The organism is Telluria sp. RT2P19 (assembly GCF_059685725.1).
Genome location: NZ_JCASIL010000015.1, coordinates 115344 through 173014, shown reverse-complemented (window position 1 = coordinate 173014; position 57671 = coordinate 115344). Strand labels below are relative to the sequence as shown.

At 64.9% G+C, this 57671-nt stretch carries 42 protein-coding genes and 7 tRNA genes (2 of these 49 cut by a window edge); 21 read left to right on the top strand and 28 right to left on the bottom strand.

Annotated elements, in window-relative coordinates; all coding sequences use genetic code 11:
• The 4 genes from AC56KW_RS18730 to AC56KW_RS18715 form a co-directional block, all read right to left on the bottom strand.
• Nucleotides 1–558: the 5' portion of an SMP-30/gluconolactonase/LRE family protein gene (locus AC56KW_RS18730; protein ID WP_497172179.1), read on the bottom strand. It extends 330 nt beyond the left edge of the window; 558 of the gene's 888 nt are visible here — the first part of the coding sequence; the start codon lies at nucleotides 556–558; the stop codon falls past the left edge of the window.
• Nucleotides 555–1346: a D-xylose 1-dehydrogenase gene (xylB, locus tag AC56KW_RS18725; protein ID WP_497172178.1), complete on the bottom strand. Its 792-nt coding sequence runs from the start codon at nucleotides 1344–1346 to the stop codon at nucleotides 555–557. The genes AC56KW_RS18730 and xylB overlap by 4 nt, the downstream gene beginning before the upstream one ends.
• A 40-nt stretch (nucleotides 1347–1386) precedes the next feature.
• Entirely contained in the window at nucleotides 1387–2577 is a 1191-nt protein-coding gene (locus AC56KW_RS18720; RefSeq protein ID WP_497172177.1) for a fumarylacetoacetate hydrolase family protein, read from the bottom strand.
• 183 nt (nucleotides 2578–2760) lie between these two features.
• The gene (locus AC56KW_RS18715) at nucleotides 2761–5835 is read right to left on the bottom strand and encodes a TonB-dependent receptor (RefSeq protein WP_497172176.1); all 3075 of its coding nucleotides are present in this window, start codon (nucleotides 5833–5835) and stop codon (nucleotides 2761–2763) included.
• A 602-nt stretch (nucleotides 5836–6437) separates the two neighbouring features.
• Between AC56KW_RS18715 and AC56KW_RS18710 the strand changes: the two genes are divergently transcribed.
• The 4 genes from AC56KW_RS18710 to AC56KW_RS18695 are packed head-to-tail and all read left to right on the top strand — an operon-like array spanning nucleotide 6438 to nucleotide 12986.
• A complete protein-coding gene (locus AC56KW_RS18710; RefSeq protein ID WP_497172175.1) occupies nucleotides 6438–8615 on the top strand; it encodes an alpha-glucuronidase family glycosyl hydrolase in 2178 nt (725 codons plus the stop codon).
• Between the two features lie 42 nt (nucleotides 8616–8657).
• Entirely contained in the window at nucleotides 8658–10028 is a 1371-nt protein-coding gene (locus AC56KW_RS18705) for an enolase C-terminal domain-like protein (RefSeq protein WP_497172174.1), read from the top strand.
• Between the two features lie 25 nt (nucleotides 10029–10053).
• Nucleotides 10054–11361: an MFS transporter gene (locus tag AC56KW_RS18700; RefSeq protein WP_497172173.1), complete on the top strand. Its 1308-nt coding sequence runs from the start codon at nucleotides 10054–10056 to the stop codon at nucleotides 11359–11361.
• Nucleotides 11358–12986: a glycoside hydrolase family 43 protein gene (locus tag AC56KW_RS18695; protein ID WP_497172172.1), complete on the top strand. Its 1629-nt coding sequence runs from the start codon at nucleotides 11358–11360 to the stop codon at nucleotides 12984–12986. The genes AC56KW_RS18700 and AC56KW_RS18695 overlap by 4 nt, the downstream gene beginning before the upstream one ends.
• On the opposite strand, the gene AC56KW_RS18690 is transcribed toward AC56KW_RS18695, so the two are convergent.
• Nucleotides 12968–14221, bottom strand: a complete 1254-nt coding sequence (locus tag AC56KW_RS18690) for an SGNH/GDSL hydrolase family protein (protein ID WP_497172171.1) — start codon at nucleotides 14219–14221, stop codon at nucleotides 12968–12970. The two genes, AC56KW_RS18695 and AC56KW_RS18690, sit on opposite strands and share 19 nt — an antisense overlap.
• 118 nt (nucleotides 14222–14339) lie before the next feature.
• Nucleotides 14340–15437, bottom strand: coding sequence for a LacI family DNA-binding transcriptional regulator (locus tag AC56KW_RS18685; RefSeq protein ID WP_497172170.1), 1098 nt, complete (start codon nucleotides 15435–15437; stop codon nucleotides 14340–14342).
• 283 nt (nucleotides 15438–15720) lie between these two features.
• On the opposite strand from AC56KW_RS18685, the gene AC56KW_RS18680 reads away from it, so the two are divergent.
• The 3 genes from AC56KW_RS18680 to AC56KW_RS18670 are packed head-to-tail and all read left to right on the top strand — an operon-like array spanning nucleotide 15721 to nucleotide 19451.
• The gene (locus tag AC56KW_RS18680; protein ID WP_497172169.1) at nucleotides 15721–17208 is read left to right on the top strand and encodes an MFS transporter; all 1488 of its coding nucleotides are present in this window, start codon (nucleotides 15721–15723) and stop codon (nucleotides 17206–17208) included.
• A gap of 30 nt (nucleotides 17209–17238) precedes the next feature.
• On the top strand, nucleotides 17239–18258 hold the full coding sequence (locus AC56KW_RS18675; RefSeq protein WP_497172168.1) for a glycoside hydrolase family 43 protein: 1020 nt from the start codon (nucleotides 17239–17241) through the stop codon (nucleotides 18256–18258).
• 38 nt (nucleotides 18259–18296) lie between these two features.
• Nucleotides 18297–19451 carry an endo-1,4-beta-xylanase gene (locus AC56KW_RS18670; RefSeq protein ID WP_497172167.1) on the top strand — a complete coding sequence of 385 codons (1155 nt, stop codon included), beginning with the start codon at nucleotides 18297–18299 and terminating at the stop codon, nucleotides 19449–19451.
• A 271-nt stretch (nucleotides 19452–19722) separates the two neighbouring features.
• Here AC56KW_RS18670 and AC56KW_RS18665 read toward each other — a convergent pair whose 3' ends face one another.
• On the bottom strand, nucleotides 19723–22611 hold the full coding sequence (locus tag AC56KW_RS18665; protein ID WP_497172166.1) for a glycosyl hydrolase 115 family protein: 2889 nt from the start codon (nucleotides 22609–22611) through the stop codon (nucleotides 19723–19725).
• 198 nt (nucleotides 22612–22809) lie between these two features.
• Between AC56KW_RS18665 and AC56KW_RS18660 the strand changes: the two genes are divergently transcribed.
• Entirely contained in the window at nucleotides 22810–23019 is a 210-nt protein-coding gene (locus AC56KW_RS18660; protein ID WP_292029917.1) for a hypothetical protein, read from the top strand.
• Nucleotide 23020: 1 nt separating this feature from the next.
• Entirely contained in the window at nucleotides 23021–24172 is a 1152-nt protein-coding gene (locus AC56KW_RS18655; RefSeq protein ID WP_497172165.1) for a methyltransferase, read from the top strand.
• 83 nt (nucleotides 24173–24255) lie between these two features.
• Here AC56KW_RS18655 and AC56KW_RS18650 read toward each other — a convergent pair whose 3' ends face one another.
• Nucleotides 24256–27165, bottom strand: coding sequence for a glycosyl hydrolase 115 family protein (locus tag AC56KW_RS18650; RefSeq protein WP_497172164.1), 2910 nt, complete (start codon nucleotides 27163–27165; stop codon nucleotides 24256–24258).
• 533 nt (nucleotides 27166–27698) lie between these two features.
• Between AC56KW_RS18650 and AC56KW_RS18645 the strand changes: the two genes are divergently transcribed.
• From AC56KW_RS18645 to AC56KW_RS18625, 5 genes are all read left to right on the top strand, one after another.
• Nucleotides 27699–27775, top strand: a tRNA-Met gene (locus tag AC56KW_RS18645).
• 66 nt (nucleotides 27776–27841) lie between these two features.
• The gene (locus AC56KW_RS18640) at nucleotides 27842–28075 is read left to right on the top strand and encodes a hypothetical protein (protein WP_497172163.1); all 234 of its coding nucleotides are present in this window, start codon (nucleotides 27842–27844) and stop codon (nucleotides 28073–28075) included.
• 28 nt (nucleotides 28076–28103) lie between these two features.
• Nucleotides 28104–29513, top strand: coding sequence for an ATP-dependent RNA helicase DbpA (gene dbpA, locus AC56KW_RS18635; protein ID WP_497172162.1), 1410 nt, complete (start codon nucleotides 28104–28106; stop codon nucleotides 29511–29513).
• A 134-nt stretch (nucleotides 29514–29647) separates the two neighbouring features.
• Nucleotides 29648–30877 carry a hypothetical protein gene (locus AC56KW_RS18630; RefSeq protein WP_497172161.1) on the top strand — a complete coding sequence of 410 codons (1230 nt, stop codon included), beginning with the start codon at nucleotides 29648–29650 and terminating at the stop codon, nucleotides 30875–30877.
• A complete protein-coding gene (locus AC56KW_RS18625; protein ID WP_497172160.1) occupies nucleotides 30874–31353 on the top strand; it encodes a TssQ family T6SS-associated lipoprotein in 480 nt (159 codons plus the stop codon). Before AC56KW_RS18630 ends, AC56KW_RS18625 begins: the two co-directional genes overlap by 4 nt.
• Nucleotides 31354–31362: 9 nt before the next feature.
• On the opposite strand, the gene AC56KW_RS18620 is transcribed toward AC56KW_RS18625, so the two are convergent.
• On the bottom strand, nucleotides 31363–32961 hold the full coding sequence (locus AC56KW_RS18620; protein WP_497172159.1) for an amidase: 1599 nt from the start codon (nucleotides 32959–32961) through the stop codon (nucleotides 31363–31365).
• Between the two features lie 175 nt (nucleotides 32962–33136).
• Here AC56KW_RS18620 and ilvD point away from each other — a divergent pair, with 175 nt between their 5' ends.
• Entirely contained in the window at nucleotides 33137–34999 is a 1863-nt protein-coding gene (gene ilvD, locus AC56KW_RS18615) for a dihydroxy-acid dehydratase (protein ID WP_497172158.1), read from the top strand.
• A 156-nt stretch (nucleotides 35000–35155) separates the two neighbouring features.
• Nucleotides 35156–36133 (top strand): IS1595 family transposase, encoded by a 978-nt coding sequence (locus AC56KW_RS18610; RefSeq protein WP_497172184.1) that lies wholly within the window; start codon nucleotides 35156–35158, stop codon nucleotides 36131–36133.
• A gap of 61 nt (nucleotides 36134–36194) precedes the next feature.
• On the opposite strand, the gene AC56KW_RS18605 is transcribed toward AC56KW_RS18610, so the two are convergent.
• From AC56KW_RS18605 to apbC, 11 genes are all read right to left on the bottom strand, one after another.
• Nucleotides 36195–36770, bottom strand: a complete 576-nt coding sequence (locus AC56KW_RS18605; protein ID WP_123072262.1) for an elongation factor P — start codon at nucleotides 36768–36770, stop codon at nucleotides 36195–36197.
• Nucleotides 36771–36877: 107 nt separating this feature from the next.
• Entirely contained in the window at nucleotides 36878–38053 is a 1176-nt protein-coding gene (earP, locus tag AC56KW_RS18600) for an elongation factor P maturation arginine rhamnosyltransferase EarP (protein ID WP_497172183.1), read from the bottom strand.
• Between the two features lie 522 nt (nucleotides 38054–38575).
• Nucleotides 38576–38651 (bottom strand) — tRNA-Glu (locus AC56KW_RS18595).
• Nucleotides 38652–38769: 118 nt separating this feature from the next.
• A tRNA-Glu gene (locus tag AC56KW_RS18590) sits at nucleotides 38770–38845 on the bottom strand.
• Nucleotides 38846–38918: 73 nt separating this feature from the next.
• Nucleotides 38919–38994, bottom strand: a tRNA-Glu gene (locus AC56KW_RS18585).
• 44 nt (nucleotides 38995–39038) lie between these two features.
• A tRNA-Ala gene (locus tag AC56KW_RS18580) sits at nucleotides 39039–39114 on the bottom strand.
• An 87-nt stretch (nucleotides 39115–39201) separates the two neighbouring features.
• Nucleotides 39202–39277: transfer RNA gene (locus tag AC56KW_RS18575), tRNA-Glu, on the bottom strand.
• A 55-nt stretch (nucleotides 39278–39332) separates the two neighbouring features.
• A tRNA-Ala gene (locus AC56KW_RS18570) sits at nucleotides 39333–39408 on the bottom strand.
• A 228-nt stretch (nucleotides 39409–39636) separates the two neighbouring features.
• Nucleotides 39637–41028: a glutamate--tRNA ligase gene (gene gltX / locus AC56KW_RS18565; RefSeq protein ID WP_497172157.1), complete on the bottom strand. Its 1392-nt coding sequence runs from the start codon at nucleotides 41026–41028 to the stop codon at nucleotides 39637–39639.
• Between the two features lie 141 nt (nucleotides 41029–41169).
• Nucleotides 41170–42516: an aminotransferase class I/II-fold pyridoxal phosphate-dependent enzyme gene (locus tag AC56KW_RS18560; protein WP_497172156.1), complete on the bottom strand. Its 1347-nt coding sequence runs from the start codon at nucleotides 42514–42516 to the stop codon at nucleotides 41170–41172.
• Nucleotides 42517–42905: 389 nt separating this feature from the next.
• On the bottom strand, nucleotides 42906–43994 hold the full coding sequence (gene apbC / locus AC56KW_RS18555; protein WP_497172155.1) for an iron-sulfur cluster carrier protein ApbC: 1089 nt from the start codon (nucleotides 43992–43994) through the stop codon (nucleotides 42906–42908).
• Between the two features lie 151 nt (nucleotides 43995–44145).
• On the opposite strand from apbC, the gene metG reads away from it, so the two are divergent.
• The 5 genes from metG (at nucleotide 44146) to panC (ending at nucleotide 49815) form a co-directional block, all read left to right on the top strand.
• Entirely contained in the window at nucleotides 44146–46302 is a 2157-nt protein-coding gene (metG, locus tag AC56KW_RS18550; protein WP_497172154.1) for a methionine--tRNA ligase, read from the top strand.
• Between the two features lie 163 nt (nucleotides 46303–46465).
• Entirely contained in the window at nucleotides 46466–47782 is a 1317-nt protein-coding gene (locus tag AC56KW_RS18545; protein ID WP_497172153.1) for an enoyl ACP reductase FabMG family protein, read from the top strand.
• Nucleotides 47783–47858: 76 nt separating this feature from the next.
• The gene (locus AC56KW_RS18540) at nucleotides 47859–48068 is read left to right on the top strand and encodes a DUF3460 family protein (RefSeq protein ID WP_497172152.1); all 210 of its coding nucleotides are present in this window, start codon (nucleotides 47859–47861) and stop codon (nucleotides 48066–48068) included.
• 16 nt (nucleotides 48069–48084) lie between these two features.
• The gene (locus AC56KW_RS18535; RefSeq protein WP_497172151.1) at nucleotides 48085–48948 is read left to right on the top strand and encodes a segregation and condensation protein A; all 864 of its coding nucleotides are present in this window, start codon (nucleotides 48085–48087) and stop codon (nucleotides 48946–48948) included.
• A 27-nt stretch (nucleotides 48949–48975) separates the two neighbouring features.
• The gene (panC, locus tag AC56KW_RS18530; protein WP_497172150.1) at nucleotides 48976–49815 is read left to right on the top strand and encodes a pantoate--beta-alanine ligase; all 840 of its coding nucleotides are present in this window, start codon (nucleotides 48976–48978) and stop codon (nucleotides 49813–49815) included.
• A gap of 635 nt (nucleotides 49816–50450) precedes the next feature.
• Here panC and AC56KW_RS18525 read toward each other — a convergent pair.
• The 8 genes from AC56KW_RS18525 to cheA form a co-directional block, all read right to left on the bottom strand.
• On the bottom strand, nucleotides 50451–51665 hold the full coding sequence (locus AC56KW_RS18525) for an EAL and HDOD domain-containing protein (protein ID WP_497172149.1): 1215 nt from the start codon (nucleotides 51663–51665) through the stop codon (nucleotides 50451–50453).
• 25 nt (nucleotides 51666–51690) lie between these two features.
• Entirely contained in the window at nucleotides 51691–52332 is a 642-nt protein-coding gene (gene cheZ / locus AC56KW_RS18520) for a protein phosphatase CheZ (RefSeq protein ID WP_497172148.1), read from the bottom strand.
• Nucleotide 52333: 1 nt separating this feature from the next.
• Nucleotides 52334–52732, bottom strand: coding sequence for a chemotaxis response regulator CheY (gene cheY, locus AC56KW_RS18515; RefSeq protein ID WP_497172147.1), 399 nt, complete (start codon nucleotides 52730–52732; stop codon nucleotides 52334–52336).
• Between the two features lie 151 nt (nucleotides 52733–52883).
• Nucleotides 52884–53948: a protein-glutamate methylesterase/protein-glutamine glutaminase gene (locus tag AC56KW_RS18510; protein WP_497172146.1), complete on the bottom strand. Its 1065-nt coding sequence runs from the start codon at nucleotides 53946–53948 to the stop codon at nucleotides 52884–52886.
• A gap of 26 nt (nucleotides 53949–53974) precedes the next feature.
• The gene (cheD, locus tag AC56KW_RS18505) at nucleotides 53975–54574 is read right to left on the bottom strand and encodes a chemoreceptor glutamine deamidase CheD (RefSeq protein ID WP_497172145.1); all 600 of its coding nucleotides are present in this window, start codon (nucleotides 54572–54574) and stop codon (nucleotides 53975–53977) included.
• A 14-nt stretch (nucleotides 54575–54588) separates the two neighbouring features.
• A complete protein-coding gene (locus tag AC56KW_RS18500; protein ID WP_497172144.1) occupies nucleotides 54589–55443 on the bottom strand; it encodes a CheR family methyltransferase in 855 nt (284 codons plus the stop codon).
• A 77-nt stretch (nucleotides 55444–55520) separates the two neighbouring features.
• Nucleotides 55521–56024, bottom strand: a complete 504-nt coding sequence (locus tag AC56KW_RS18495; RefSeq protein ID WP_497172143.1) for a chemotaxis protein CheW — start codon at nucleotides 56022–56024, stop codon at nucleotides 55521–55523.
• A 12-nt stretch (nucleotides 56025–56036) separates the two neighbouring features.
• Nucleotides 56037–57671 carry the 3' portion of a chemotaxis protein CheA gene (cheA, locus tag AC56KW_RS18490; protein ID WP_497172142.1) on the bottom strand. The gene runs 543 nt beyond the window's last position, so only the last 1635 of its 2178 coding nucleotides appear in the window; its start codon lies off the right edge, out of view — the gene reads right to left on this strand; the stop codon is at nucleotides 56037–56039.

Here is a 57671-nt window from a genome sequence, read left to right as displayed (position 1 = left end):
GCCGGCCACGCTGCCGTCCTGGGCCAGGTCGAAGGCGAAGATGCGCCGCGCCAGCGTATCGGTGTGATACAGCGTGCGCCCGTCCGGGCTGACGGCCGGGCCGTTGGTGATCACGTAGCCGTCGTCCATGCGGCGCACATCACGCCCGTCGAAGCGATACAGGGCGCCGGTAGGCCGGTCCTCGGCATCGTCCATCGAACCGAACCACAGGCGGCCGGCGGCGTCGACATGGCCGTCGTTGAAGCGGTTGCCCGGCTGGTCGGCCTCGACCTTCAGCAGCGGGACGAACGAGCCGGTCGCCTCATCGAAGCGATACAGCCCGTCTTCCAGTGCGCAGGCGAAGCCGCCGCCCGCCACCGGCACGACGAAGCTGACCTGCCCCGGCGCATCCCAGCTGCGCTGGCGGCCAGTGCTGGTGTCATGGCAATGCAGGCGCCTGCCCTTGATGTCGACGAACCAGACCTGGCCTGCCGCGGCATGCCACAGCGCGCCTTCGCCCAGGGTGGCGCCCACCTCCCACAGGCAGTGCGGCACGATGGTGCTGGTGGGGGTGCTCATGCGCCGTACCAGCCGGCGTCGACGAAGTATTCGCGGCCGCTGCAGCGGCGCGCGTTGTTCGAGGCCAGGAACAGCGACAGCGCCGCCACGTCCTGCATCTCGACCCGCTCCTGCAGGCACTGGCCGTTCAGGATACGCGCTTCTTCCTGCGGCGTATGCCACAGCGCTTCCTGGCGCGGGGTGCGCACGGCGCCAGGCACCACGGCCACGGCGCGGATGCCGTGCGGGCCCATTTCGCGCGCCAGCGCGCGCGTCATGCCCTCGACGCCGGCCTTGGCCGTCATGTACAGGGCCAGCTCGGTGTGCGGCAGGTGCCACGAGATCGAGCCGAAGTTCTGGATCACGCCATGGCCCTGCGCCTTCATGCCGGCCAGGACGGCCTGGGAACAGAAGAACTGGTGGCGCAGGTTGACGTTTATCCGGCTTTCCCAGTAGGCCGGGGTGACCTCTTCGATGGTATGGCGGTTGTCGTTGGCGGCGTTGTTGAGCAGGATGTCGACGGCGCCGGCTTCTTGCACGATGGCGTCGAAGGTCGTCTTGAGCGCTTCGAGATCGGTCAGGTCGCAGTGCAGGAAGCGCGGTGCGTGCGCCGCGCCGGCCAGCGACTCGGCGAGGGCGCGTCCTGCGTCCTCGGCGATGTCCAGGAACCAGACCCGGGCGCCCTGCCCCACGAAGGCGGTGACCAGCTCGGCGCCGATGCCGCTGCCGCCACCGGTGATGACGACGCGCTTGCCGTTCAGGTCCGGATAGGTAGCGTAAACAAAGGCTGGTTGAATAGTGTCAGACATAGATTCTCGTATTCCAGATGTGCCGCTGAGGGCTGTTGTATTACTCGTCGCGCGCGCCCAGCAGGCCGCGCTGCGCCAGGTTGGCATACAGCGCGCGCACGCCGAAAGTCCAGGGCGTGATGGCGTCGCTGCGTTGCACGCTATTGACCAGGGTGCCGAGCGAAGGGGTCGAAATGCTGACCAGGTCGCCCGGATGGTGGGTAAAGCCGCCGCCTTCGGCATCGCGGTCCTTGATCGGCGAGAACATCGTGCCGAGGAACAGCATGAAACCGTCCGGATACTGGTGGTGCGCGCCGCAGGTCTGCGCCACCAGGTCGAGCGGATCGCGGCTGATCTCGCGCATGCGGCTGCTGCCTTCCAGGGTGAAGCCGTCGTCCACGCCTTCGATCAGCATGCGCACTTCGCATTCGCGCACGGTGTCGAGCGAGAACTCGCCGTCGAACAGGCGGATGAAGGGGCCAATGGCGCACGAGCCGTTATTGTCCTTGGCCTTGCCCAGCAACAGGGCGCTGCGGCCCTCGATGTCGCGCAGGTTGACGTCGTTGCCCAGCGTCGCGCCGACCACTTCGGCGCGGCTGTTCACCGCCAGGACGATCTCGGGTTCCGGATTGTTCCAGTGCGAGGTCGGATGCAGGCCCACCGGCTCGCCAAAGCCCACCGACGACATCGGTTGGGACTTGGTAAACACCTCGGCGTCCGGGCCGATGCCCACTTCCATGTATTGCGACCACAGGCCCTGGGCCGACAGCTCGGTCTTGAGGCGTTGCGAGGCCTCGGACCCCGGAACGATGTCGGACAGGTCGGTGCCGATGGTCGCCTGCAGATGCTCGCGCAGGGCGACCGCGCGCGACGGATCGCCCTTGGCCTGCTCTTCGATCACCCGTTCCAGCAGGCTGACGGCAAACGTGACGCCGGCGGCCTTGATGGCCTGTACGTCGCATGGGGCCAGCAGGCGGATGCCGTTCGAAGCGGCTTCGCCGCGCCGGGCGGCATCGACCAGCTCATGCACCGAGCCCAGGTCTTCGCCTTCGGCGCTGCCCACGATGCTCAGCAGGTCGCGCCGCTCGAACAGGTCGGCCACGGTCGGCGCATGGCCGGTGATGTCGAACAGGCGACCGCCGCGCACGGCGACCACGGCTGGCCCCTCATTGGCGCCGGCGCGCCAGACGCGGCCGACCAGCAGCGCGCGGTCGATATCCTCGGGAAGTGGATTGGCTTGGATGGTAGTCATGGTTTCTCTAAGGCTGATGCCGCGTCTTGGGCGGCAGGTCGGATACGCTGCGGTGAAATGTCGGCGGACATGATTCTAACATTAATGTTAACGCAATCATCGCGTCCGCCGATCCGGTCTGGTCGCTCACACCGCGCTCACCGCCATACGGCGAGCGCGGGTGATAGCCAATGACCGCGAGGGTCAGAACTTGCCGCGCAGGCCAAGCTGGAAGGTGCGGCCCGGATCGTAGAATCCGAACTGCGCGTTTTCGAACTGGAAGTACGAATCGCGCTTGGCCTTGTTGATGTTGACCACATCGAAGGTGATGGTTGGCCAGCCTTCACGATCCATGACCTGCTCGAGATCGACGCTCGACGAGAAGTCGGCCTGCTTGTAGGCGCGGCCATACAGCGCAGCTGCCGCGATGCCGTTCTGGCCGCCGTTGGCCGCCTGGCTGCCTTCGCGATAGGTGTGCGAGAAACGCGCCATGAAGCCGTGGTTCTCGTAGTAGACGCCGAAGTTGTTGCTCTTGCGCGGCACGTTCAAGGCCACGAACCCGTTGGTGCCTTCGCCGCTGGCCGTCTGGTTGATCAGGGTCGCGGTTTCGCTGAAGCCGAAGCCCTTGATTGGCAAGAACTTGTCGAGCGGCTGGACCCAGCCGATTTCCAGGCCGCGAATGCGCAGGATACCGCCGGCATTCCTCTCCTGGCTCATCACCACGGTCGCCGCGCCCGGACCGCCGCGCGCGTCGATCGCCGCCTGCTGGTTCGGGATCAGGTTGTTATAGGTGACGCCATACTGCCCCAGCGCGCTGAACGGCAACGAACGATTCTCGATCACCGTGAAGCCTTTGAGCTTCTTCTGGAACACGGTCAGGCTCACATAGCCTTCGCCGCCGGTGTACCAGTCGACGCCGAAGTCCAGGTTCTTCGAGATGTATGGCTGCAGTTCGGGGCTGCCGATGGTGCCGACGTCGGCCGACACCGAGCTGAAGTTGATGCCGGGACGCAGCGAGTTCGGATTGGCGCGCGTCATGCTCTTCGATGCCGCGGCGCGCACGATGACGTTGTTGGCGACCGTCAGGGCGGCGGTACCCGATGGCAGCGTGTTGTTGTAGGTGTTGTTCACATACTGCCACTCGGTCGCGTTCGGGTACTTGGAGCCATTAAGCGTGAGGTTCGCGTTACGTGGGTCGCTGAACGAATTCAGGGAGCCGACTTCCTGCTTGGTGCGCACATATCGCACACCGACGTTGTACCGGAACGGCATGTTTGCGAGCAAGGTCGAGCCATTGAGCTCGGTGTAGAAGCCCGAGGTCTTCTCACGCATATAGCCCGAGCTCGCCCCGGTCGACGAACTGGTCGAATCCGGCGCGGACGAGTTGTAGTAATCGTAGTTCGAATCCTTCCTGAAGCGGTCCCAGTCGACCACGAGGCGGCCGTATTCGCCAGGCACCAGGTAGCTTGCCAGCTGGTCGGCCGGGATCAGCGAACCCTGGTAATTCAACGGTGCGGTCGCTCCCGCGGTAAAGCCGGTGCCATAGCCGGGATAGAGCGCTGCGGCGCTTGCTCCGGGCGTGTTGGCGCCATCGCAAGGAGGCGCGCCGTTCGGACCCTGGATGAAGACGCTCGGATTGTTGCCGCACACCGCAGCCTGCCAGGCGGCCGAGTTGTCCTGGCCGCGGATACGGCGGTCGATGTCGTCATAGGCGTAGCCGAGCTTCAGGTTCAGCTTGTTGTCGCCCCAGGTCAGGTCGGTATGGAAGCCCTTGGTGCTGGTTTCGCGCAGCTCGTTCTGGATGTTGACGCGGCCACCTGCCCAGCCAAGGTTGGCCGGGTCGTTCACATCCTTGTTGAAGGTGATGTTGGGTACGCCGCCGTTGGTGGCGTCATAGCTTGCCACGAGGCCGCTGCCGGCCGCCGTGATCGGCATGACGGTCGGGGCTTCGTGGGAGAACTCCGACTTGGTCGCGTTGGCTTGCGCCTCGAGCTTCAGGGTCGGGGCGATCTGCCACATCATCCCCGGATTGATGCCCTTGAGCGTCGTCTTGTCGCGGCGCGGTCCGTATTCGATGAAGTAACGCGCGTTGGCGAAGTCACCGCTGGTCGCCGTGCAGCCGGCGCCGCAATCCGGGCGGTCCACGGTCATATTGAGCGGGATGGCAAACTCGTTGCGCATGGCCCAGGTGTAGCCGATACGCTGCATGTCGTCGTCTTTCTTGCTGTACAGCGTGTCGACGTAGAAGTGCAGGTTCTCGGTAGGACGGTACTCGGCGCTGAGGATCGCCGCGGCCTTGTCGCGGTCACCGTAGTAATCCATGTAGCGGCCCAGACGCGGCACGAGCGCATTGTCGATCGCGGTAATGCTGGTGCCCGGGTTGCGGTCTTGCAGGAACTGCTGGTTGATCGGCGTGCCTGGCACGAGGCCCGCACCGGCGCCAACCGGCACCGTCGCCGGGATCGTCCAGTTGCCACCGCCGGTATTGTTGCGCGTCGGCAGGCTGTTCTGCGCAGCCGACAGGTTGGCATTGGTCAGGCCGACCGTCTCGTAGCCGGTGGTGCGGGCTTTTTGACGGTTGAAATACACACCGCCGAGGATACCGAATTTGTCGCCCCAGGTCTTGCTGGCCAGGATCGAGCCGCGGCCACCGACGTCGTTCGCGATTTCCTGCTTCTGCGCGGTCGCGTTGTAGACGACATAGGCGCCTTCCTTGTCGAACGGGCGGGCGCTACGGAGATTGACGGTACCGGCGGCGCCGCCTTCGAGCATGCCGGCGTTGGGGCTCTTGCTGACTGTCAGCTTGGTGAACAGTTCGGTCGGCAGCAGGTCGAGATCGATCTCGCGGTTCGTGCTGGCGCCATCGATCGGGCCGGACGACGCCACCGCGATTTGCGCATTGTTCAGCAAGACCTTGGTGAAACTCGAGCCAAGGCCACGGATCTGGACGTTCATGCCCTCGCCCGTCACGTCGCGCGAAATCTGGACGCCCGGAATCCGGCTCAGCGATTCTGCGATGTTCTTGTCCGGGAATTTACCCATGTCCTCCGAACTGATCGTGTCCTGGAAGCCAACCGCTTCCTTCTTGTCGCGTGCCGACGCCAGCAGACTGCCGCGGTAGCCGGTCACTTTCACGACATTCACGCCAGCCTGCGCGTTCGCATCGGTGGTTGCCATGTCTTGCGCGTACGCCTGGTGAACCAGGCCCGCCATGACGGTCAAGCCAAGCGCCCATTGGCGCCGGCGTGCTACAGCCTGTTGCTTGGAATTGCGAGTCATTCAAAGTCTCCTGATGGTTTTCTATTTCTAAGTAAGCAACCTTCTACGGTTGTCTATTGGGTAGGCAAAGTCAGTCCAGGAACGGAAAATTCGCCATGGCGGGCCATGACGAACGCTGTCGTGCCTGGAAGATGCCTGGCGCCCTATGCTGCGGACACGGCGGCAGTACCCGGCGCGGTCCACGAGGGACGCCGGGCGATGCTGTTCGAATGGATTGGGTGCGGTTGACGCGGGGTGGGTGATGCCGACCAGGCGGCCGGACCTGCGCTGACGTCGATCTGATGCATGCTCATCTCCTCATTATTTTTTTACTTCAAGCACATGTTACGAACATTTCTGCTAACACGAATGTTATCGCAACCATCCCAGTCTACTGGTCAAAAATAATGATTGTCAACAAAATATTCCGAGCGTTGGTAAAGCGCGAATGTTAGGTGTATCAATTTGTGGTATGCGCAGCTGATCCAGACGAACGTTTCATGATGGGGATTGAGTGAGCACGCCAATAAAACGCTTTGAAATCGAAAAGGTTCGCGCTAACATTCCTGCAGCCGGATGATACAAAGCAAACATTCCGGAACAAAAAACATGGAGACAACCTCATGCATCGACTCTTCGGGCGGCTCTGGGCCGCATTTCTTTTGGGTATGCTGCTGTGCATCCCGACCCGTGCCGCCGCAGAGGATGGATATCAGCTCTGGTTGCGCTATCAGCCGCTCCCTGCCGCCCAGCGCGCAAACGTAGCCGATTCGATCCTGATGCTCGGCGCCGACAGCCCCATCCAGGGCGCCGCGCGCGCCGAGTTGCAGCGTGGCCTGCAAGGACTGCTGGGCAGGGCGCCAGGCATGGTGGACAAGGCGCGCGCCGACAGCATCGTCCTGGCGCGCGGCGCCGACCTGCCGGCCGGTCTGGATGCGGCATCCGCCGTGCGCGACCAACTGGGCAAGCTGGGCGACGAAGGCTACCTCGTGCGACGCGCCAAACTGAACGGCGTGCCCGTCACCCTGGTTGCAGCCAACACCGACCACGGCCTCCTGTACGGCAGCTTCGCCTGGCTGCGCCAGCTGCAGCTGGGCACCCGCGCCGACCAGGTGGCGCTGGCGTCCAGCCCCACCCTGCCCCTGCGCGTGCTGAACCACTGGGACAACCTCGATCGCAGCGTGGAGCGCGGCTACGCCGGCCAATCGATCTGGAACTGGTGGGAACTCCCGCACATCATCGATCCGCGCTACACCGACTATGCGCGCGCCAATGCCTCGCTGGGGATCAACGGCACCGTCCTGAACAACGTCAATTCCAAGGCCGAGGTGCTCGGCGCACCATTCATCGCCAAGGCCGCCGCCATCGCCAATGTGCTGCGCCCGTACGGCATCCGGGTCTACCTGTCGGTGCGCTGGTCGACCCCGCTCGAGATGAAACAGACGAAGACCGCCGATCCGCTCGACCCCGAAGTCGCGGCCTGGTGGAAGAACAAGGCCGACGAAATCTACCGCACCATCCCCGATTTCGGCGGCTTCCTGGTCAAGGCCAACTCGGAAGGCCAGCCGGGCCCGCAGGACTATCGCCGCAACCACGCCGACGGCGCCAATATGCTGGCGCGCGCGGTTGCGCCGCACGGTGGGCTCGTGATGTGGCGCGCCTTCGTCTACGCCTCGCCCGAGGAATCGAAGGCGGGCAAGCTGCATGACCGCGCGGTCGAGGGCTACGACCAGTTCACCCCGCTCGACGGCAAGTTCGACGACAACGTGCTGGTGCAGGTCAAGAACGGCGCGATCGACTTCCAGCCGCGCGAACCGGCCCACCCGCTGTTCGGCGCGATGCCGAAAACGCCGCTGATCATGGAGTTCCAGATCACCAAGGAGTACCTGGGCTTCGCCACCCACCTCGCTTATCTCGGCCCCATGTTCCAGGAAACCCTGGAGTTCGACACCCGCATTGGCGGGCGCAAGCTCACCGTGGCCGAGTCGATCCAGGGCAAGCAGGGCCGCATGGGCGGCATCGCAGGCGTGGCCAATATCGGCAGCAGCCGCAGCTGGAGCGGCTCGATCTTCGACCAGGCCAATTGGTATGTCTTTGGCCGCATGGCCTGGGACCAGGGCCTGGACAGCCGCGCCATCGCGCGTGAATGGGCGGCGCAAACCTTCAGCCCCGATAAGCGCCTGCTGGACCCGGTCGCCGACATCATGATGCGTTCGCGCGAATCCGTGGTCGACTATATGACGCCGCTCGGCCTGAATCACGTGATGGGCAGCAGCCACCACCATGGCCCGGCGCCGTGGGTCGACAACCTGGAACGCGCCGACTGGAACCCGATCTATTACCACCGCGCCGCGCGCGACGGCATCGGCTTCGACCGCACCGCCAGCGGCAGCAACGCCGTGGCGCAGTATGCGCCCGAGGTGGCGCGCCGCTTCGCCGACCCCAAGACCACGCCGCCCGAGCTGCTGCTGTGGTTCCACCGCCTGCCGTGGGATTACCGCATGCCGTCCGGCCGCACCCTGTGGGAAGAGCTGGTGGCGCACTACGACCGCGGCGTGGCCGAAGCGGCGGCCATGCAGGCCGAGTGGCAGCGCCTCAAGCCCTTCGTCGACGCCGAGCGCTTCACGGATACGGCGCAGCGCCTGGCCCAGCAGCATGTCGAGGCGCAGTGGTGGCGCGACGCCAGCATCGCTTATTTCCAGGACAAGTCGGGACTGCCCCTGCCGGCCGGTGCGCGCAAACCCGCGCATTCGCTCGAGCACTACAAGTCGATTCGCTTCCCCTATGCCCCGGGGATTTGAGTGCCCGGCGCTCTTTGCCTGATTTACTCTGGAGATATGTAGATGAACCCGATTCAACGCGCGGCCACGCCAACCATCGTCGAGATGCAGGTGATCCCGGTCGCCGGCCGCGACAGCATGCTGCTCAACCTGTGCGGCGCGCATGCGCCGTATTTCACCCGCATCCTGGTGCTGCTCAAGGACAGCGCCGGCCGCACCGGCATGGGCGAAGTGCCCGGCTCGAATGGCATCCTGCTGGCGCTGCAAAAGCTGGTGCCGCTGGTGACCGGCACCGAGATCGGCCACCACCGCCGCACCTTGAACCGCCTGCGCGCCGCGATCTCGGGCGTCAGCCACCAGGTCACGTCCAGCGCCGAAGCGGCGGTGATGAGGCAGCCGCACGAAATCAACCTGCGGCTGGAAAACGTGGTCACCGCCGTCGAGGCGGCCCTGCTCGATCTGCTCGGCCAGTTCATGGGCCTGCCGCTGTGCGAGCTGCTGGGCGACGGCCAGCAGCGCAGCCACGTGCCGATGCTGGCCTATCTGTTCTATATCGGCGACCGTGGCCGCACCGACCTCGGTTACGACGGCGACGACGGTCGCGACGGCTGGTACCGGATGCGCAACGAAGAAGCGCTCACCGCCGAATCGATCGGCGACCTGGCCGCGGCGGCGGTCGAACAGTACGGTTTCAAGGACTTCAAGCTCAAGGGCGGCGTGATGCGCGCCGGGGAAGAGATGGAGGCGGTGGCCGCGATCAAGCGCCGCTTCCCCGAAGCCGGCGTGACGCTCGACCCTAACGGCGCCTGGTCGCTCAAGGAGGCAATCGACGCCTGCCGCGGCCGGGGCCACCTGCTGGCCTACGCCGAAGATCCATGCGGCCCGGAAGGCGGCTACTCGGGCCGCGAGATCATGGCCGAATTCAAGCGCGCCACCGGTATTCGCACCGCGACCAATATGGTCGCCACCGACTGGCGCCAGATGGCCCATTCGCACCTGCTGGGCGCGGTGGACATCCCGCTGGCCGATCCGCATTTCTGGACCATGCAGGGCTCGGTGCGCCTGGCCCAGCTGTGCCACGACTGGGGCCTGACCTGGGGCTCGCACTCGAACAACCACTTCGACGTGTCTCTGGCGATGTTCACCCATTGCGCGGCCGCCGCGCCGGGCGCCATCACGGCGATCGACACCCACTGGATCTGGCAGGAAGGCCGCGAAAGCCTGACCACGGAACCCCTGCAGATCGTGGGCGGCCAGGTGGCGGTACCGGAGCGTCCGGGCCTGGGTATCGAGCCGGACATGGCGCGCATCGAGGAGGCGCATGCACTGTACAAGAAGGTCGCCGGCGGCGCGCGCGACGACGCGATGGCGATGCGCTACCTGGTGCCTGACTTCAGCTACGATCCGAAGCGTCCCAGCATGGTGAAGCCGTGAAGGCGGCCCCGATGAAGGTGACCCGATGATCGCGGCGATCCTGGGCCGGACCCGCGGTGGCACCATCCGCGGCCTGCGCTGGTGGATGATCAGCCTGATCATGCTGGGGGCGGTGGTCAACTACCTGACCCGCAGCTCGCTGGCGGTGGCCGCACCCACCCTCCTGACGGAGCTGGACATCACGGCCAAGGAGTATTCGTACATCACCGCCGCCTTCCAGGGCGCGATCATGCTGCAGCCGCTGTGCGGCTACGTGCTCGACGTGATCGGCCTCAAATATGGCTTCGCGATCTTTGCCACCGCCTGGTCGCTGATCTGCATGGCGCACGGCATGGCCACCAACTGGCAGACCCTGGCCATCCTGCGCGGCCTGCTCGGCTTTGCCGAAGGCTCGGCCAATCCGGCCGGGATGAAGGCGGTCTCGGAATGGTTCCCCGCCAAGGAACGCGGCCTGGCGGGCGGTGTCTTCAATATCGGCGCCTCGTTCGGCTCGATGCTGGCGCCGCCGCTGGTGGTGTGGGCGATCCTGCACTACAACTGGCAATCGGCTTTCGTGATCACCGGCGCGCTGGGCCTGGTATGGGTCTGCGCCTGGCTGCTGCTGTACGATGCGCCAAAGCGCCACCGCCGCCTGTCCGAAGCAGAGGCACGGCACATTGCCGCTGGCCAGGAAGACCACCTGGCGGGCGACGGCACCAGGCCGTCGGTCCTCAGCATCCTCAAGAAGCGTAATTTCTGGGGCATCGCCCTACCCCGCTTCCTGGCCGATCCGGCCTGGGGCACGCTGGCGTTCTGGGTGCCGCTATACCTGACCACGGTGCGCGGCTTTGAACTGAAGGACATCGCCATGTTCGCCTGGCTGCCCTTCCTCGCGGCCGACCTGGGCTGCATGTTCGGACCGCTGGTGGTGCTGGCCCTGCAAAAGCGCGGCGTCCGCCTGATCAACGCCCGGCGCGGCGCATTCACGGTCGGCGCCGTCATGATGATGGGCGTGGCCTTCGTGGGCTATGTCGACAACGCCTACGCGGCGATCGCCCTGCTCAGCCTTGCCGGCTTTGCGCACCAGACCCTGTCGGTCACCGTCATCACCATGTCGTCCGACCTGTTCCGGCGCAACGAGGTCGCCACCGTGGCAGGTATGTGCGGCACCTTCGGCAACCTGGGCCTGCTCATTTTCTCGCTGCTGATCGGCACCCTGCTGGCCAGCGTCGGCTACACGCCTTTCTTCGTCAGCCTGGCGGTGCTCGACCTGATCGCGGCCGTGCTGCTGTGGACGCTGGTGCGTGAGCCGGCGCCAGAGCCGGCGCAACCTCTCTCAATACAAAAGACATGATCCACAACCCGATCCTGCGCGGATTCAATCCCGACCCGTCCATCGTGCGGGTCGGTGACGACTACTACATCGCCACCTCGACCTTCGAATGGTATCCAGGGGTGCAGATCCACCACTCGCGCGACCTGGTGAACTGGCGCTTGGCCGGCCGCCCGCTCAATCGCGCCAGCCAGCTCGACATGCGCGGCGCACCCGATTCCTGCGGCGTATGGGCGCCCTGCCTGACCTATGCGGACGGGCTGTTCTGGCTGGTCTACACCGACGTCAAGCGCTACGGCCGCACCTCGACCGGCGCCGCCGGCGGCAGCGCCTCGCTACGCGACTTCCATAACTACCTGGTCACCAGCCCGAGCATCGACGGCCCCTGGTCGGATCCGGTGCACCTCAACAGCAGCGGCTTCGATCCATCGCTGTTCCACGACGACGACGGCCGCAAGTATGTGCTGAACCAGTTATGGGACCACCGTCCCGGCGGCAAGCGCTTCGCCGGCATTGTGGCGCAAGAGTACTCGGTACACGAACAACGCCTGGTCGGCCGCCGCGCGAACATCTTCGCCGGCACCGAACACGGCCTGACCGAGGCGCCGCACCTGTACCGCCGCAACGGTTACTACTACCTGCTCACCGCCGAAGGCGGCACCGGCTGGAACCATGGCGTGACGATGGCGCGCTCGCGCGACCTGCACGGGCCCTACGAACTGCACCCGGACGTGAGCGTCCTCACCACCCGCTCCCGCCCCGACGCCGCGCTGCAACGCGCCGGCCACGCCGACCTGGTCGAGACGCCGGATGGCCGCACGTATATGGTCTACCTGTGCGGCCGGCCACTGCGCAACCGCGGCACCTGCACGCTGGGACGCGAGACCGCGATCCAGGAAGTCGCATGGGGAGAAGACGGCTGGCTGCGCACGCTCGATGGCGAAGGCATGCCGCAGCTCGACGTGCCCGCGCCGCGCTTGCCTGAATGCCGCTTCGACGCAGCGCCCGAACGCGCCGAATTCGATGCGCCGGACCTGCCGCTCGACTTCCAGTGGCTGCGCACGCCGTATCCGGATCAGCTGTTCAGCCTCACCGCGCGGCCAGGCCACCTGCGCCTGTTCGGCCGCGAAAGCCTGGGCAGCCAGTTCACCCAGGCACTGGTGGCGCGGCGCCAGCAGGCGCACTGCTTCAGCGCGGCGACCCTGGTCGACTTCGAGCCCGAACACTTCCAGCAGCAGGCGGGCCTGGTGTGCTACTACGGCGCGGCCAAGTTCCACTACCTGTACATCACCCACGATGACGAAGCCGGCAAGCACCTGCGTGTGATGAGCAGCCTGCCGAATCACATGCAGGCGGACAGCTTCACCGCACCGATCGCCTTGCCGCCAGGCGTGCCGGTGGAGCTGCGGGTCGAGGTGGACGAGGAGCGCCTGGTGTTCGGCTACCGCCTGGGCGACGGCCCGTGGCAGTGGCTGGCCCAGCAGTTCGACGCCAGCATCCTGTCCGACGAGGCCAGCGCGCCCGGCCAGCCCAACTTCACGGGCGCCTTCGTCGGCATGGCCTGCCAGGACATGGCCGGCACCGCGCTGCATGCCGACTTCGATTACTTCGCGTACCGCGAGCGGCCCTACCGCAGCCGGCTATAAGAGCACTTGTCCAGTTGCTGGAGCGGCACGGCCGCAGCCAGCGCGGCATAACCCGCGTGTGACGGGTGCAGCCCGTCGCCGCTGTCGTAGGCCTTGGCCAGGTAGGATGGCCGGGCCGGATCGCGCAGCACAGCGTCGAAATCCAGCACGCCGTCGAACGCTTTCTCCGTCCTGACCCAGTCGTTGACCGCCTGGCGCAACGCTTCATTGTGCTGCGCCGGCGCATAGTAGCCGCTGCCCATGAACGGCGTGATCGTCGCGCCGATCACGCAAATGCCCTTGGCATGGGCTCGCGCGATCATCTGCAGGTGCGCTTGCCTGAAGTCGTCCAGCATCGCCGCGATCGCCTGCGGCGTGTCTTCCTTCGAGCGGCGCAGCACGCCGATGTCGTTGACGCCGATGAAGACGATCGCATGGCTCACGCCATTCCTCGCCAGCACGTCGCGCTCGAAACGCGTGATGAGGCTCGGTCCCAGGCCCTCGCGCAGAAGGCGGCCGCCGCCAATGCCGGCATTGATCACGGCGAGCGGCCGCTTGCCGTCCTGGGCGATGCGCTGCACCAGGTGGTCAGTCCAGCGGTTGTTGGCGTCCGTCGTCGCGCCGTAGCCGTCGGTGATCGAATCACCGATCACGACCACGGCCCGCGCGGGCGACGGCGCGCTGACCTCGACGTCGGCCAGCTGGTGCCAGCGCGTGACGGTCTTCGCACCATCGAGGCTCGCAGCCGTGGCCTGGCGGCCCGGCGCCAGGAAGGTGGTGGTGCGTGCACCGGCATGGCCGGTCTGCTGGCCCGCCGTGTTCGCCAGGTGCATGGTGACGGCGACATCGAGGCCGCGCGTTGCCGCCAGGTCGACCGGGTCGCTGACATACTCGGCCCCGGCGGGGATGCGCACCGCGCTGCTGCCGTTGAAACGCAGGCTCTGGAGCGAGCCCGCTACCACCTCGGAAGATCCGGGCCGCACTGCGCGCGCGATGCTCGCCTCGTTCACGACCAGCATGTCGCTGCCGTAGGCATTACTGATACGAACCCGGACCTGGCTGCCGCCGAGCGACAGGCGCACGACCTGGCGCACGGTGCCGTCCTTCCATAGCTCGGCCGACATGGCTTCGGCCTGGCCATACGCCATCTGGGACGTACCCCAGCTGGAAACCCAGTGGCGGGCCTCATGGTTGCTGGTGGATGGCGGCAGTGCGCAGGCGCCCAGGCCGCATGCGGCCAGGACGGCGATGGCCAAGCGGCCTCGACGATATGATTTCAAAGCTGTCTCCGGTGATGGCATGGCCTGCCGGACGCAGGCCTACCAATTCTGTAACGCAAATGATAGCGCAATCAGAATCACAGGAGAACCATGTTCAGGCAAATATGCGCACCGGCGGGCGGATGCGTGGCGCAGCGTCGGACTGGCGCCGCACGATGGCGAAATCGACTTTGGCGTGCGCCGGCCCTGACGGCAGGCCGCTGCGTTCGGCGGTGACGCGCTGGACGATGCATTCGATCGCCGCCTCGGCCATGTCCATGGTCGGCTGGCGCACGGTGGTGAGCGCAGGCCAGATCGTGGTCGACAAGGCGGTATCGTCGAAACCGACGACCGTGATATCGCCCGGCACATCGAGACCCAGGCGATGGGCCACGGCGACCGTCGCGGCGGCCATGTCGTCGTTGCTGGCGAAGATCGCCGTCGGACGGTCGGCCAGCGCCAGCAGGATCTCGGAGGCATCCAGCCCGGAGCGGTAGTTGAACATCCCCTGCGTCACCAGCTCGGCCGCCGGATCGGCGCCGAACTCCTTGATCGCGGCCTGGTAACCCTGCAGCCGCGCCGAACTGGCCGACTGGTAGGGGTGACCGGTGATGAAGCCGATCCGCTGGTGGCCCAGCTCGATCAGGTGGCGCGTCATCTCGTAGGCGGCCTGGCGATCATCGATGCCGATCGCGCTGACCCGGGAGTCGGGCTGGCCGCAGGCGATCAGGGCCAGCGGGATGCCGGCGTCGACGATGCGCGACACGATCTCGGCATTGTCGACCAGCGGCGGCGGCAGGATGATGCCATCCATATGGTTATCGATGAGCCGCTGCGTCTGCTCGACGATCTGGTCGCCGTCGGCGCACTTCTCGACCAGCAGCTGGACGTTGTTCAGGCTGACCTTGTTGAGCAGGCCCAGCAAGACCTCGGTCAAGTAGGCGCCGCTGCGCACGCTGGGCATGCTGTACAGGAAGCCGATGCGGATCGGGCGCGAGCCGGCCAGCAGCCGCGCCTCGGGGTTCGGCGTGTAGTTCAGCGCGGCGGCGGCGGCCGTCACCTTCTTGCGCGTGCTGGCGCGTACGGTCGATTTGCCGTTCATGACGCGCGAGACCGTCATCGGCGACACCCCGGCGAGCTTTGCCACATCGGTCATGTTCGGGCCACGCTTGGCCTCTGCGGGGGCGATCAGTCCGGTATTGGGAGTAGACATGCGGGGTAACCTCTGACAGAACGATGTTAGCGCGAACTTAGGCCAGTACATTCTAACACGCGCCCCTTGTACTTACGACAGCTTGCTCGCTTATATCTGGTATGCGTGTCAGAGATAAAGCGGTTGACGGAGTATGCCATCTCATCCACAATCGACAATAATGATTGCGCTAACTTTTTTGGATGAGGGCGTGATACATGAGTGGCCCGACTACCGCACGACAGCTTGCTGGCACCGACGGTAGACGGCTACATTGCTTTTCAACACATAGATTGGCAAGACAATGACGACAATGACAAAAGCGCAGCCGACGCTGGGGACAACCGAAAAAATCGGCTATGCACTGGGCGACCTGGCCGCCAACCTGATCTTCCAGACCTTACTGACCTTCCTCGCCTTCTTCTATACCGACGTTTACCAGATCTCGCCGAACGCCGCGGCCAGCATCATCTTCATCGGCGGCCTGGTCGGCGCCTGCTTCAACCCGCTGATGGGCATCATCGCCGATCGCACCGTCACCCGCTGGGGCAAGTTCCGTCCCTGGATCCTGTGGACCTCGGTGCCCTTCGGCCTGGTGGCAATCCTGGCCTTCAGCACGCCCGACCTGGGCGAGCGCGGCAAGTACATCTACGCGCTGCTGACCTACATCCTGCTGATGCTGGTGTATTCGGCCAACAACTTGCCCTATTCCGCCTTGAGCGGCGTGCTGACCGGCAGCATGGCCGACCGCAACAGCCTGTCGTCGTACCGCTTCGTCGCGGTGCTGGTCGCGCAGCTCGTGATCCAGGTGCTGTTGCTGCCGCTGGTGCTGATCCTGGGCGACGGCGACAAGGTGGCCGGTTTCCAGACCACGATGATGATCTTTGCCGTCGCCGGCACGATCTGCTTCCTGATCACGTTCTTCACCACCCGCGAACGCATCGTGCCGCATGCCAGCCAGCGCTCGAGCATCAAGCAGGATATCGCCGACCTGATGCGCAACCGTCCCTGGGTCGTGATGCTGGTGCTGACCATCCTGGTATTCATCACGCTGTCGCTCAAGGGCGGCATGTACATCTTCTACTTCCGTAACTTCCTGCAAGAGGCGGCGCTGGCGGCGTTCCTGAGCGACGTCGGCTTCCTGACCTTCATCGACGGCCTGAACTCGGTACTCACCAATATGGGCCTGACCAAGTTCCACTGGCCGGAAGACGCCGCCACCTCGGGCTTCAGCCTGTTCAACGCCGTGGGCATCATCCTGATGATCGTCGGGATCGGCTTCTCGAAACCGCTGGCCGACCGCTTCGGCAAGCGCGACGTGTTCGGCGCCGCCCTGCTGCTGGCCGCCCTGTTCCGCCTCAGCTACTACTGGATCGGCCCGAACTCGATCGGCATGGTGTTCGGCGCCCAGATCCTGTACGGCTTCTTCTACGGCATCACGATCCCGCTGTTGTGGGCCATGATCGCCGACGTCGCCGACTACTCGGAATGGAAGAATAACCGGCGCGCCACCGCCCTCTTGTTCTCGGCCATGATCTTCGGCCTGAAAGCTGGCCTCTCCATCGGCGGCGCGCTGGTGGCGGCCCTGCTGTCGGCCTATGGCTACGACGCCGCGCAGGCCGTCCAGCCAGCCCAGGTCGCCGAAGGCGTGCGCCTGTCGGTCAGCGTGTACGCGGCCATTCCGTTCCTGCTGGCCGTGTGCTGCCTGGCGTTGTACGACATCCGCAAGACCACCGAGCTGCAGATCGAACGCGAACTCGGCGAGCGCCGCGCGCTCGCGGCCCAGCAATGATTTTTCCTGAACCCGAACCAGCCAACACCCATGCCTGAAATCATCGACAAAGACCACGTCCAGTCCCTTAAAGAGCGCGCCATTTCGGCGCCCCTGCTGGAACACATCTACATCGCCGATCCGTCCGCCCACGTGTTCGACGGCCGCATCTACATCTACCCTTCGCACGACATCGAAGCGGGCGTGCCCTTCAACGACGACGGCGCCCATTTCGCCATGGAGGATTACCACGTGGTCTCGATGGACCACCCGGGCGCGGAGGCGGTCGACCACGGCGTCGCCCTGCACGTGGATGACGTGCCATGGGCGGCGCGCCAGATGTGGGCGCCCGACTGCGCACGCAAGGACGGCAAATACTACCTGTACTTCCCGGCCAAGCGCCCGGACGGCATCTTCCAGATCGGCGTGGCTGTCGGTGACGCGCCAACCGGCCCGTTCACGGCACAGCCGCAGCCGATCGGCGGCAGCTATTCGATCGACCCGGCCGTGTTCGGCGACGACGACGGCGAGTTCTACCTGTACTTCGGCGGCATCTGGGGCGGCCAGCTGCAGAAATACCGCGACAACGTCTACAGCGCCGACCATGAAGAACCGGCACCGGGCGAGACCGCCCTGCAGCCGCGCGTGGCGCGCCTGCGCGGCGACATGCTGGAGCTGGGCGAGGAACCACGCCCGGTGCGGATCCTCGACCAGGACGGCAATGAGCTGCTGGCCGGCGACCACGATCGCCGCTTCTTCGAGGCGCCGTGGCTGCACAAGCACAATGGCAAGTACTACTTCTCGTACTCGACCGGAGACACCCACCTGCTGTGCTATGCGACCGGTGACAGCCCGTACGGTCCCTTCACCTACCAGGGACAGATCATGACCCCGGTGATCGGCTGGACCACCCACCATTCGATCTGCGAATTCGAAGGCCGCTCATATCTCTTCTACCATGACAGCAGCCTGTCGGGCGGCGTCACCCATCTGCGCTCGGTGAAAGTCACCGAACTGCACTACGACGACGACGGCAAGATCGTCACTATCTCGCCTTATCGCCAGGCTTGACCGGATATCGACAAACACAATAAAGGAGACAACACCCGATGACATCGCGACGCGACACCCTCAAACTGCTCGGCACCGCGGCCGGCGCCATGCTGGCGCCGCACGCACTGGCGGCGCAAAACGGCGCACCTGCCCTCAAGGACCTGGCCATGGCCAAAGGCCTGCGTTTCGGTAACGCCATCGGCATGCTGGAAGACCAGGACACGCGCAAGAGCTTCCGCGACCCGGCCTACCGCGCGCTCATGGCGCGCGAGTGCAATATGATCGTCGCCGAGAACGAGACCAAGTGGCAGGCGCTGCAACCGACACCCGGACCGTACAACTTCGGGCCGGCCGACGAGATGTTCGCCTGGGCGCGCAAGGAAGGCATGGCGATCCGCGGCCACACCCTGATCTGGCAGGCGCCGAAGTGGCTCCCCGATTGGGTCAACAAGCTGGACCTCAAATCGAAGCCGGTCAGCCAGGCCGAAGCGATCCTGCGCGAGCACATCAAGACCGTGTGCACGCACTACCGGAACGACATCTTCAGCCACGACGTCGTCAACGAAGCCGTGTCGCCGAAGGACGGCAGCCTGGTCTCCAATGTGTTCACCGAGCGCATGGGCGCGGTCGAGCAGATCGCGTTCGCCTTCCACCAGGCCCACGAGCATGCGCCGAAGGCGCAACTGGTGTACAACGACTTCATGGGCCCAGGCCTGGGCGACGACGCCAAGCACCGCGCCGGCGTGTTGAAACTGCTGGCCGATCTGAAAAAGCGCGGCGCTCCGATCCATGCGCTGGGCCTGCAAAGTCATATCAGCGCGGGCGACGCCATGTCCGGCCCCGCCAATGCGGCGGTGCTGCGCGAATGGCGCAAGTTCCTCGACGAGGTCAACGGCATGGGGCTCGATCTCCTGATCACCGAGTTCGACGTCAACGACAAGGCCTTCCCGGCCGATGTCGCCAAGCGCGACGCGGCCACGGCGGCGCTGGCACGCGACTACCTGGACGTGACGCTCAGCTATCCAACCTGCCGCGACTTCCTGCTGTGGGGCATGGCGGATCACGTGAACTGGCTGCAGACCTGGGCAGACGCCAAGCGTCCGGACAGCCTGGCGCAGCGTCCGACGCCTTACGACAGCCAGTTGCGCGCCAAGCCGATGCGCGAAGCGATCGCCGCCTCGCTGCGCGCGATGCCGATGCGTAAGGCCTGATCCTTCGCCACCACAAAAAGGGGCAGTCCGCATGACGCGGACTGCCCCTTTTTTATTGATCGCTAGCTGCTCGACTGGCGCTTAATGGTGATACCGGTGGTGAACGCGTGGAAGGCGGAGCCTTCCACCCTACAGGCTGCGGTACCAGGTAGGGTGGCCCAGTTGTCTGTCCACGCGTTCAACGCATGCAGCACAGTGGCAGAGCGCACTGGCGTTGAACGCGTGGGCGGGATACCCGCCCAGGCCACGATCCGTCAAGGTGACGGAATGGTTAGAGCCGCGGGCTTTGCTGCGGCCCCAGGTAACTCGGCTTCAGGCCGCCCGCATCGATCACCAGCTTCTGCACCACGAGGCCCGGATCGAGCGCCCAGAACTTCAGCACATGCTTGCCCGGCTTACCCAACTGGTGCCCGGTCGTGAACACCGCCGCGCCATCCGACACGATCTTTTCCCAGAACTTCTCCGACTCGTCCGCATGCACATTGACGATCTGCGGCGCCTCGTCGTCGATCGACACGGCGTAGCGGAAGCCGGCCCCCGGCTGGAATTTCAGGGTCGGGGCCAGCGTCACCTGCACTTTGACCGCACCGCTGCTGACTGTATTCACATCGTACTCGAGGCGCATGCCCTGTTTTACGTCCAGCGCCGCCGCGGTGACAGGCAAGGTCGTCACACCCGAATCGGTGCGGCCATGGCCCGGAATCCTGAGCCAGCTGCGGCCTTCCGGCGCCAGCGCACGCGCATAGTTGGCGGCCTCGATCGACACCACGCCGTCGGTCTCGACGAAGCCCTTGGCGCCTGCGGGAATGTCCGCACGACGCAGCGGCACATTGACCAGCACGCGCGACTCGTTCGGCCCGGTGATGGTCAGCACCGCCGGCTGCGGCTTGGCCGGCACCTTGTCCCAGCGTACATCGACGGTCACGCGCTGCTCGCCCGTCACCTTGCCGCTCGCCTGGCTCACCACCACCCAGGGTTGATTGGACTCGATACGGTATTCGAAGGGCGCGCTGCCGCGGTTGAAGATGTCGAGGTAGTGCGTTTTTCTAGCGTAGGGATCGAAGGTCGGCAAGTCCAGCGCCTTGAGGCCGTAGGCGCCCCAGGCCTTTACGCCGCCCTCGACCGCCACCGACATATTGGCCCCAGGTGGTACATCGACGCGGTGCACGGCCGGCAGCACGTTGGCGCGCGGCTGTTCCCAGTTGACGTAGCCGAAGCGGGTCTGCGACATCATGTGGTTCCACTTGCCGCCTTTGACCGCATGGTATTGGCGCGCCAGCTCGACGTCGTTCTTGTACAGGGCCTGCACACGCTCGGCCATGTCATTGGTGGTGGCGCGGAACTGGGTGGCGTAGTGGTGGTTCAGGCCCGCCGCCACATACAGCTCGTTCATATTGCTCGATGCCGCGACCGGATACTGCACCAGCTGGAAGAAGGCGTCGCGCTGTTCGGGCCGCAGTTTGCCGGCCACCTTGCGCGCGCGTTCGGCCAGCGCGGCGTAGTCGCGCGCAATGCGGCCGGCTTCATCGTAATTGAGCACGCTATAGGTGTTGGGCTCGAGCTGCTCGGGCTTGCGGCGGCCGTTGAAGCGCGTGTACTGCTCGACCAGGTCGGCGATTTCCACCGCATGCTCGGCGCCGAACTCGCGCGTCGCCCACAGGCGCAGGTATTCCGGCAGGCGCTCGGCCGGCCAGGCTTGCGGGTTCCAGGCATAGGTCAGGAAGAACTCGATCGGCACTTCCATCGGCTTCAGGTCGCCGACATTGACGATCCACATGCGCTTGGCGTCGTACTGCCAGGCCAGGTGCATCTGTTCCCAGATCTTCGGGATCGGCGTCACGTTCAGCCATTTATAGGAACGCGGGCCGCCCACGTAGTCGAAGTGGTAGTAGACGCCGGCGCCGCCCGGACGCGCGCGCTCTTCCGGCGTCGGCAGGCGGCGGATATTGGCCCAGTTGTCGTCGCACCACAGCAGCAGCACGTCGTCCGGCACCCGCATGCCCTTCTCGTAATAGCCCTGGACCTCCTTGTACAGCGCCCAGACCTGCGGCACTTCAGTGGCCGGCTTGCCGGTGTCCTTCTCGATCAGGGCGCGCTGGTCGCGCACGATTTTCTGCAGCAGGTCGACGTTGTCGTCCTCGGACATCGGCTCGTCGCCGTCGCCACGCATGCCCAGCGTGATCACCCGGTCCTGGCCGTGCGAGTTGCGCAGGCCCTGCTTCCAGAACTCCTGCAGCACGCCGGCGTTGCGGCTATAGTCCCACGGGCCCTTGCCGAAACGGGCCCACTCGTCATGCGCGCGCATCATCGGCTCGTGGTGCGAGGTGCCCATGATGATGCCCATCTCGTGGGCCAGGCGGCCGTTCTCGGGGTCGTCGGCATAGAAAGCCGTGGGCGGCCACATCGCCGGCCACAGGTAGTTGCCGCGCAGGCGCAGGATCAGCTCGAACACCTTTTCGTAGAACTTGTGGTTGAAGCCGCCGTACTTTTCCTTGGCCCAGTTGGTCAGGGCCGGGGCCTCGTCGTTCAGGAAGATGCCGCGGTACTGCACCGCCGGCGCATCGCTGACCTTGGTGTCGAGGGCAACGGCCAGCGTGTCCCGGCGCGCCGGGACCACGTCGGCCCACCACTTCCAGGGCGACACGCCCATCTGCTCCGACAGTGTATAGACGCCGAAGATGGCGCCGCGGCGGTCGCTGCCGGCCACCACCAGCGCGCGCGCCACGCCCGGCATCGGGTTGCTCACCGCCTGGATCAGGAAGCCTTCCCACTTGCCGCGCAGGCCGGCGACGTCGATCTTGCCTTGCGCCGCCAGGCGGTCGACCAGGGCGCTCTGGCCGAGGGTGCCGACGATGACGACGCTGTCGGCCTTGCTGCCGGCGGCATCGGCCGCGTGCGTCAAGGCCGGCTTGGCGCCGCTGACCAGCGCGATGTCGCCCTGCAGGTCGGCGACGGCGCGCCGTACGCCCGCATCATCCTTCGGATCCACCAGCAACGGCGCGGCGCGGCCCTTCTGCGCCAGCACCACGGCGTTCGGGCCGGCCTCGAAGCGCACGATCTGGCGCTCGCCGAGCGCCCAGGCCGATGGCGCGGCCAGGACCGCGCATAGCGCCGTCAATGGCGCAAGCGCGCGCCGGAACAGCTTCATTGTCATTGTCATGGGCTTTCTTGTCTCCAGAGTTGTTATGTGCATCGCAGGCTGTAATAACACTCTATAACATTTTGTGTTAGCGCGATCATTCGAGTATAGGTTTGACGATTCTTTCCTGTCAATTCCTGTCTCGCAAGACCCGGGGCCGGGCGATCGTGGCGCTCCGTGTAAAATGCCCCCTTCCCCATCAACCAATACGCTGCAACCATGAAGCCTGCCCGCATCCTGACCTTCAAGTGCGCCAAATGCACGAAGCCGGTCAAAGTCTTCCTCCAGAAAGTGTCCGCCTGCTCGCACATCCAGCCCTACCAGGGCATCTGCGCGTGCGGCGAAGTGAAGCGTCATGCGACCGGCAGCCCGGACGCGGTCAAGGGCTATCTCGAATCGACCGACGGCAACTGGCACCACCATCACTGATATGACGACGCGGATCGAATGGCAGGAAGGCGGCGAAACCCGCTCGGCGCTGTGGCGCTCGGAGAGCGGCTGGCCGGCGCCGAAGAAAGTGGCGCTGGCCGACGACACCATGAGCGCCGATGCTGCCTATCGCCTCGCGCTCGACGGCACCGCCCTGCTCTGGCGCGGTGACTTCCAGAATGCGCGCCAGCTGCTGCAGGCGCTGGTGCGCCGTATCGAGCACAAGGGCGAGCGCGGCCGCCGCGCCAAGCCCAAGGCGCCCGCCACGCCGACGGAGGCATTTCACCGCCATCGCCTGAGCCAGCTCCAGCGCGCCCGCACACTGGCGATGCTCCTGATCCCGTTCGACGCCGACCACGGGATCCCCCTGCGGCGCGCGCCCGATGCGCGCCTGGCCTGCCTGGAAGCGTATGGCCCATCGCCTGAGCCCTATCTTGCTTCGCTGCGCGAGTTGCTGGGCGTGATCGGCGCCCACGAGTGGCGTCGCAAAGGCGTGATGGTGCCGCCGCTCGACGACCGGATCCACCCCTGGTATGGCGTGTTCTCGCCGGTGCGCGGCGAATACGTCGAACTGGTGGCGCAGGCGCCGCTGCCGGCCGGCGCCAGGCTGGCCTTCGATATCGGCGCCGGCACCGGCGTGCTGTCCGCCGTGCTGGCGCGGCGCGGCATGCGGGTGGTCGCCACGGATATGGATGCGCGCGCGCTCGGTTGCGCACGCGAGAATATCGCCCGGCTTGGCCTGGCGTCGCAGGTCGACGTCGTCCAGGCCGACCTGTTCCCCGAGGGCCGCGCGCCGCTGGTGGTGTGCAATCCGCCCTGGCTGCCGGGTAAGCCGAGTTCGGCCATCGAGTACGCGATCTACGATCCGGACAGCCGTATGCTGCGTGGTTTCCTCGACGGCCTGGCCGCGCATCTGGAACCGGGCGGCGAAGGCTGGCTGGTCATGTCGGATTTCGCCGAGCACCTGGGCCTGCGCAGCCGCGAGCAGCTGCTGGGCTGGATCGCGGATGCAGGGCTGGAAGTTTGTGCCCGCCACGATACGCGCCCGGTCCACGCGCGTGCGAACGACCCGGACGATCCGCTGCATGCGGCGCGTTCCCGCGAAGTAACCTCGCTCTGGCGCTTGCAGCTGGCCAGTCCGCGCTCCGCCTGACCAAGCGGCGCCCGCGTGCGCCCCGGCCGCGGGGAAGGTGGGCGGCATGCCGATGACCGCCGCCCTTTCGTGCCTGACAGCGGCTACCGGGTCGCCCTGGCTGGCGCAGCAGTCTGGATATACGGGCTTTCCGGTGGGCCGAGATAACTCGGCTGCAGCCCGCCGGCATTGATGACCAGCCGTTGCAACACGATCGCCGGATCGAGCACCCAGAACTTCACGGTATGGCGACCGGGCCGCGTGATCGTGTGCCTGGTACTGAACGTCGCCACCCCATCCGACACCAGCTTGCGCCAGTATTGTTCGGACTCGTCCGCGTGCATATTGACCTCCTGCGGCGGGGCGTCGTCGATCGATACGGCAAACCGGAATCCTTTCCCGGACTGGAACTTCAGTGTCGGGCTCAGCACCGTCCGCAGTTCGATTTCGCCTGTGGTAAACAGATTGACGTCATACTCCAGCTTCATGCCATCCTTGAGCGACAAGGCGGCCGCAGTCGATGGCGTCGTCGTCATTCCCGACAGGGTGTGGCCATGATCGGGAATCCTCAGCCATTGCCGGCCTGCAGGGGCTGACGCCCGGCTGTAACGTTCGGCTTCAATGGCGACCACCCCCTGGGTCTCCGCATACCCGTTGATCGATGCCATCGCGCTATCGGCAAGCTTATGCACCGGGACCTTGATGACGACTTTTGCCTTCGCCGGACCGTTCACCGTCAGTTGCGCCTGCGTGGTGCCCACCGGTACTGCAGTCCAATCGACGTCGACGATGACGCGCCGTTCCTTGTCCACGCTGCCAGCCTTCGCGTCCAGGCGAATCCATGGGTGGCTGGTCTCGATCGAATAGCTGAAGGGTTCGCTGCTACGGTTGAACAGTTCGACGTAGCGCGCCTGCTTCTGGAATGCGTCGAGCGTCGGCAACACCAGTTCGCGGATCGGAAATACCGGCCAGGCGACTGGATCGCCTTGCACGGCAATGCCCATCTGGTCGGAAGGATGGATACCGTTCGGCGCCGCCAGTTCGCCGTTCGTCGGCAACCTCAGTTCGGACACGGCCGGCATGACATCCCGATAAGGCTGGTCCCACCTGTAATAGCCGAAACGGGGTTGGGACATCATGTGACTCCACTTCCCCTGCTTGATCCCGTCCTGGTAATGGCGTGCCAGTTCGGCGTCGCGCTGGAACAGCGTGCGTACCCTGGCCGCCAGATCATTCGTGGTCACTCGCCCCTGACGGGCATACAACTGGTTGCGGCCAGCCGATACGTGCATCTCAAGCGCATTCGCCGAAGCGAGCACTGGATACTCGACAAGCTGGAAATAGGCGTCATGCATCGACGCGGGGAGCGCGCGTTTCAGGCGCTGCGCTTCATCGGCGAGCGCATTGAACTCCGCGACGACGCGCTCGGCCTCGTCATAGCTCGTGAGGCTATAGGTATCTGGCTCGACCTGCTCAGGCTTGCGGCGAGCGTTGTAGCGCGTGTAGCGATCGACGATCGAGGCGATCTGCTGCGCGTGCGCTGCCCCGAATTCGCGACCAGCCCAGCTGCGCAGATATTCCGGAAGCCGTTCGGCCGGCCAGGCCGACGGATTCCACGCATACGTCAGGAAGAATTCGGTCGGCACCTCCATCGGCTTCAGGTCACCGACGTTGACGACCCACAAGCGGTTAGCCCCGAATTCGTTGGCCAGGTTCATCTGCTCCCAGATCTTGCTGATCTGTATGACATTCAGCCACTTGTAGGAGCGCGGCACGCCGACATAGTCGAAGTGGTAGTACACACCGGCGCCGCCGCTGCGCTTGCGCTCTTCTTCAGTCGGCAAGCGGCGAATATTTCCGAAATTGTCATCACACCACAGCAGCAGCATGTCGTCAGGCACGCGCATGCCTTTCTCGTAGTATTCCTGCACTTCCTTGTACAGCGCCCAAAGCTGCGGGACTTTCTCCGGCGCCTGTCCAACCTCAGTGCGGATCAATTCGCGCTGATCCTTGACGATTCGCTCGAGCAGGGAGACGTTCGCATTCTCGGACATCGGTTCGTCGCCGTCGCCGCGCATTCCCATCGTGATCACTTTGTCGTAATCGCGGGTATTACGCATGCCCTGGGCCCAGAATTCACGCAAGGTCGCGCCATTGCGCTCGTAGTCCCATGCGCCCTTGCCGTAGCGATGCCATTCCTGCTGCGCGCGCATCATCGGCTCGTGATGCGACGTCCCCATCACAATGCCCATCATATCGGCCAGCTTGCCATTTTCCTTGTCGTCGTCGTAGAACGCCGAGTACCACATGGCGGGCCACAGGAAATTGGCACGCATCCGCAGCATCAGCTCGAACAACTTTTCATGGAACTCGCGATTGAACCCGCCAAACTGCTTCTTGGCCCAATTCGTCAGTGCTGGCGCCTCGTCATTCAAGAAAATGCCGCGATACTGGACGGCCGGCTTTTCCATGACACGGGTGGTCATCGGGACGTTGATCACCTTGTTTTGTACGATCGGGACGTCGGCCCACCAATACCAGGGCGAAACGCCGATCTGTTCGGAGACGGTATAAGTGCCAAAGATGGTACCGCGCTTGTCGCTGCCGACAACGACCAGCGCACGCTTGATCCCGGGCGTGGGATTGGCGACGGCCTGGATCACGAAGCCCTCCCATTGCCCCGCCAACCCTCGGGCGTCGACCTTCCCCTCGGCGACCAGCTGGTCGACCAGCGCGTGCCGGCCCAAGGTCCCGATAATGATGGCGTCGTCGGAGTGAATGGCATTGCCGACCTTCCACTGGGGCTCCTTGCCGCTCACGCCAAGGATGTCACGCTGCAGGTCACGCGCCGCCCGCACCACCCCGGGAAATTCGTCAGGACCAATGACGATAGGCGCCGCACCACGCGTGCCACTCAGCGCCACTCCGTCGCTTGCGCTGAACTCGACGAACTTCGGGGTGCCCAGCGCGGATACCTGCGATGACCAGATCGAGCATACGATGACAATCGACATCCGCGCAGCGGCGCGGGCACTTCGCCAGCCCGGCAACCGCAAGCACCCGGGAACTGCACTTCCAATCCATGTGGTCGCCCCCCCTAGCAATGTCACTGTCGCCTCCTATGCTCCGTCACCGGAATGTTATATAACATTATTTATTATGATTTATGTTAGCGAAACCATTTGAGTCTATTGGCATTGTTCAGCCAAGTCAAACCCTAGCCGGGTTTAATCAGTTGCCCACCCGAACGACCGCGGACGGTATGGTGCGCGCCGACGATGGCGCTTCTGGCCTGCAGGGCAAGAACGAAGAATGTGTGACCATGCCGCGTCCCGCACGACGGCGATTGGCCACGGCGGACGGACTGGGCGGCGCCCGGGAAGATGCCGCCGATCGACGGATGCGCATCGCAGCTCGCGCCAGCCGCGCTGCTACCAACGTGGCGGGCCATGTCTCTGCGGGTGGCGGCACAAGGCACAACGCCGGCCTTGCGCGGCGGCCGTTGATTGCAATTGCGCTGCGGACGCGCTATACTATCGTTCTCAGACGCGGGGTGGAGCAGTCTGGCAGCTCGTCGGGCTCATAACCCGAAGGTCACAGGTTCAAATCCTGTCCCCGCAACCAAATTCGATACGAAAGCCCGACTCAACGAGCCGGGCTTTTGTTTTCTGCGGCAACAAAAGGCAGAGAATGAGAGACAAGAAAGACAACGCAACGTTCGACCTGCCGGGCTTCGAGCCGGCGGCGCCGCTCGTTCCAGTTGTTGAGCCGAAACGCACCGGCCCTCGTCCGCGCCGCATCGCGCTCAAGCAAGAGCAGCTTCACCTGCTCGAAGAAACCGACACCACCGGCCTGCCCGTCTGGCAGCGCGACGATAAACTCGACCTGACCGGCCTGCCGGTCTGGGCGCCCGATCCCGAATAGCCCGGCCTTGCCGGCTGGAGGCTTTGCCATGCAATCCGATTCCTTCACCGCGCTGTCCCTCGCACCGCGCTTTCTCGCCAACCTCGCCACGCTGGGTTATCACCACATGACCCAGGTGCAGGCCGAGACCTTGCCATCGCTATTGGCGGGACGCGACCTGATCGCCCAGGCCAAGACCGGCAGCGGCAAGACCGCGGCCTTCGGCATCGGCATCCTGAACAAGCTCAATCCGGCCTGGTTCGCGGTGCAGGGCCTGGTACTGTGCCCGACGCGCGAACTGGCCGACCAGGTCGCGGGCGAATTGCGCCGGCTGGCGCGCGGCGTCGGCAACGTCAAGATCCTGACGCTGACCGGCGGCGTGTCGATGCGTCCGCAAATCGCCTCGCTCGAACACGGCGCCCACATCGTCGTCGGCACCCCGGGTCGCATCCGCGACCACCTGGGCCGCGCCACGCTCGACCTGTCGAAGGTGCAGACGCTGGTGCTGGACGAAGCCGACCGCATGACCGACATGGGTTTCTATGACGAGATCGCGGGCATCGTGTCGGCCACGCCGATCCATCGCCAGACCCTGCTGTTCTCGGCGACCTACCCGGACGATATCCGCTTCGCCACCGCCGGCTTCCTGCGCGACCCGCTCGAAGTGACGGTCGAAGGCCGGCACAGCCTCGAGGCGATCGACCAGCGCTTCTACGAGATCGGCTTCGAGGGCCGCGATGAAGCGGTAGGCCGCCTGCTCAAGCACCACCGGCCGGTATCGGCCCTCGCCTTCTGCAATACCAAGGCGCGCTGCCGCGAGCTGGCCGACAGCCTGCAGGCGCAGGGCTTTTCGGCGCTGGCGCTGTACGGCGAACTCGAACAGCAGGAACGCGACGAAATCCTGGTGCTGTTCTCCAACCGCAGCTGCTCGGTGCTGGTGGCGACCGACGTCGCCGCGCGCGGCCTCGACATCGCCGACCTCGATACCGTGATCAACGTCGACGTCTCGCGCGACCCCGAGGTCCACGTGCACCGCGTCGGCCGCACCGGCCGCGCAGGCGCGAGCGGCATGGCGCACACGCTGGTGGCGCCGAACGAAAAGAAATGGGTCCGCCTGGTCGAGGAATACCAGAACCAGGAAGCGATCTGGGAAAGCCTGGACACCCTGGGCGAGCACCAGGAACCGGCCGCACCGGCGCCGATGGTGACGCTCGCGATCGCCGGCGGCAAGAAAGCCAAGCTGCGTCCGGGCGACCTGCTGGGCGCGCTGACCGGCGACGCCGGACTGACCCGCGAACAGGTCGGGAAGATCAATATCGGCGAATTCAACAGCTACGTGGCGCTCGAGCGCGGTGTGGCCGAGGCGGCGGTCGCACGCCTGGGCCAGGGCGACGCGCCGGGACCGGGTTTCGGCGCCATCAAGGGCCGCTGGTTCAAGATGCGTTTCGTCGAGATCTGACGGTTTTCCCCGGCTGTCGCGGCGGTATCGGCGCGCACGGTTGAGCGGTATAGCAACATCCTTGGCGCAATTCTGGCATTATTTGCAATAAATAAACATTCACCGGACGCTACCCGAGCGTCCGGCACGATGCCATGATGACCCCTGACTCCGCAGCACAGCAGCTCGACGGCCGCACGGTCCGCGAGATCGTCGAGCACAACCACGAGATGGTCAGTGAAGCCTGGTGCCGGCGCATCGTCCGCCAGGTGCTGCAATCGCTCGAGGTGCAATACGGCATGCGCATGCCGCACCGCGTGATCACGCCCGACACCCTGCTCATCCTCGACTCGGGCGATCCGATGCTGTTGCCCAGCTCGGACCAGGAACCGGATCCCGACCTGCTGCCCGAGATCGAAGCACGCGACGTGCATGACCTGGCGGCGGTGGTGCATTACGCGGTCACGCTCGACCTGGCGCCCACGACGCCGCTGCGTGGGCGCCCATTGGGCGATTACAGCGAAGGCTTCATCAACGCCATCGACCGCTGCCTGGCGCCCGACCCGGCGGCGCGCCCGCACACCATCGAACGCATGCGCGACCTGCTTGGCATCGCGGTGCTCGGCCCGCCATCCGCGGCGCCACCGCTGTCCGACGAGGCGATGACGCGGGCCGCCGGCGCCGAGGATGCGCCGCGCGCGGCGCCAACGGCGGCGGCAATGGCTGCAACGGCAGAGCCAATGGCTGCGCCTTCGCGCGCGCCGGTGCACGTGCCACGAACCCGCTCGGCTCCGGAACCGTCGGCGCCCCTCTCGGCTCCCGCGCGACCGCAGCGCTGGCTGTTGATCGGCCTGGTCGCGCTGGTGGCAGCGGCCGCGCTGGCGGCCCTGTTCGCGCTGCTGCGCCCGGCCGAGTCGAGCGACACGCTGGCCTTGACGGCGCCGACGGCGGTCGAGGATTCGCTCGCAGATCCTCATCATGCGCCGGAGCCGCCGCCGCTGGTGACGCTGCCGCAGGACCCGCCGGCCCGGTTGCAAGGCCCGGTGATCGACGAATCGCCGACCGGCGCGCCTGCTCCGCCCCCGCCTGCGCCCGATGTCGTGGTCCCGCCCACCGCCGTGCAGCTCGCGCCACAGGGCACGCCGCCCGAAGCGGCTGTCGCCGGCACCACCTATACCCTGTCGGTCAAGCCCTGGGGCACCATCATCGTCGACGGCGTCGACCGCGGCGCTACCCCGCCGCTCAGGCACATCACGCTGCCGCCGGGCGAGCACACGATCCGCATCGTCAACCCGAGCTTCCCGGAACACAGCGTGACGGTGCAGTCGACCGAAGGCCATGAAGGTGCGATCGAACTTGATTTTACCGAGGAGGCAACGCAATGAATAAAGGATACCTGGGCCGCGCCGGGATGGTGGCGCTGGCGGCACTGGCCATGGCGGGCTGCACCCAGTTCGGCCCCATGCTGGGCGGCCAGGAAAAAGCGCGTCCCCATCCACGCGCCGACGGCGCCAAGCCGCGCGCCCAGCGCGTGCAGGCCAGCCGTCCCGCCGCGCCGGCCGCGAACCGCGACGACGTGGCCCTGCGCGAAGGCATCGCCATGTACGACAAGGGCAACTTCAACGGCGCGATCCGGCGGCTGACCAGCAGCGACATGGACAGCGCCGGCCAGCGCGAACGACTGACCGCCTTCAAGTACACCGCCTTCAGCTATTGCGTCACCGGCCGGCAGGCGCTGTGCCGCCAGAGCTTCGACCGCGCCTTCAAGCTCGATCCATCGTTCGACCTCGGCCCGGGCGAGCATGGCCATCCGCAGTGGGGCCCCGTGTTCGCGCAGGCCAAGCAGGCGGCGACGCGCTAGACCTCGACGCTAGAGCCGAATCTGCGCCGCATAGGTCGGCGCACGGCGGCGCCGGCCGGCCTGCTCATAGGCATAGGCCATGGCGATCAGCGCCGGCTCGCTCCAGGCCTTTCCCACGAAGGACAGCCCGACCGGCAGTCCATGGAGCAGGCCGGCCGGCACCGTGACGTGCGGGTAGCCGGCCACCGCCGCCGGCGACGAAAAGCTGCTGCCGTAATGGTCGCCATTGATGTAGTCGGTGAGCCAGGCGGGGCCGCCGGTCGGCGCCACCAGGGCGTCGAGCTTCTGGTCGCGCATCACCTGGTCGATCCCCTTGTCGCGCGCATAGCGGCGGTTGTTGGCCAGCGCCTTCACGTAGTCGCGCGCTTCCAGGCCGCCCTTGGACTGGGCCGCGATCAGGTACTCCTGGCCGAAGTACGGCATCTCGCGCCTGGCGTTGCGCACGTTGAAGTCGATGATGTCGGCCATGGTCTTGACCGGCGCATGCGGCGCATAGGCGGCCAGCCAGGCCTCGAGGCCGGGCCGGAACTCGTGCAGCAGCACGGTCAGCTCGGTCTCGCCATACCTGCCGCTGTTGGGGATCGCGACATCGACCAGGATTGCGCCCTGCTCCTTCAGCAGGCTCAGCTCCTTCTCGATCAAGGCGTTGACGCCGTCGTTGGCGCCGAAGAAGTCGCGCGCCACGCCCAGGCGCTTGCCGCGCAAGCCGTCCTTACGCAGGAAGCTGGCGTAGTTTACGCGCGGGGCCTTGGCGGTGACGCCATCCTGCGGATCGGGACCGGACAACGCACCCAGCAGGAAGGCCGCGTCGGCTACGCCGCGCGCCATCGGGCCGGCCGTGTCCTGCGAATGCGCGATCGGGATGATGCCGGCGCGGCTGACCAGGCCCAGGGTCGGCTTGATGCCGACGATGCCGCAGCTGGCACTGGGCGAGACGATCGAACCGTCGGTCTCGGTGCCTACCGCCAGCGTGGCCAGGCTGGCCGCCATGGCCACCGCCGAGCCGGAACTCGAGCCGCTGGGATTGCGCTCGAGCGCATACGGGTTGCGGGTCTGGCCGCCGCGCGCGCTCCAGCCGCTGGTCGAGCGTACCGAGCGCATGTTCGCCCATTCCGACAGATTGGTCTTGCCGAGGATGACGGCGCCGGCGTTACGCAGGCGCGTCACCAGATGGGCGTCGCGCGCGGCGCGCACGCCGTCCAGCGCCAGCGAACCGGCCGTGGTGCACATCTTGTCGCCGGTGGCGATATTGTCCTTCAACAGCACGGGAATGCCGTGCAGCGGGCCGCGCAGCTTGCCGGCCTTGCGCTCGCGGTCGCGCTCGCGGGCAATCCCGAGGGCGTCGGGGTTCAGCTCGATCACCGCGCGCAGGCGCGGGCCGGCGCGGTCAACGGCCTCGATACGGGCCAGGTAGCGGGTGGCGAGCCCGTGCGCTGTCAGCTTGCGGGCGCGCATGGCCTGCTGCTGGACCTGCACGCCGGCTTCGAGCATGGCGTCCGGCGCGAATTTCACCGACGCCTTGTTGGCCGGCGCCGCGAGTGCCAGGCCGGGTGCTCCCGCGGCTACCCCGGCCGCCAATCCCAGTCGTACGAAATCCCTGCGCTGCATGCCCTGCCCACTCCGTCTATTACAAAACAGTAGCATAGCAGCACGACGGCAAGATACGTAGCACCTCTGTGATACGCTAGACCACTCACAGGGATTACCATCATATATTGGACAAATCCAGCCCCAGCCTTCACCCTGATGCCATCCTTGTTTTTCGACTTTGCTGGAGCGCCTCATGCCGACTTACCGTTCACACACCACCACCCAGGGTCGCAATATGGCCGGAGCCCGCGCGCTGTGGCGCGCCACCGGCATGAAGGATGGCGACTTCGACAAGCCGATCATCGCGGTCGTCAATTCCTTCACCCAGTTCGTGCCGGGCCACGTGCACCTGAAGGACCTGGGCCAGCTGGTCGCGCGCGAGATCGAGGCGTCCGGCGGCGTGGCCAAGGAATTCAACACCATCGCGGTCGACGATGGCATCGCGATGGGCCACGGCGGCATGCTGTATTCGCTGCCCTCGCGCGACCTGATCGCCGACTCGGTCGAGTACATGGTCAACGCCCACTGCGCCGACGCCATGGTGTGCATCTCGAACTGCGACAAGATCACGCCCGGCATGCTGATGGCCGCGATGCGCCTGAACATCCCGACCGTGTTCGTGTCGGGCGGCCCGATGGAGGCCGGCAAGGTGGTCAAGGTCGTCAACAACGAACGCAAGGTGATCAAGCTCGACCTGATCGACGCCATGATCAAGGCCGGCGACGCCAGCGTGTCCGACGCCGACGTGGCCGAAGTGGAACGCTCGGCCTGCCCGACCTGCGGTTCGTGTTCCGGCATGTTCACCGCCAACTCGATGAACTGCCTGACCGAGGCGCTCGGCCTGTCCCTGCCAGGCAACGGCACCATCGTCGCCACCCACGCCGACCGCAAGGAACTGTTCCTGCGCGCCGGGCGCCTGATCGTCGACGCGGCCAAGCGCCACTACGAAGGCGACGATTACTCGGTGCTGCCACGCTCGATCGCGACCAAGGCCGCGTTCGAGAACGCGATGGCGCTCGACGTGTCGATGGGCGGCTCGACCAATACCGTGCTGCACCTGCTGGCCGCCGCCCACGAGGCCGAGGTCGAATTCACGATGGCCGACATCGACCGCATCTCGCGCCTGGTGCCCTGCCTGTGCAAGGTGGCGCCGATGACCGACAAATTCCACATCGAAGACGTGCACCGCGCCGGCGGCATCCCCGCGATCCTGGGCGAACTGGCGCGCGCGGGCCTGCTCGATACTTCTCTGCCGACCGTGCACAGCCCCAGCATCGGCGCCGCGATCGACAAATACGACATCAAGCGCAGCGACGATCCCGAGGTGCACCGCTGGTTCCGCGCGGCGCCGGGCGGCGTGCCGACCCAGGTCGCGTTCTCGCAATCGGCGCGCTACGAACAGAACGACCTGGACCGCTCGACCGGCTGCATCCGCGACCGCGAGCACGCCTATTCGCAGGATGGCGGCCTGGCGGTCCTGTACGGGAATATCGCCGAGAAGGGCTGCATCGTGAAGACGGCCGGCGTGGACGAGAGCATCCTCAAGTTCTCGGGCAAGGCCCGCGTGTTCGAGAGCCAGGACGCGGCGGTCGAGGCGATCCTGGGCGATAGCGTGCATGCCGGCGACGTGGTCATCATCCGCTACGAAGGTCCGAAAGGCGGGCCAGGCATGCAAGAGATGCTGTACCCGACGTCGTACATCAAGTCGAAGGGTCTGGGCAAGGCGTGCGCGCTGTTTACCGACGGACGCTTCTCGGGCGGCTCGTCGGGGCTGGTGATCGGTCACGCCTCGCCGGAAGCGGCCGAAGGCGGCGCGATCGGGCTGGTGCAAGAAGGCGACCTGATCGACATCGATATCCCCGAGCGCACGATCAACCTGCGCGTGACGACCGAAGAACTGGCGCACCGTCGCGCGGCGATGGAAGCGCGCGGCATGGACGCCTGGCAGCCGGTGGACCGCGAGCGGTATGTGTCGCAGGCGCTGCAGGCGTATGCGGCGTTGACGACCTCGGCCGACCGTGGCGCGGTGCGGGATTTGTCACAGTTGCGGCGCTGAGCGGTAACGCATCACGGCGGGTGGGCGCCACGGCCGTCCACCCCGCGATCTATCCGTCCGATGCAAAAAAAAGGGCGCTGTTCGCGTTAGTTATGCGAACCTTTCCCATTCGCGCCGATCTCAGCCACTGTCGAGTTAACTCATCAGGTGGCAATGATGCAAGGCTTGGTCTTCGAAGAAGTATTTGCCGCGCTGACCTCGCTGCACCTGCATACCGACGAGGTAGCCAGGCTGCGCGCCTGGATCGCGGCCATTGCCCACCCTGGCGAGTGCCTGCACCTCGTCGCCCAGGCGGCGGGCACCCCATGCTGTCCGCATTGCCAGTGTCCCCGTGTCCATCGTTGCGGTGCGGCCAGCGGCCTGCAGCGCTGGCGCTGCCTGGCTTGCCGGCGCAGCTTCAATGCGCTGACGAACACGCCGCTGGCGCGCCTGCGCAAGAAGGCCGCCTGGCTACCGTACCTGCAATGCGTGCTCGATTCGCGCACGGTCCGCGCAGCAGCCGAGCTCATCGGCGTGCACCGCAGCACCAGCTTCCGCTGGCGCCACCGTTTCGTGCCGGGCGCGGCGTGCAAGCGTCCCGCCCGCCTTGAAGGCATGGTCGAGGCGGACGAAACCTATCTGCTCGAATCGCAGAAGGGCGCGCGCCACCTGACGCGTCCCGCGCGGCGGCGCGGCGGCGTGGCGACGCGGCGCGGCATCAGCCGCGAACACGAGTGCCTGCTCGTTGCACGCGACCGGGGCCGGCGGACACTGGACTTTCATACTGGCCGCGGGCCGGTCAGCGCCGTGAAGCTCATCGCCTGCCTGCGGCCTGTGCTGGCGCCGGACGTGGTGTTGATCAGCGATTCGGCGGCCGCTTACCGGGTCTTTGCCGCCGACGCCGGGATCGCGCACGAGGCCGTCAATCTGCGCGCCGGGATCAAGGCGCGCGGCGCGATCCACCTGAATAACGTCAATGGCTGGCATGCCCGCTTCAAGACCTGGATCAAGCGTTTCAATGGCGTCGCCAGTCGCTACCTGGTGAACTATTCGGGCTGGCAGCGCTTCCTGGATGACGGCGCTTTGCGTACGCCAGCGCAATTGCTGGTCGCAATCATCCAGTGCGCAACGTGCCGTCGGAAAGAAACGAATTAACGCGCACAGCGCCCAAAAAAAACGCTGCCGAGGCAGCGTTTTTCCTTTGGAGAGCCAGTGCTTAGTTACGCACGACTTTCTTGTACTCGTTGGTACGGGTGTCGATCTCGATGACGTCGTCCTGGCTCACGAACAGCGGCACCATGATGGTGTGCTGATGGGCTTCGATGGCATTTTCCAGCTTGGCTTCTTTCAGGACGTTGCCCGAAGTATTGCCCTTGACAGCTGGTTCCGAGTAAATGATCTGGCGTGCGATGATGGTCGGCAGTTCAACCGAGATGGCCTTGCCGTCATAGAACACGGCTTCGCATTCCATACCGTCTTTCAGGTAGTGCAGCGCGTCGCCCAGGTTCTCTTCTTCGATTTCGAACTGTTCGTAGTCGGCGTCCATGAAGACGTACAGCGGATCGGCGAAGTACGAGTAGGTGACCGGCTTCTTGTCCAGCACGACCACGTCGAACTTGTCGTCGCCGCGGAACACGTTTTCCAGAGGAGCATTGGTCAGAAGATTCTTCATCTTCCACTTGTAGGTGAAGCCCGTGCGGCTAGAGCCATTGACGTCGGAACGCAGCACGATGAACGGCTTTTCATCGACCATGATGATGTTGCCAACACGAATTTCTTTTGCGGGTTTCATAGATATTTTACGTAAAAAGATAGTTGCATTAAATCATCGCGGGCTGGTGACTGAGAGCCTCGGAACCTGCGTTTGATCGTCGGAATCCGTTAGAAACTAACCGGGCATTATACGCGGTTTTCCTGGGCCTGCCCCAGCTCGCGCACGAAATCGAGCAGCTTCGTCGCCAAATCGCCATGCGCCGTCACATCCTGGCACCAGGTGTCGGCCCGGGCCGTTATGCGCGGCAGCTCGGCCTCCAGCGCCACCCAGGCCGCCGTCCAGTCACCGATCTGGCGCGCGCCGTTCCATCCGAGCATGAAGTCCTCGAGTGCCGGCAACGCCGGGGCATACACCTGCAGGAACGCGCGCAGTTTCTTGTGGTGCAGCGCGTCGTCTTGCGGATAGATATGCCAGATGAAGGGGCGCGCCGCCCACTGTGCGCGCACCCAGGAATCCTCGCCGCGCACGACGTTCAGGTCAGAGGCCCACAACAGCAGGTCGTAGTCCTCCTGCGGCACGAATGGCAGCACCCGCACGGTCAGCCGGCCGCGGGTGGCGCTGGCACCCGCGGCCGCCGCGCCGCCGATGAAGGCCTCGACCGGCTCGCGCGCCACGCCTTCGGGCACCAGGCACAGCGTAGGCTGCGCTGCTAGTTGCCATACCCCGAACAGCGCATCGACCGGCGCATCCGGGTAGCAGAACAGCGAGACCTTGCGCGATGCCGCCTCCGGCCCGGTCACCCCGAAGCGCGCCAGGAAAGCCGCGGCCTGGCCAGGATCGCGCTGGAAGGCGCGACGGCGCGTGTCGAGCCCGGCCTCGCGCAGCAGGCCGCCGGTGCGCTCGTTGAAACCGGGGAAGAAGAAATGCTTGGTCAGCTTCAGGCGCGGGTGCATCGACGGCAGGCGGTGGCAGCCCTCGACCCAGTCCTCGGCCGTCAGGCCCTCATAGTTGATCCATACCGGGCGCGGCATGCGCGCCGCCATCGCCTCCACATAGCCTGGGGGCAATTCGCAGCCGAAGAACTCGATGACGATGTCCGGAATGTCGTCCACGGCATGGGCCTCGTCCTGGCCGCGCCAGTGACACACGGCGACCTCTTGCACGACCTGCTCTTCCCGGGCCGGATCGACTTCCGGACAGATGCGGCGAAAGCTTGCCAGGTCGTCCACCCACAGCGTGACCCTCACCCCATGCTCGTGGCGTAACTGGCGCGCCAGGCGCCAGCAGATGCCGATGTCGCCGTAGTTGTCGACGACCTTGCAGAAAATGGCCAGCGACGGCGCGGAAGAATTCTGGAACATGACGAAGAAGCGGGCCGATCGGGCCTCGTGGGCAGGGGCCGCCATTCTACCGCCATCCGAAAAAATATCCACGAGCACGGTGCAATGCTCCAAGCAACACCTCCCTGCCGGCGCGCGTGTGCGTTATCGCATCGACCAAAAACGAAGTGCGCCAGGAGCGCCAAGCGGCAAATACTTCGCCATTGGCGCCCGGTCGAACGCCTACTGCAGGGACGGCCGCCCGATGAGCGCGGCATCGGCGCTGCGGTCCAGCCCGGGGCGATGCGGCATCCGCTCGTCGCAATGCGGCCATCCGGATGCTGACAATGCGCTGAAATTGCCGCCGCTGGGATGGTGACGACGTTCCGGGGGGGAGACCACCGGCATGGTGACGGCGTTCGGTGAATGTGATGCGCCCGATGGCGGCACTGTTGCCCGACTGCGACCTCGCGATGGCGGCATCGGATAGACAGCGTCCTGCATGAAGCAGCACCAAAAGAAAAACCGGAGCCCCACTCGCGTGGCCGGCTCCGGCTTCCTGTCTGGCGTCCCCACGGGGATTCGAACCCCGGTACTCACCGTGAAAGGGTGATGTCCTAGGCCTCTAGACGATGGGGACCTAAAACTGTACTGCTGCTGCACTCATCCTACACCCATACAGGTGCAAATGTACCAGCAGAATAGAAAAACCGGAGCACCTCTCCGCGCATGCGCGTTGGTCTACTCCGGCTTTAAGCTGGCGTCCCCACGGGGATTCGAACCCCGGTACTCACCGTGAAAGGGTGATGTCCTAGGCCTCTAGACGATGGGGACCTAAAACTGCACAAAACTTAACTACCGACTACCTTGCATGCGCCGCCGCTGGCGCGGCGCACTGCCAAATTCTTGGCGTCCCCACGGGGATTCGAACCCCGGTACTCACCGTGAAAGGGTGATGTCCTAGGCCTCTAGACGATAGGGACCCTAGTAACTTCCGATACTGCGTACTGCTGTTGTTTTTCCTACGTGGTGGAGGTAAGCGGGATCGAACCGCTGACCTCTTGCATGCCATGCAAGCGCTCTCCCAGCTGAGCTATACCCCCTACGGGAAAACAACATTTTACTACACTGTTACTGCTTCGACTAGTGCCGCTTGCGCCGCCTTCGTCCGGTCATCCTTGCCAGTTACCTGGCGTCCCCACGGGGATTCGAACCCCGGTACTCACCGTGAAAGGGTGATGTCCTAGGCCTCTAGACGATAGGGACCGGGAACAACCGATTACTACATTTACTGCTCTGCTATCTACTGCCACTTCAGAGTTGGTGGAGGTAAGCGGGATCGAACCGCTGACCTCTTGCATGCCATGCAAGCGCTCTCCCAGCTGAGCTATACCCCCGCAGCGCTGAAGTGCGAGCATTATATAGGACGCCCTTGCATTTCGCAAACACCGATTTGGCGTTTTTGCAGTGCTCTATCTGGAGCACGATTGAATGACACGTGCGCCATCTTTATCGACCCAACATCCACCGCTGCCCTACTCCCTACCGCCGTTCCGACGCTCATGTCCATCCCATGCAATGAACGCGTGCGCCACAGGCGGTGCGCGCGTTCAGAACACGCAGTATTACAAGCCCTTCTGCACCCGCGCCAGCACGACATCACGCCCGAACAGCTCCAGCACCGCATCGATCGCGGGCGTCTGCAGTTGACCAGTCAACAACAGGCGCAGCGGCATGGCCAGTTGCGGCATCTTGAGGCTGTGGGCAGCCAGCACTTCTTTCATCATGGCGGCCAGCGCCGCCTTGTTCCACTCCACCGTGGCGCAGCGGTCGGCGAAAGTCGCCAGGGCGCCGCGCACTGCTTCGGTCAGGTGCAAGGCCAACAGCTCCGCCTCTGGCTGCGGATCGCGATAGAACAGCATGGCCGCATCGGCCAGCTCGTTGATCGTGCTGACCCGCTCCTTCATGAGCCCCAGCACGGTCGGCAGTGCCGGTGCGCCTTCGAAGCGCGCGCCGTCGCGTTCCAGCTTCGGCAGCGCCAGCTGCGCCAGGCGCTCGTTGTCGCTCGCCTTGATATAGTGGTTGTTCAGCCAGCCCAGCTTTTCCGGGTTGAACTGGGCCGCCGACGCGGTCAGGTGCTCAAGGTTGAACCACTCGGTGAACTGCGCCATCGTGAAGATCTCGTCGTCGCCGTGGCTCCAGCCCAGGCGCGCGAGGTAGTTCAGCATCGCTTCAGGAAGATAGCCCTGCTCCGGGTATTCCATCACGCTCACCGCACCGTGGCGCTTGGACAGCTTCTGGCCGTCGGCGCCCAGGATCATCGGAAGGTGGCCGTATTGCGGCAGTTCGGCGCCGAGCGCGCGCAGGATGTTGATCTGGCGCGGGGTGTTGTTGACGTGGTCGTCGCCGCGCAGCACGTGGGTGATCTTCATGTCCCAGTCGTCGACCGCGACGCAGAAGTTATAGGTGGGCGTGCCGTCCGGACGCGCGATGACCAGGTCGTCCAGCTCCTTGTTCCCGATCGTGATCGGGCCCTTGACCACGTCGGTCCAGGTCACTTCGCCATCGAGCGGATTCTTGAAGCGCACCACCGGCTTGACGCCTTCCGGCACGGCCGGCAACGTCTTGCCCGGCTCCGGACGCCAGGTACCGTCGTAGCGCGGCTTTTCGCCGGCCGCCCGCATGCGCTCGCGCATCGCCTCGACTTCGTCGGGCGAGCAGTAGCACAGGTAGGCGGTGCCGGCTTCCAGCATGCCCTTGACCACTTCGCGGTAGCGGTCCATGCGGTGCATCTGGTAGAACGGGCCTTCGTCGTGCTCCAGGCCCAGCCACTTCATGCCGTCCAGGATTGCCTGCACCGCTTCAGGGGTCGAGCGTTCGAGGTCGGTGTCTTCGATGCGCAGGATGAAGGTGCCGCCGAAGTGGCGGGCGTAGGCCCAGGAATACAGCGCGGTGCGCGCGCCGCCGAGGTGGAGGTAGCCGGTCGGGCTGGGAGCGAATCGGGTGCGGACGGTCATGGCGGAAAGCAATCAGGTAAAAGGCGTATTCTACCCCGTTGCCCTGCACGCGGCAGCATCGCTCAGTCGCCTGCCGGTCGCCCCATGCGCGCGTCCGTCTCCAGCTGGAGGAGCACAATAGCCGCCTGCGGCGGCTCGCGCTCAGCCACGATGGCGAGCCTGGCACGCCGGGAGCGCCGGACGTTCCACGCTGGCGCCGGCGCAGGCATTGGCGACCAGGCTGGCGCCGCGGCGCAGCTGGGCCATCAACTGCAGCCGCAGCCGCGCCGCGCCGAGCGGCGCGCGCGGGAACTCGGCCGGATCGACGAACACCGACTCGCGCGCCAGCAGCATGCCGGCCACCCGCGCCACGGCTTCGGAGCCGATCCACACCGGCACGATCGGCGATGGCCCGCCCAGGCACTGCAGTCCCGAACATGTCAACAGCACGCGCATCTCGACCGCGTTGCGCAGCAGCTCCGCGCGCAAGCCATCGCCCTCGCCGGACGCCGCGATGCGCAGGCTCTCCGACGCCACCGCCGCCTGCACCGGCGACAGCGCGTTCGAGAACCTATGCGGCCGGGCGTACAGCTGCAACTGGCGCCGCGCCGCCTGGCTGGCGCAGGCGACGAAGCCGCCATTGGTGGCGAAAGTCCTGGAAAAGCTGCCCATCACGATGTCGACCTTTCCCTGCATGCGCTGGCTGGCGATGACGCCACCCCCGCCCTGCCCCAGCGCGCCCAGGTCGTGGGCCACGGCGACCAGCAGGGTCGCGCCGTATTCGCGGCAAAGGTGCTGCAACAGCGGCAGGTCGGGACTGCCGGCATCCATGCTGAACAGGCCCTCGGTCACCACCACGACCGCGTTGACCGCGTCGCTCGCGCGGATGCGCGCCAGCAGTTCACGCACGTGGTCGCAGTCGAGATGGCGGTGCACCAGCACGTTGCGGGTGGCACAGGCGGCGCCCTGGCGCAGCGAGGCGTGAGCCAGGGAGTCGATCACGACGTGGTCAAGCAAGTGCACCAGGGCCGTGATGGCGCCGAACGCCGCCGCCCGGCCGGTAGGGAACAGGACCGGCTGGCCCAGGCCGAGCAGCTCGCCGAGCGCGCCTTCGAGTGCCTGCGAATAGCGTGTATTGCCGGGCATGGCGGCCGAACCGGCGCTGTGCGGCCCGGCGCCGTGCAACGCGCGCCGGGCCGCCTCGTGCACCGCCGGGTGGGCGGCCAGCGACAAGTAGTCATGAGACGCGAAATTGATGCCGCGCGCCGGCGCCTCGCCGTCGGCGGCCACGCTGGCCAGTGGTCCGGGCGGGCCATCCAGCACCCTGCCATACGGCCACACCCCGTGGCCCGCGCGCAGCGCCACCCAGGCTTCGAGCGCGCCGCCGCGGCGCAGCAGGTCGGGTCCGCGCGGCTGGGCGTCCGTGTCGACATTACCGTCCAGGGCGCCGGAGACGCCGCGGGCGGCCGGGTCGCGCGCGGGGTCGAAAGGAATCGGTTCGTTTTGCACGGGGATCCTCCTGCTGCACATCGACAATGGCATTCATGGGCATGACAAGTGTTCGCACCAGCCCCACGGCGCGGCCGGCGGCGCGATGGACGGCGCGGGCGGTCGCTGCGGCGGCGACGCCCAGGCAGCGCCCGCGCCACCGCCGTGTGCTGTCGTCGCTCAGGGGTTTGCCGGCTACGTAGCCGCACACTTGCCGTGGACGCTCAAGCGCAAAGTGTACGTAGGGAATTTCCTAAGGACTTTATTCTCAAACAGATTGTTGGCAGGAAATTACTGATCGACGAGGCATTACCGGCATACGAAATGCATGACGCGCGCCAGCAACGAGTACTGGCGCGCGTCAGTGCGAAGCGCGATACGGGCGGATCGGGGGGTGGCGCCCCGCCGAATCAGTCGTTCTTGACGACGATGCTCGGGAACTTGCTGCTCATGTCCTTGGCTTTTTCGGCGATCTTGACTGCGACCTTGCGGGCGATCTGCTTGTACACGGCGGCGACCTGGCCTTCCGGATCGGCGACCACGGTCGGACGGCCGGCGTCGGCCTGTTCGCGGATCGACAGGGTCAGCGGCAGTGCGCCCAGGAAGTCGACGCCGAAGTCGGCGCACATCTTCTCGCCGCCGCCGTGGCCGAAGATCGCCTCGGTATGGCCGCAGTTGGTGCAGGTGTGGGTGCTCATGTTCTCGACCACGCCCAGGATCGGAATGCCGACCTTCTCGAACATTTTCAGGCCCTTGCGCGCGTCGAGCAGGGCGATGTCTTGCGGCGTGGTGACGATCACGGCGCCGGTGACCGGTACTTTTTGCGACAGGGTCAGCTGGATATCGCCGGTGCCCGGAGGCATGTCGACGATCAGGTAGTCCAGGTCGCGCCAGTTGGTTTGCTCGAGCAACTGCTGCAGGGCGCCGCTGGCCATCGGGCCGCGCCACACCATCGGCTCGTCGGGGTCGATCATGAAGCCGACCGACGATACCTGGATGCCATGGTTCTCGAGCGGTTCCATGGTCTTGTTGTCATGGCTGAGCGGACGGCCGGATACGCCCAGCATCATCGGCTGCGATGGACCGTAGATGTCGGCGTCCAGGATGCCGACACTGGCGCCTTCGGCGGACAGGGCCAGGGCCAGGTTGACGGCCGTGGTCGATTTGCCGACACCACCCTTGCCCGAGGCGACGGCGATGATGTTCTTGACGTTCGGCATCAGCTTCATGCCACGCTGCACGGTGTGCGACACGATCTTGCTGTAGGCGCGGATGGCGACGCCTTCGACGCCGGGCAGTTCCAGCACGGCGGCGGCGGCCATGCCGCGCAGCATTTCTACCTGGCTGGCGGCCGGGTAGCCCAGCTCCAGTTCGAAGGACACTTGCGCGCCTTCGATCTTGATGTTCTTGACCGACTTGGTCGTGACAAAATCTCTTTGGGTGTTAGGATCGATGACTTCCGACAAAGCGGTCTTGACGTCGTTCTCAGTGATGCTCATGGTGCTCTCCGGGTGATATTGGGGCGAAGTGTAGCGCAAAACGGCCCGCGCGCTGGTCCGGAGGGCCCAAAGTCGGGCTATACCCCCTGAGCGTTTAGGGCCATCCACTGGTAAAATGCTTCTTTTCATATAACCCGAGCGTTTCGAGACCATGACCCGCAAGCTGTTCGTTACCACTGCACTGCCCTACGCCAATGCTGCCTTCCATATCGGCCACATGATGGAATACATCCAGGCCGACATCTGGGTCCGCTTCCAGCGAATGCAGCGTGACAACGGCCAAGCGCGCGAAGTGCATTTCGTCTGCGCCGACGATACCCACGGCACGCCGATCATGATCGCGGCCGAAAAGGAAGGCATCACGCCGCAGGAATTCGTGGCCAAGATCGCCGCCGGCCGTCCGCAATACCTGGACGGCTTCCATATCGCCTTCGACAACTGGTACTCGACCGACTCGCCGGAAAACGTCGAGCTGTCGCAGGGCATCTACCGCAAGCTGCGCGATGCCGGCCTGATCGTCACCAAGACCGTCGACCGCTTCTACGATACCGCCAAGGGCATGTTCCTGGCCGACCGCAATATCAAGGGCGAATGCCCGGTTTGCCACGCCAAGGACCAGTATGGCGACAATTGCGAAGTCTGCGGAGCCGCCTACCAGCCGACCGAACTGATCAATCCGTTCTCGGTGTTTACCGGCTCGACACCGGTGCTCAAGCCGTCCGAGCAGTATTTCTTCAAGCTGTCCGACCCACGCTGCTTCACCTTCCTGAAGGAATGGCTGAACACTCCGGGCCGCCTGCAGCCCGAGATGGTCAACAAGGTGTCGGAATGGCTGGGCGAAGAAGGCGAAAAACTGGCCGACTGGGACATCTCGCGCGACGCGCCCTACTTCGGCATCCCGATTCCGGATGCGCCGGGTAAATTCTTCTATGTGTGGCTGGACGCGCCGGTCGGCTACCTGGCCAGCCTGAAAAACTACTTCGAGAAACAAGGCCAGGACTTCGACGCCTTCCTCAACGACCCGAATGCCGAGCAGCTGCACTTCATCGGCAAGGATATCGTATCCTTCCACCTGCTGTTCTGGCCGGCGATGCTGAACTTCTCGGGCCACCCGATCATCGACAAGCTGAAAGTCGCGGTGCACGGCCACCTGACGGTCAACAACGAAAAAATGTCCAAGTCGCGCGGTACCGGTATTTCGCCGCTGCGCTACCTCGAACTGGGCATGAATCCGGAATGGCTGCGCTACTACCTGGCCTTCAAACTGAACGCCAAGGTCGAGGACCTGGACTTCAACGGCGACGACTTCGTGGCCCGCGTGAACAGCGACCTGATCGGCAAATACGTCAATATCGCCAGCCGCTGCGCCGGCTTCATCGCCAAGCGCTTCGACGGCAAGCTGGCCGACAGCCTGTCGCAGAGCGCGCGCGACACGATCTGCAAGGCCTTGATGTCCGATGGCGCCGAGCGCCAGACCAGCATCGCCGCCGCTTTCGAGGCGCGCGAATACGGCCGCGCCCTGCGCGAGATCATGGAAATCGCCGACGTCATCAACCAGTACGTCGACGAGCACAAGCCGTGGCTGCTGGCCAAGGACGAGAGCAAAACCGCCGAGCTGCACGATGTGTGCACCACGGCGCTCATCCTGTTCCGCCAGCTGACCATCATGATGGCGCCGGTGCTGCCGAACGTGGCCGCACGCGTGACCGAGTTCCTGGGCGATGCCGAATTGAGCTGGGTGGACACGCATGGCGCCGCCGTCTACGAAACCATGCTCGGCCGCACCATCGGCGCCTACAACCACCTGATGCAGCGCGTCGATGCCAAGATGGTCGAGAACCTGTTCGACAAGCCGGCCGGCACCCCGGCCGCTGCCCCTGCAGTTGCAGCGCCCGCGCCGAAGGCCGCGACGGCGCAAACGCCGAAGACCGGGTCGGCCGGCGACAGCGATATCGAAGACCTGGCCCCGGAAATCTCGATCGACGATTTCACCAAGATCGACCTGCGCGTGGCCAGGATCGTCAATTGCGAACACGTGGAAGGGTCGAGCAAGCTGCTGCGCCTGACCCTGGACGTGGGCGAAGGCCGTCACCGCAATGTATTCTCGGGCATCAAGTCGGCGTACCAGCCGGAAGACCTGATCGGCAAGCTGACCGTGCTGGTGGCCAACCTGGCGCCGCGCAAGATGAAGTTCGGGGTGTCCGAGGGCATGGTACTGTGCGCGTCGGCAGCCGACGAGAAGACCCACCCGGGCCTGTACCTGCTGGACCCGATGCCGGGCGCGACGCCAGGCATGCGCATCCGCTGAATCGTGAAGGAATGAGGCCTCTCCGGCGTCGGCATGGCCGGCGCTAGAGCGGCCTCATGCAAGACTCGGGAAGCATTCCCGAGCTTGTGGCGTGTGTGTACAATGCCATGTTTTAAATATGACAAAACGCCGCTACAAACTCTTTTGATAGGTAGCTAATAATATGACCGATTTGAATCCTCTCCGCCATATCCCCGAAGCCAATGTGTTCCGTAAGGGCGACGTCTTCGTCCTGTTCGGTGAACTGTTCGGCCGCGGCTATGTGAACGGCCTGATCGACCAGGCGCGCGCCGCCGGCATGACCATCGTCGGCGTCACCGTCGGCCGCCGCGACGACACCGGCGCCCTGCGCCAGCTGAACGACGAAGAACTGGCCGAAGCGGAAGAGAAACTGGGTGGCCGCATCATCAACGTGCCGCTGATGGCCGGCTTCGACATGGACGCCCCGGAAGGTGAACAGAACCCGACCGAGATGCTGTCGGGTATCACCCTGAAGAACTGGCAGGAAGAAAAGCTGGACTGGGAACGCATCGAGCGCTGCCGCGAAGCCGGCGTGCGCCGCTTTACCACCTCGGCGGCCGCCGTGATGGCGGACATCGACAAGCTGGTGCCGGAAGGCGCCAACGTCTTCTTCGCCCACACGATGGCGGGCGGCATCCCCAAGATCAAGGCCTTCCTGGCCATTGCCAACCGCATCTATAAAGGCCGCGGCGAGCGCTTCATGTCCTCGCGCGCCCTGCTCGACAGCGACCTGGGCAAATTGATCCTGATGAACTTCGACGAAGTCTCGGCCAACACGCTCAAGTACCTGATCGATGCGTCGGGCCCGATCCGCGAACGCGTGACCCGGGCCGGCGGCGAAGTGCGCTACACCGCCTATGGTTATCACGGCACCGAGATCCTGATCCAGGACCAGTACCAGTGGCAGACCTACACCAACTACACCCAGGGCTACGCGAAGATGCGCCTGGAATCGATCGCCGAGGCGGCCTGGAAAGGCGGCGTGCTCGCGACGGTGTTCAACTGCCCGGAAATCCGCACCAATTCGTCCGACATTTTCGTGGGCGTCGAGCTGTCGCTGTTCCCGCTGCTGCGCGCCCTCAAGCGCGAAGGCGGCGGCGCCTGGGCCGATGAACAGTGGCGTATCTGCGAAGAGCTGCTGGGCGAAGGCACGTCGCTGCAACAGCTGCTCGACACGATCGAGGGCTACAATAACGATGCGACCAGCGCCACCTTCCGCAACTTCGAGGCTTGGCCGATGGACAACACTCCAGAGCTGGCGGAAGTCATGATCGGCACCTCGGAAGCCATTACCGCCCTGCACAAGGACAAGAAGGCGCTGATTACCGACCACCTGTCGAGCCTGGTGCTGGAAAGCGCCGGTCCGCTGATGTTCCATGGCGCGTCGGAAAAAATCGCGCCGGTGCTGTGGCTCAACCACGACATCATCGCCCGTCAGCTGAACGCGTTGCACAAGTAAGACTTGACGCCGGCGGCGCGTGGCACAAGAATCTGCCCCGTCGCCGGCACCCAGCCGCATTTATTTAAAGCGAATCATGATCTTCTCGAAAAAACACGTGATGTACGAATCCGAGCACACCAAGTTCATCTCGGAACTGAAGAAGCAGAACCCGCACCTCGACGCAGGCCAGGTCGCCGGCCGCGCCCTGCTGTGGGACAAAGAGCCGGTCTCGCTCGACGAGCAGGCCCGCGTCGAGGAATCGCGCCTGCGCCAGCAAGCCTACCCATACCAGAACAAGGTCTGAGGACGGGAGCGCGCGCATGACGCCCCAAGCCGAGGGGCATGATTTGCCCCTCGATGCCGCCGTGGACACCGAGCATGCCGCGCCGCCATCCCTGCCGCAAGACGCCGCGCTCGCGCGCCTGTATGGCGAGCCGCTGACGCGCCTGCCGAACGACCTGTACATCCCGCCAGACGCGCTCGAGATCTTCCTTGACGCCTTCGAAGGTCCGCTCGACCTGCTGCTGTACCTGATCCGCAGGCAGAACTTCAACATCCTCGATATTCCGATGGCGCAGGTGACCCTGCAATATCTCGTGTACGTCGAACAAATCCGCAAGAGCAACCTCGAGTTGGCGGCGGAATACCTGTTGATGGCCGCGATGCTGATCGAGATCAAATCCCGCATGCTGTTGCCCAAGCGCCAGGACGACCTGGTCGAGGATGCCGGCGACCCGCGCGCGGAGCTGGTACGCCGCCTGCTGGACTACGAGCAGATCAAGAGCGCTGCCGTGGCGCTGGGTAATGTGCCGCAAGAAGGCCGCGATTTCGTCCGGCCCCAGTTGTTCGTGGAACAGGGCCTGGCCCCTTCCCTGCCGGATGTCGATCCCTGGGACTTGCAGCGCGCCTGGCTTGACGTCCTGCGCCGGGCCAAGCTGACCCAGCACCACCGCATCGGCCGCCAGGAACTGTCGGTGCGCGAGCACATGTCGGCCATCCTGCGCACGCTGCAATCGCAGCGCTTCGTCGAATTCGGCGACCTGTTCGCCGGCCAGCACACCGTTCCGATCGTGGTAGTACACTTTGTCGCCATGCTCGAATTGGCAAAAGAAACATTGATTGAAATTACACAGGCCGAGCCTTTTGCGCCGATCTACGTGCGCCTGGCCTATTCACCGGCGTAAAGCCGGTTTATTCTCACCCGCTCACCCATGAAAATCATTTCTTCCATTGACGAATTGCGCGACCAGTTGCGCGGCCAGTTGCGCACCGCCTTCGTGCCGACGATGGGCAACCTGCACGAGGGCCACCTGTCGCTGATGCGCCTCGCGCGCCGCCATGGCGATCCGGTAGTCGCCTCGATCTTCGTCAACCGCCTGCAGTTCGGCCCGAACGAGGATTTCGACAAATATCCGCGCACTTTCCAGGAAGACGTGGCCAAGCTGGAAAAAGAAGGCGTGTATGTCCTGTTCGCACCGACCGAAAAAGACCTGTACCCGGAGCCGCAAGAGTACCGCGTCTCCCCACCCGACGGCCTGGGCAATACGCTGGAAGGCGAATTCCGTCCCGGTTTCTTCGGCGGCGTATGCACCGTGGTGACCAAGCTGTTCTCCTGCGTGCAGCCGCGGGTGGCCGTGTTCGGCAAGAAGGATTACCAGCAACTCATGATCGTGCGCAATATGGCGCGCCAGTTCGCGATGCCGACCGAAATCATCGGCGCCGAGACTTTCCGCGCCGAAGACGGCCTGGCCCTGTCCTCGCGCAATGGCTACCTGTCGAGCGGCGAACGCGCCGAGGCGCCTGCGCTGTACCAGAACCTGAACGTGGTAGCCAACAGCATCCGCGGCGGCGAGCATGATATCGGCGACGTCGAGGCGCGCGCCATGGCGGCGCTGGCACAGCGCGGCTGGAAACCCGACTATATCTCGGTGCGCAAGCGCATCGACCTGCAAGCACCTGCTGCGGCCGATGTCGAGCGTGGCGAACCGCTGGTCGTGCTCGCCGCCGCCAAACTGGGCAATACTCGCCTGATCGACAACCTGGAAATCTGATCGACGCCAAAGCTGCACAGCTGATATCGGAGAGCGTTCAAGGCTGGCGTGCGTGGCCGGCCGCACCGGTGCCGGCGCCCTTTTCCGCGCACTGCGTGGTATCGACACGCCGGTCGACACGCCGGGTCGACACGCCGGTCGGGGCCAACCATAGGACCAGCTCCGGCTTGCCCGGCAAGCAGTACGAACTTCCTTTGTACGATTTTCTCGCAGGGCGTCGGCATGCGCGCTGCGCCGGAACAGTGCGTCGGGCTGCACGTTGACGAGAAGCTGGCTGGCGTACGGCTGGAACCAGGACCGGTGCTGGTGGCCGATCTCGCGGTGCGGCTGAGCGGCCTTTCCGGACTTTCCCCCTCGGCCGGCAGATCGGGTGCGGCCTCGTGAATGTTTCGATCCGGTTGCAGCAGACGCTGGAGCGGTTTGTCGCGACCGGCCAGTCCGACCTAAGACCAACGGGTCGGCGGCTGCGCCGCCCACCCTGCGTATGCAAGCTGGTCACGCCGCGTCGGGCATGCGTTTCCTGCAGCTCGGCCTGGTAAAAGGCATCGCTCGCCGCCTTGCCGATGTCGATGTCGATGTCGATGTCGAGCACTGCTGCAGACATGCCAGGACCGTCGATGTCCGGACGTATGAAACTAGGCCTCGACCGCCACGCTCTGGGCCCAGGCCAGCGCCGACAGGTGCGCCTGATTGACTTCCGAAGGACTGATCTCGAGCGTATCGGCGAGCGACGCCACCAGCGTCGAATTGAGTTCGCACGCCTCGGCCAGCGCCAGATACGGACCATACCGCCCTTCGCGCCGCCGCAAGGCCTGCACGACCCCGTCCGGCAACTGGATGGTCTCGAGTACCTCATCCATCGGCAGCCCCAGCAGCCGGTCAAGCAGCGAGAACATCCCCGCCACGAACAGGTTCTCGGCCTCTCCCTTGCCCAGGAATTTTTGTCCCAGCAACTCAGCGAGGCGACCGCGGACGACCGCCGTCTCCATCAGCACCGGCGAGTAACCACTGGAACTGGCCGTGGCCAGGAGCAGCACCAGCCAGCGATACAGCGGCGCATACCCCAGCAGTGAGATCGCCTGGCGCAGCGAATTGACCTCGCGGCCCGCCCCGAAGCCGGCGGTATTGATATAGCGCAGCAGTTTGTAAGTCAGCGCCGGATCGCGTTTCAGGACGCTCTCGAGCTTGGGCACGTCTTCATTGGCCTGCACCAGCTGCATCAGTTGCAGGATGATACTCTGGGCCGGATTCATGCCCTTGACCGGATTGCCCGGCCGCGGCGTCAGGTGCAGCTTGCCCACGAATGCGTCGAGCCCGAGCGCGGCGCAGGCATCGAAGTCGGCCCAACTGCCCACCGGCCGTCCCACCATGCGCAGCGCCGAATGCTTGGCGGCGGCGTAGGTGCGGGCCTGGTCGGCCACGTTGGCGCCGGTAAAGCGCACCTCGAGATAGGAAGCGTAAGGCGACAGGTTACGCCCCAGCAGGTTGATGTCGCAGCCGCGGATCGCCACGCCAACGCCGCCGGCGCGCACGGCCTGGACGGCGGAGCGCACGTCGAGGTCGATCAGCTGGCGGATATCGAAGGTGAGGACGGTGCGTTCAGGTGGCAGCGCGTGCAGGGCGTCGAGCGACAGCATGCCTGGAACGGCGTCCAGGAACAGGATCTTGTCGCGCAGCAGCCAGCCATGTTCTTCATGGTTGACGTGCTGGGCCACGAAACCGACCAGCCCCTCCAGGTCCTGGTCGGTGGGAATACGGCCGTCGTGCTGTTGCCACGACAGCTCATAGCCGAGCACGCGCTGCCGGGGATCGAGCAGCGGCTCGCGGACGATGAAATTGGTGCGATGCATGGGGGCGCCGTGAATGAGCGCTGGCCTAGAATCCGAGACTGTCGAGCAGGTCGTCGACCTGGCCCTGGTTGGCCACGACTTCGGTGCCGGCCGGCTTGATCTGCGGGCCGTTCAACAGACCGTTGTCCAGTTCGCGCTTGATTTCGCTCGGCGCGAAATCGATCAGCACCTGCACCAGCTGCTTCTCGAGGTTCTGGGCGATGCCGGTGATGCGGCCAATCACCTGGCCGGTCAGGTCCTGGAAATCCTGGGCCATCATGATGTTCATCAGCTCGGCGCGGGTGGCCACGGCGGAAGTAGAGGCTTCGCCGAGGCCGGCGATCGTGCGCTGGGCCATCTCGCGCCATTCGGCTTCGCTGGCGCCCTTGTCCAGCAGCGCCTGCCAAGCGGTGGCAAGCTCGGCCGAACTCGCCTCGATGCCGTCCTGCAGGGGGCTGGCGGCATCGGTTGCATCCAGCACCTTCTTGGCGGCCTGTTCCGACAGGCGCGCCACGTAGTCGAGGCGGTCGCGCGCATCGGGGATGTCGCTGGCCGCTTTTTCGATCAGCTTGTCGAGTCCCAGTCCGCGCAGGCTTTCGTGCAGCGCACGCGTCATGTGGCCGATCCGGCTCAGTACCTCTTCATGCGAGGCCCCGCCAGCGTCATGCGCCGAGCTCATGTCACCCATATCAGGCTCCGGCTTTGTCCATTTTCTCGAAGATCTTGTTCAGCTTCTCGTCGAGGGTTGCAGCCGTGAATGGTTTGACCACGTAGCCGCTGGCGCCGGCCTGGGCGGCGGCGATGATGTTTTCTTTCTTCGCTTCTGCGGTCACCATCAGTACCGGCAGCTTGGCCAGTGCGGGATCGGCGCGGATGTTTTGCAGCATGGTCAGGCCGTCCATATTCGGCATGTTCCAGTCCGACACCACGAAGTCGAACGATTCGCTGCGCAGCTTGGCCAGCGCCATCACGCCGTCTTCTGCCTCGTCGACGTTGGCATAACCCAGTTCTTTCAACAGATTCCGGACGATGCGGCGCATCGTCGAGAAATCGTCAACAACCAGGAAACGCATCTTTGGATCAGCCATGAATAACTCCGTTTGAATCTTTTACTGTGGTTTGTTGGGTGAGCTGCAGATTGACGCAACTACTGGCTCGATTACAGGCTCAAGAATAGCATTTTTGTTGCTCTACGGCGATAAAATAGCCCGCAAAGCATTGCACGGACCCTCATTCGGATCAAACACGCAACGCCCGGTTGCCTTGCGCCGCAAGATGCTCGAGCACCATGCGCGGCAAGGCGTGCAAGGGGCCGACATCGTGGGCGGCGCCCAGCGCGATCGCCTCGCGCGGCATGCCAAACACGACGCAACTGGCCTCGTCCTGGGCGAAGTTGTGGGCGCCTGCCTGGCGCATCTCGAGCATGCCCGCCGCACCGTCCTTGCCCATGCCGGTCAGGATAACACCAACGGCGTTTTTACCGGCCGCCTGCGCAGCGGAACGGAACAGCACATCGACCGAAGGACGATGACGGTTGACCGGCGGGCTTTGTTCGATGCGGGTCATGTAGTTGGCGCCGGAACGCGTCAACAGCAGATGCGAGTGGCCCGGCGCGATATACGCGTGGCCGGGCAGCACCCGTTCGTTGCCGGCGGACTCGATCACGCTGATCCTGCACAGCGAATCGAGGCGCTTGGCGAACGAGCTGGTGAAACCCTCCGGCATGTGCTGGGCAATCAGGATGCCCGGGCAATCGGACGGCATCTGCATCAGGAATTCGCGGATCGCTTCGGTGCCGCCGGTCGAGGCCCCGATGATGATCAGTTTTTCGGAAGAAATCAGAGGGCTCCTCAAGGCCGACAGCGGCGCGCTGGCCGCCTGCGGCGCGCGCGAACGCGGCGCGATGCGGGCGCGGGCGGCGGCGCGGATCTTGTCGGCGATCATGTCGGCATATTCGCGCATGCCGCTCTGGATCGAGATCTTGGGCTTGGTCACGAAGTCGATCGCACCCAGCTCCAGTGCGCGCATCGTGATCTCCGAGCCGCGCTCGGTCAGCGACGACACCATCAGCACCGGCATGGGGCGCAGGCGCATCAGCTTTTCCAGGAAGTCGAGGCCGTCCATCTTGGGCATCTCGACATCCAGGGTCAACACGTCGGGATTATGCTTTTTAATCAGTTCGCGCGCGACCAGCGGATCGGGCGCGGTGGCGACCACTTCGAGGTCGGGCTGGGAATTGACGATCTCGCTCATCACGCTGCGAATCAACGCGGAATCGTCGACGATCAGCACCTTGGTCTTCATAAGTGTTCCTTTCAGCTGGCAAGGAATCAGAACAGGTCGATCGCGCCGCCGACGGGTTCGACCTTGAGTCGCTTGGCGTAATCGAGTTCGCGCTTGGCCAGCGTATCGTTCTGGGTTTGCATCAGTTTCTTGACCAGCACCTTGCCCGTGCGCGGGAAGAAGACCACCTTGCGCGGGTAGATGTCGTTCAGGTCTTCGGCCATGACCGGGATGCGTTCGGTCTTGAGGAACTGCATCACGAAAGCGGCATTGCGCTCACCGACGTTCATCGCGGTAAAGCCTCGCAGCACGGCGCCGCCGCCAAAGACCTTCGCTTCGAGGTGTTCACGGCGCGCGCCGGCCTTGAGCAGGTCATTGATCAGGATCTCCATCGCAAACGAACCGTAGCGCATCGAGGCCGATACCGGACTGTTGCCCGCGTCGGCGCCGCCGTCGGGCAGCATGAAGTGGTTCATGCCGCCCAGGCCGGTCAGGCGGTCGCGGATGCAGGCCGACACGCAGGAGCCGAGCACGGTCGCGATCAGCATGTCCTTGCCGGTATAAAAATACTCGCCCGGCAGGATCTTGGCCGCGTCGACGTTGAAGGTGCGGTCGTGATAGAGATTGGTGGCGAACTGGCTGTTCATGGTCGTGTCAAGGTTCAGGCGCTGCGCCCGTCGAGTTCATACACCGTCTTGCCGCGCAGGCGCAGCACGTCCGACACGTACAGGAAGTTCTCCGAATGGCCGGCGAACAGCAGCGCATGCGGCTTCATCAGCGGCACGAAGCGACCGAGGATGGTGCGCTGGGTCGGCTTGTCGAAATAGATCATCACGTTGCGGCAAAAGATCGCGTCGAACTGCCCTTCCAGCGGCCAGCGGTCGGCCAGCAGGTTCAGTTGCTTGAACGTGACCAGGGACCGCAGCTCGGGACGAATGCGCGCCATGCCCTCGTGGGCCCCCTTCCCTTTCAGGAAGAAGCGGCGCAGGCGCTCGGGGCTCATCTTCTCGACCCGCTCCATCGGGTACACGCCGTTGGACGCCGTCGACAGCACATTGGTGTCGATGTCGGTGGCGATGATCTGCACCGGCGGCGACAAGGTGTTAAAGGCTTCGCAGGCCGTCATCGCGATCGAGTACGGCTCTTCGCCGGTCGATGCGGCCGAGCACCAGATCGTGAGCGGACGCGTATCCTTCTTGCGCAGCGCAACCAGGTGATCGAGCAGCAGCGGAAAGTGATGCGCCTCGCGGAAGAACGAGGTCAGGTTGGTTGTCAGCGCATTGGTGAACGACTCCCACTCGCGGTCCATGCGGCCCGCCTCCAGGTCGTCCAGGTAGTTGGTGAACGACTGGATGCCGGTCGCGCGCAGGCGCCGCGCCAGGCGGCTGTAGACCATCTCATGCTTGCTGTCGGCCAGCGAAATGCCGGCGCGCTGGTGGATCAGCGCGCGCACCCGCTCGAAATCACGGCGCGTGAAGTCGAATTCCTTGACCGTCTCTGTTTTTTGCTGCGGCACGTTTTGCTGCCTTCTGAATGCTGGTTGGAGCACACCACGATTGACGCGCTCCGATATGGTTGCGTGCCGCTGTGCGATCAGGCGGCCATCTTGTCGATCAGGCCCATCTCGCTGGAGGACATCAGCTTGTCGATGTCGACCAGGATCAGCATGCGCTCGTCGACGGTGCCCAGGCCGATCATGTAGTCCGAGTTGAACGCGGTGCCCATCTCCGGCGCCGGCTTGATCTGGTCCGGGGTCAGGGTGGTGACGTCGGACACGCTGTCGACCACCATGCCCATGATGCGCCCGCCAATGTTCAGGATGATCACGACGGTGAACTGGTCGTACACCGGGGTGCCCAGGTTGAACTTGATGCGCATGTCGACCACCGGGATGATGATGCCGCGCAGGTTGATCACGCCCTTGATGAATTCAGGCGCGTTGGCGATGCGGGTCACGGCTTCGTAGCCGCGGATTTCCTGTACTTTCAGGATATCGATGCCGTATTCTTCCGAGCCCAGGGTGAAGGCCAGGAATTCGTTGCCGGCGCCGTCGTTCGCGGTCCCGTCGACCGAGGTGGTGTTTGCCAGGTTGGACATGGGATTTCCTTTTTATGGTGTAGAAATGAATGGGGAGACGGGATCGTCGGCCAGCTGGCGCGACGAGCGCACCAGCGCCGCCACGTCGAGGATCAGGGCGACGCCGCCGTCGCCCATGATGGTTGCGCCTGAGATCCCGGCGACTTTGCGGTAATTCGCTTCGAGGTTCTTGACCACCACCTGCTGCTGGCCCACCAGCTCGTCCACGAACAGCGCCGCCTTCTTGCCCTCGGTCTCGAGGATGACGACGATGCCGTCGCTCGGCTCGCGGTGGCGCGGCGCGATGTCGAACATCTGGTGGAGCGGGATCAGGGGCAGGTATTCGCCGCGCACCTTGAGCACGCGCCCGCGTCCGGCGATGTCGCGTACGTCCTCGCGCGCCGGCTGCAGCGACTCGACCACGAACGACAGCGGCAGGATATAGATCTCGTCACCGCTCCTGATCGACATGCCGTCCAGGATCGCCAGCGTCAGGGGCAGCGAGATCGAGATCGTGGTGCCGAAGCCGGCCGCCGAACGGATGTCGACCGTGCCGCCCATGGCGGTGATGTTACGCTTGACGACGTCCATGCCGACCCCGCGGCCCGAGACGTCGGTGACCACTTCGGCGGTCGAGAAGCCCGGCGCGAAGATCAGCTGCCAGACTTCCGGATCCGTCATATTGCTCGACACCGCAAGGCCGTTCGCGGCCGCCTTGGCCAGGATCTTCTCGCGATTCAGGCCGCCGCCGTCGTCGGCCACCTCGATCACGATGTGGCCGCCCTGGTGGCCGGCCGACAGGAACAGGCGCCCTGCTTCCGACTTGCCCGCCGCGACACGCGCGGCCGGCATCTCGACGCCATGGTCGATCGAGTTGCGCACCAGGTGGGTCAGCGGATCGACGATGCGCTCGATCAGGCCCTTGTCCAGTTCGGTGGCGGCGCCGTGGGTGATGAAGTCGACCTTCTTGCCCAGTTTGCCGGCCAGGTCGCGCACCATGCGCGGGAAGCGCGAGAACACGAAGTCCATCGGCATCATGCGGATCGACATCACGGCTTCTTGCAGCTCGCGCGTGTTGCGGTCCAACTGGCTCACCGACGACAATAGGCGCTCGTGCAGAATCGGGTCGAGCACGGTGCTGCGCTGCTCAAGCATGGCGTTGGTGATCACCAGTTCGCCGATCAGGTTGATCAGCTGGTCGACCTTCTCGACCGAGACCCGGATCGAGGACGATTCGGACTGGGCGTCCTTCCTGGCGGCCTTTTTCTCGGCGCTGAGTTCGGCCAGGTGCTCGACCATGTTTTGTGCCTGCGCCGACATGGTCGCGGCCGCGGGCTCCGGAACGCTGGCGACGATGCCGGCGGCGGCGCGGATCTGTTCGATCGGCTGGAAGAAACCGTAACCGAGGTCGTCTTCCGACAAGCCGGCGCTTGACGGCTGGACGTCGTCGTCAGGCCCGAAGAAACCATACCCTTGCGCATCCTCGACGCGCTTGCGCTCGGCCGCCTCGAGCGCGCGCTGTTCAAGCGTCAGCGCCGGCGCCTCGAAGATTTTCAAATCGTCCGGATCCAGCACGAAGGAGCAGATCGCGATGATGTCGTCCAGGCTTTCGTGGGTGGTGATGATCAGCGCCGTGCGGCCGCCGTCGAGCGGCGCCACCGAGACGCG

What these genes read in the sequence shown, in the direction of transcription:
- xylB (WP_497172178.1), bottom strand. Translation starts at nt 1,346, where the DNA reads ATGTCTGACACTATTCAACCAGCCTTTGTTTACGCTACCTATCCGGAC.
- AC56KW_RS18720 (WP_497172177.1), bottom strand. Translation starts at nt 2,577, where the DNA reads ATGACTACCATCCAAGCCAATCCACTTCCCGAGGATATCGACCGCGCG.
- AC56KW_RS18715 (WP_497172176.1), bottom strand. Translation starts at nt 5,835, where the DNA reads ATGACTCGCAATTCCAAGCAACAGGCTGTAGCACGCCGGCGCCAATGG.
- AC56KW_RS18710 (WP_497172175.1), top strand. Translation starts at nt 6,438, where the DNA reads ATGCATCGACTCTTCGGGCGGCTCTGGGCCGCATTTCTTTTGGGTATG.
- AC56KW_RS18705 (WP_497172174.1), top strand. Translation starts at nt 8,658, where the DNA reads ATGAACCCGATTCAACGCGCGGCCACGCCAACCATCGTCGAGATGCAG.
- AC56KW_RS18700 (WP_497172173.1), top strand. Translation starts at nt 10,054, where the DNA reads ATGATCGCGGCGATCCTGGGCCGGACCCGCGGTGGCACCATCCGCGGC.
- AC56KW_RS18695 (WP_497172172.1), top strand. Translation starts at nt 11,358, where the DNA reads ATGATCCACAACCCGATCCTGCGCGGATTCAATCCCGACCCGTCCATC.
- AC56KW_RS18685 (WP_497172170.1), bottom strand. Translation starts at nt 15,437, where the DNA reads ATGTCTACTCCCAATACCGGACTGATCGCCCCCGCAGAGGCCAAGCGT.
- AC56KW_RS18680 (WP_497172169.1), top strand. Translation starts at nt 15,721, where the DNA reads ATGACGACAATGACAAAAGCGCAGCCGACGCTGGGGACAACCGAAAAA.
- AC56KW_RS18675 (WP_497172168.1), top strand. Translation starts at nt 17,239, where the DNA reads ATGCCTGAAATCATCGACAAAGACCACGTCCAGTCCCTTAAAGAGCGC.
- AC56KW_RS18670 (WP_497172167.1), top strand. Translation starts at nt 18,297, where the DNA reads ATGACATCGCGACGCGACACCCTCAAACTGCTCGGCACCGCGGCCGGC.
- AC56KW_RS18665 (WP_497172166.1), bottom strand. Translation starts at nt 22,611, where the DNA reads ATGACAATGACAATGAAGCTGTTCCGGCGCGCGCTTGCGCCATTGACG.
- AC56KW_RS18660 (WP_292029917.1), top strand. Translation starts at nt 22,810, where the DNA reads ATGAAGCCTGCCCGCATCCTGACCTTCAAGTGCGCCAAATGCACGAAG.
- AC56KW_RS18655 (WP_497172165.1), top strand. Translation starts at nt 23,021, where the DNA reads ATGACGACGCGGATCGAATGGCAGGAAGGCGGCGAAACCCGCTCGGCG.
- AC56KW_RS18650 (WP_497172164.1), bottom strand. Translation starts at nt 27,165, where the DNA reads ATGTCGATTGTCATCGTATGCTCGATCTGGTCATCGCAGGTATCCGCG.
- AC56KW_RS18640 (WP_497172163.1), top strand. Translation starts at nt 27,842, where the DNA reads ATGAGAGACAAGAAAGACAACGCAACGTTCGACCTGCCGGGCTTCGAG.
- dbpA (WP_497172162.1), top strand. Translation starts at nt 28,104, where the DNA reads ATGCAATCCGATTCCTTCACCGCGCTGTCCCTCGCACCGCGCTTTCTC.
- AC56KW_RS18630 (WP_497172161.1), top strand. Translation starts at nt 29,648, where the DNA reads ATGATGACCCCTGACTCCGCAGCACAGCAGCTCGACGGCCGCACGGTC.
- AC56KW_RS18625 (WP_497172160.1), top strand. Translation starts at nt 30,874, where the DNA reads ATGAATAAAGGATACCTGGGCCGCGCCGGGATGGTGGCGCTGGCGGCA.
- AC56KW_RS18620 (WP_497172159.1), bottom strand. Translation starts at nt 32,961, where the DNA reads ATGCAGCGCAGGGATTTCGTACGACTGGGATTGGCGGCCGGGGTAGCC.
- ilvD (WP_497172158.1), top strand. Translation starts at nt 33,137, where the DNA reads ATGCCGACTTACCGTTCACACACCACCACCCAGGGTCGCAATATGGCC.
- AC56KW_RS18610 (WP_497172184.1), top strand. Translation starts at nt 35,156, where the DNA reads ATGCAAGGCTTGGTCTTCGAAGAAGTATTTGCCGCGCTGACCTCGCTG.
- AC56KW_RS18605 (WP_123072262.1), bottom strand. Translation starts at nt 36,770, where the DNA reads ATGAAACCCGCAAAAGAAATTCGTGTTGGCAACATCATCATGGTCGAT.
- earP (WP_497172183.1), bottom strand. Translation starts at nt 38,053, where the DNA reads ATGTTCCAGAATTCTTCCGCGCCGTCGCTGGCCATTTTCTGCAAGGTC.
- gltX (WP_497172157.1), bottom strand. Translation starts at nt 41,028, where the DNA reads ATGACCGTCCGCACCCGATTCGCTCCCAGCCCGACCGGCTACCTCCAC.
- apbC (WP_497172155.1), bottom strand. Translation starts at nt 43,994, where the DNA reads ATGAGCATCACTGAGAACGACGTCAAGACCGCTTTGTCGGAAGTCATC.
- metG (WP_497172154.1), top strand. Translation starts at nt 44,146, where the DNA reads ATGACCCGCAAGCTGTTCGTTACCACTGCACTGCCCTACGCCAATGCT.
- AC56KW_RS18545 (WP_497172153.1), top strand. Translation starts at nt 46,466, where the DNA reads ATGACCGATTTGAATCCTCTCCGCCATATCCCCGAAGCCAATGTGTTC.
- AC56KW_RS18540 (WP_497172152.1), top strand. Translation starts at nt 47,859, where the DNA reads ATGATCTTCTCGAAAAAACACGTGATGTACGAATCCGAGCACACCAAG.
- AC56KW_RS18535 (WP_497172151.1), top strand. Translation starts at nt 48,085, where the DNA reads ATGACGCCCCAAGCCGAGGGGCATGATTTGCCCCTCGATGCCGCCGTG.
- panC (WP_497172150.1), top strand. Translation starts at nt 48,976, where the DNA reads ATGAAAATCATTTCTTCCATTGACGAATTGCGCGACCAGTTGCGCGGC.
- AC56KW_RS18525 (WP_497172149.1), bottom strand. Translation starts at nt 51,665, where the DNA reads ATGCATCGCACCAATTTCATCGTCCGCGAGCCGCTGCTCGATCCCCGG.
- cheZ (WP_497172148.1), bottom strand. Translation starts at nt 52,332, where the DNA reads ATGGGTGACATGAGCTCGGCGCATGACGCTGGCGGGGCCTCGCATGAA.
- cheY (WP_497172147.1), bottom strand. Translation starts at nt 52,732, where the DNA reads ATGGCTGATCCAAAGATGCGTTTCCTGGTTGTTGACGATTTCTCGACG.
- AC56KW_RS18510 (WP_497172146.1), bottom strand. Translation starts at nt 53,948, where the DNA reads ATGAAGACCAAGGTGCTGATCGTCGACGATTCCGCGTTGATTCGCAGC.
- cheD (WP_497172145.1), bottom strand. Translation starts at nt 54,574, where the DNA reads ATGAACAGCCAGTTCGCCACCAATCTCTATCACGACCGCACCTTCAAC.
- AC56KW_RS18495 (WP_497172143.1), bottom strand. Translation starts at nt 56,024, where the DNA reads ATGTCCAACCTGGCAAACACCACCTCGGTCGACGGGACCGCGAACGAC.